General features: G+C 66.7%; 59 protein-coding genes, 2 tRNA genes and 1 pseudogene (1 of these 62 only partly in view). 26 read left to right on the top strand and 36 right to left on the bottom strand.

Going from position 1 to position 54,903, the window contains the following annotated elements; all coding sequences use genetic code 11:
- The 7 genes from BLW38_RS11990 to BLW38_RS11960 all read left to right on the top strand — a co-directional run.
- On the top strand, nt 1–182 hold the 3' portion of the coding sequence (locus tag BLW38_RS11990; protein WP_245710198.1) for a DUF5810 domain-containing protein. The gene continues 289 nt to the left of window position 1, outside the view; only the last 182 of its 471 coding nucleotides appear in the window; the start codon falls outside the window, past its left edge; the stop codon is at nt 180–182.
- A gap of 47 nt (nt 183–229) precedes the next feature.
- Nucleotides 230–670, top strand: a complete 441-nt coding sequence (locus BLW38_RS11985) for a DUF5809 family protein (RefSeq protein WP_092817456.1) — start codon at nt 230–232, stop codon at nt 668–670.
- 173 nt (nt 671–843) lie between these two features.
- Nucleotides 844–2,067, top strand: a complete 1,224-nt coding sequence (locus BLW38_RS11980; protein WP_092817476.1) for a translation initiation factor IF-2 subunit gamma — start codon at nt 844–846, stop codon at nt 2,065–2,067.
- A gap of 91 nt (nt 2,068–2,158) precedes the next feature.
- Nucleotides 2,159–2,605: a PIN domain-containing protein gene (locus BLW38_RS11975; protein ID WP_281241171.1), complete on the top strand. Its 447-nt coding sequence runs from the start codon at nt 2,159–2,161 to the stop codon at nt 2,603–2,605.
- Nucleotides 2,606–2,613: 8 nt separating this feature from the next.
- Nucleotides 2,614–3,198 carry a DNA-directed RNA polymerase gene (locus tag BLW38_RS11970; RefSeq protein WP_092817455.1) on the top strand — a complete coding sequence of 195 codons (585 nt, stop codon included), beginning with the start codon at nt 2,614–2,616 and terminating at the stop codon, nt 3,196–3,198.
- Nucleotides 3,198–3,395 carry a transcription elongation factor subunit Spt4 gene (spt4, locus tag BLW38_RS11965; RefSeq protein WP_092817454.1) on the top strand — a complete coding sequence of 66 codons (198 nt, stop codon included), beginning with the start codon at nt 3,198–3,200 and terminating at the stop codon, nt 3,393–3,395. Before BLW38_RS11970 ends, spt4 begins: the two co-directional genes overlap by 1 nt.
- A gap of 30 nt (nt 3,396–3,425) precedes the next feature.
- A complete protein-coding gene (locus tag BLW38_RS11960) occupies nt 3,426–4,025 on the top strand; it encodes a GTP-dependent dephospho-CoA kinase family protein (RefSeq protein WP_092817453.1) in 600 nt (199 codons plus the stop codon).
- 73 nt (nt 4,026–4,098) lie between these two features.
- On the opposite strand, the gene BLW38_RS11955 is transcribed toward BLW38_RS11960, so the two are convergent.
- The 11 genes from BLW38_RS11955 to BLW38_RS11900 form a co-directional block, all read right to left on the bottom strand.
- Nucleotides 4,099–4,449 carry a DUF7126 family protein gene (locus tag BLW38_RS11955; RefSeq protein WP_092817452.1) on the bottom strand — a complete coding sequence of 117 codons (351 nt, stop codon included), beginning with the start codon at nt 4,447–4,449 and terminating at the stop codon, nt 4,099–4,101.
- A 2-nt stretch (nt 4,450–4,451) separates the two neighbouring features.
- Nucleotides 4,452–5,369 carry a glutamine-hydrolyzing GMP synthase gene (gene guaA / locus BLW38_RS11950; protein WP_092817451.1) on the bottom strand — a complete coding sequence of 306 codons (918 nt, stop codon included), beginning with the start codon at nt 5,367–5,369 and terminating at the stop codon, nt 4,452–4,454.
- Nucleotides 5,369–7,027 carry a CTP synthase gene (locus BLW38_RS11945; protein ID WP_092817450.1) on the bottom strand — a complete coding sequence of 553 codons (1,659 nt, stop codon included), beginning with the start codon at nt 7,025–7,027 and terminating at the stop codon, nt 5,369–5,371. The genes guaA and BLW38_RS11945 overlap by 1 nt, the downstream gene beginning before the upstream one ends.
- A 119-nt stretch (nt 7,028–7,146) precedes the next feature.
- Nucleotides 7,147–7,725 (bottom strand): magnesium transporter, encoded by a 579-nt coding sequence (locus BLW38_RS11940; protein WP_092817449.1) that lies wholly within the window; start codon nt 7,723–7,725, stop codon nt 7,147–7,149.
- Between the two features lie 22 nt (nt 7,726–7,747).
- Nucleotides 7,748–8,317, bottom strand: a complete 570-nt coding sequence (locus BLW38_RS11935) for a magnesium transporter (protein ID WP_092817448.1) — start codon at nt 8,315–8,317, stop codon at nt 7,748–7,750.
- Between the two features lie 129 nt (nt 8,318–8,446).
- Nucleotides 8,447–10,228 (bottom strand): GTPBP1 family GTP-binding protein, encoded by a 1,782-nt coding sequence (locus BLW38_RS11930; protein ID WP_245710196.1) that lies wholly within the window; start codon nt 10,226–10,228, stop codon nt 8,447–8,449.
- A gap of 150 nt (nt 10,229–10,378) precedes the next feature.
- On the bottom strand, nt 10,379–11,296 hold the full coding sequence (locus tag BLW38_RS11920) for an ATPase (RefSeq protein ID WP_092817447.1): 918 nt from the start codon (nt 11,294–11,296) through the stop codon (nt 10,379–10,381).
- Nucleotides 11,293–11,625, bottom strand: a complete 333-nt coding sequence (locus BLW38_RS11915; RefSeq protein WP_092817446.1) for a DUF5827 family protein — start codon at nt 11,623–11,625, stop codon at nt 11,293–11,295. Before BLW38_RS11915 ends, BLW38_RS11920 begins: the two co-directional genes overlap by 4 nt.
- 138 nt (nt 11,626–11,763) lie before the next feature.
- Nucleotides 11,764–12,366, bottom strand: a complete 603-nt coding sequence (sod, locus tag BLW38_RS11910) for a superoxide dismutase (RefSeq protein WP_092817445.1) — start codon at nt 12,364–12,366, stop codon at nt 11,764–11,766.
- A gap of 154 nt (nt 12,367–12,520) precedes the next feature.
- A tRNA-Ser gene (locus BLW38_RS11905) sits at nt 12,521–12,604 on the bottom strand.
- Between the two features lie 163 nt (nt 12,605–12,767).
- The gene (locus BLW38_RS11900) at nt 12,768–13,529 is read right to left on the bottom strand and encodes a hypothetical protein (protein ID WP_092817444.1); all 762 of its coding nucleotides are present in this window, start codon (nt 13,527–13,529) and stop codon (nt 12,768–12,770) included.
- A 68-nt stretch (nt 13,530–13,597) separates the two neighbouring features.
- Between BLW38_RS11900 and BLW38_RS11895 the strand changes: the two genes are divergently transcribed.
- On the top strand, nt 13,598–13,792 hold the full coding sequence (locus tag BLW38_RS11895) for a hypothetical protein (RefSeq protein WP_092817443.1): 195 nt from the start codon (nt 13,598–13,600) through the stop codon (nt 13,790–13,792).
- 42 nt (nt 13,793–13,834) lie between these two features.
- Here BLW38_RS11895 and BLW38_RS11890 read toward each other — a convergent pair whose 3' ends face one another.
- The gene (locus BLW38_RS11890) at nt 13,835–14,470 is read right to left on the bottom strand and encodes a uracil-DNA glycosylase (protein ID WP_092817474.1); all 636 of its coding nucleotides are present in this window, start codon (nt 14,468–14,470) and stop codon (nt 13,835–13,837) included.
- Between the two features lie 125 nt (nt 14,471–14,595).
- Here BLW38_RS11890 and BLW38_RS16295 point away from each other — a divergent pair, with 125 nt between their 5' ends.
- Nucleotides 14,596–14,757 carry a DUF7563 family protein gene (locus BLW38_RS16295; protein WP_177167492.1) on the top strand — a complete coding sequence of 54 codons (162 nt, stop codon included), beginning with the start codon at nt 14,596–14,598 and terminating at the stop codon, nt 14,755–14,757.
- A 179-nt stretch (nt 14,758–14,936) separates the two neighbouring features.
- Here the strand turns inward: BLW38_RS16295 and BLW38_RS11885 are convergent, their stop codons facing one another.
- The 6 genes from BLW38_RS11885 to BLW38_RS11860 all read right to left on the bottom strand — a co-directional run bounded on the left by BLW38_RS11885 (nt 14,937) and on the right by BLW38_RS11860 (nt 19,933).
- A complete protein-coding gene (locus BLW38_RS11885) occupies nt 14,937–15,164 on the bottom strand; it encodes a helix-turn-helix domain-containing protein (protein WP_092817442.1) in 228 nt (75 codons plus the stop codon).
- 241 nt (nt 15,165–15,405) lie between these two features.
- Complete coding sequence (locus BLW38_RS11880) at nt 15,406–17,265, bottom strand: FAD-binding protein (protein ID WP_092817441.1); 1,860 nt, start codon at nt 17,263–17,265, stop codon at nt 15,406–15,408.
- Nucleotides 17,266–17,294: 29 nt separating this feature from the next.
- Nucleotides 17,295–18,185 carry a succinate dehydrogenase/fumarate reductase iron-sulfur subunit gene (locus BLW38_RS11875; RefSeq protein ID WP_092817473.1) on the bottom strand — a complete coding sequence of 297 codons (891 nt, stop codon included), beginning with the start codon at nt 18,183–18,185 and terminating at the stop codon, nt 17,295–17,297.
- Nucleotides 18,186–18,195: 10 nt separating this feature from the next.
- Nucleotides 18,196–18,567: a succinate dehydrogenase hydrophobic membrane anchor subunit gene (locus BLW38_RS11870; protein WP_092817440.1), complete on the bottom strand. Its 372-nt coding sequence runs from the start codon at nt 18,565–18,567 to the stop codon at nt 18,196–18,198.
- Nucleotide 18,568: 1 nt separating this feature from the next.
- A complete protein-coding gene (sdhC, locus tag BLW38_RS11865) occupies nt 18,569–18,994 on the bottom strand; it encodes a succinate dehydrogenase, cytochrome b556 subunit (protein ID WP_092817439.1) in 426 nt (141 codons plus the stop codon).
- A gap of 66 nt (nt 18,995–19,060) precedes the next feature.
- Nucleotides 19,061–19,933 carry a molybdopterin synthase gene (locus BLW38_RS11860; RefSeq protein WP_092817438.1) on the bottom strand — a complete coding sequence of 291 codons (873 nt, stop codon included), beginning with the start codon at nt 19,931–19,933 and terminating at the stop codon, nt 19,061–19,063.
- A gap of 173 nt (nt 19,934–20,106) precedes the next feature.
- Between BLW38_RS11860 and BLW38_RS11855 the strand changes: the two genes are divergently transcribed.
- From BLW38_RS11855 to BLW38_RS11835, 5 genes are all read left to right on the top strand, one after another.
- Complete coding sequence (locus BLW38_RS11855; protein WP_218143064.1) at nt 20,107–21,363, top strand: glycosyltransferase; 1,257 nt, start codon at nt 20,107–20,109, stop codon at nt 21,361–21,363.
- 119 nt (nt 21,364–21,482) lie between these two features.
- Entirely contained in the window at nt 21,483–22,517 is a 1,035-nt protein-coding gene (locus tag BLW38_RS11850) for a lysylphosphatidylglycerol synthase transmembrane domain-containing protein (RefSeq protein ID WP_218143063.1), read from the top strand.
- Nucleotides 22,518–22,601: 84 nt separating this feature from the next.
- Nucleotides 22,602–23,315 carry a UMP kinase gene (gene pyrH / locus BLW38_RS11845; protein WP_092817435.1) on the top strand — a complete coding sequence of 238 codons (714 nt, stop codon included), beginning with the start codon at nt 22,602–22,604 and terminating at the stop codon, nt 23,313–23,315.
- 3 nt (nt 23,316–23,318) lie between these two features.
- The gene (lysS, locus tag BLW38_RS11840) at nt 23,319–25,028 is read left to right on the top strand and encodes a lysine--tRNA ligase (protein ID WP_092817434.1); all 1,710 of its coding nucleotides are present in this window, start codon (nt 23,319–23,321) and stop codon (nt 25,026–25,028) included.
- A gap of 1 nt (nt 25,029) precedes the next feature.
- Nucleotides 25,030–25,209 carry a DUF7573 domain-containing protein gene (locus tag BLW38_RS11835; RefSeq protein WP_092817433.1) on the top strand — a complete coding sequence of 60 codons (180 nt, stop codon included), beginning with the start codon at nt 25,030–25,032 and terminating at the stop codon, nt 25,207–25,209.
- A 6-nt stretch (nt 25,210–25,215) separates the two neighbouring features.
- Here BLW38_RS11835 and BLW38_RS11830 read toward each other — a convergent pair whose 3' ends face one another.
- Complete coding sequence (locus BLW38_RS11830) at nt 25,216–27,033, bottom strand: DNA mismatch repair endonuclease MutL (RefSeq protein WP_092817472.1); 1,818 nt, start codon at nt 27,031–27,033, stop codon at nt 25,216–25,218.
- 32 nt (nt 27,034–27,065) lie between these two features.
- Nucleotides 27,066–29,996, bottom strand: a complete 2,931-nt coding sequence (gene mutS, locus BLW38_RS11825) for a DNA mismatch repair protein MutS (protein WP_092817432.1) — start codon at nt 29,994–29,996, stop codon at nt 27,066–27,068.
- Nucleotides 29,997–30,081: 85 nt separating this feature from the next.
- Between mutS and BLW38_RS11820 the strand changes: the two genes are divergently transcribed.
- Complete coding sequence (locus BLW38_RS11820; RefSeq protein WP_092817431.1) at nt 30,082–30,615, top strand: J domain-containing protein; 534 nt, start codon at nt 30,082–30,084, stop codon at nt 30,613–30,615.
- Between the two features lie 63 nt (nt 30,616–30,678).
- Here the strand turns inward: BLW38_RS11820 and fer are convergent, their stop codons facing one another.
- Nucleotides 30,679–31,389, bottom strand: coding sequence for a ferredoxin Fer (gene fer / locus BLW38_RS11815; protein ID WP_092817430.1), 711 nt, complete (start codon nt 31,387–31,389; stop codon nt 30,679–30,681).
- A 218-nt stretch (nt 31,390–31,607) separates the two neighbouring features.
- On the opposite strand from fer, the gene pdxS reads away from it, so the two are divergent.
- On the top strand, nt 31,608–32,516 hold the full coding sequence (gene pdxS, locus BLW38_RS11810; RefSeq protein WP_092817429.1) for a pyridoxal 5'-phosphate synthase lyase subunit PdxS: 909 nt from the start codon (nt 31,608–31,610) through the stop codon (nt 32,514–32,516).
- Nucleotides 32,517–32,726: 210 nt separating this feature from the next.
- Here the strand turns inward: pdxS and BLW38_RS11805 are convergent, their stop codons facing one another.
- The 4 genes from BLW38_RS11805 to BLW38_RS11790 form a co-directional block, all read right to left on the bottom strand.
- Nucleotides 32,727–33,602, bottom strand: coding sequence for a homoserine kinase (locus tag BLW38_RS11805; protein ID WP_092817428.1), 876 nt, complete (start codon nt 33,600–33,602; stop codon nt 32,727–32,729).
- Nucleotides 33,603–33,708: 106 nt separating this feature from the next.
- The gene (locus BLW38_RS11800; RefSeq protein WP_092817427.1) at nt 33,709–33,960 is read right to left on the bottom strand and encodes a hypothetical protein; all 252 of its coding nucleotides are present in this window, start codon (nt 33,958–33,960) and stop codon (nt 33,709–33,711) included.
- A 162-nt stretch (nt 33,961–34,122) separates the two neighbouring features.
- Nucleotides 34,123–34,560 (bottom strand): type IV pilin, encoded by a 438-nt coding sequence (locus BLW38_RS11795; RefSeq protein WP_092817426.1) that lies wholly within the window; start codon nt 34,558–34,560, stop codon nt 34,123–34,125.
- Nucleotides 34,561–34,850: 290 nt separating this feature from the next.
- Nucleotides 34,851–35,324 (bottom strand): hypothetical protein, encoded by a 474-nt coding sequence (locus BLW38_RS11790; RefSeq protein ID WP_218143062.1) that lies wholly within the window; start codon nt 35,322–35,324, stop codon nt 34,851–34,853.
- A gap of 204 nt (nt 35,325–35,528) precedes the next feature.
- Between BLW38_RS11790 and BLW38_RS11785 the strand changes: the two genes are divergently transcribed.
- The gene (locus tag BLW38_RS11785) at nt 35,529–36,128 is read left to right on the top strand and encodes a DUF5789 family protein (RefSeq protein WP_092817424.1); all 600 of its coding nucleotides are present in this window, start codon (nt 35,529–35,531) and stop codon (nt 36,126–36,128) included.
- Between the two features lie 338 nt (nt 36,129–36,466).
- The gene (locus tag BLW38_RS11780; protein WP_245710195.1) at nt 36,467–37,507 is read left to right on the top strand and encodes a tyrosine-type recombinase/integrase; all 1,041 of its coding nucleotides are present in this window, start codon (nt 36,467–36,469) and stop codon (nt 37,505–37,507) included.
- Nucleotides 37,508–38,126: 619 nt separating this feature from the next.
- Here BLW38_RS11780 and BLW38_RS11775 read toward each other — a convergent pair.
- Both BLW38_RS11775 and BLW38_RS11770 read right to left on the bottom strand, forming a co-directional pair.
- Nucleotides 38,127–38,200, bottom strand: a tRNA-Ile gene (locus tag BLW38_RS11775).
- A gap of 120 nt (nt 38,201–38,320) precedes the next feature.
- Complete coding sequence (locus BLW38_RS11770) at nt 38,321–38,995, bottom strand: FxsA family protein (RefSeq protein WP_092817422.1); 675 nt, start codon at nt 38,993–38,995, stop codon at nt 38,321–38,323.
- A gap of 138 nt (nt 38,996–39,133) precedes the next feature.
- On the opposite strand from BLW38_RS11770, the gene BLW38_RS11765 reads away from it, so the two are divergent.
- Nucleotides 39,134–39,877: a DUF1405 domain-containing protein gene (locus BLW38_RS11765; RefSeq protein ID WP_092817421.1), complete on the top strand. Its 744-nt coding sequence runs from the start codon at nt 39,134–39,136 to the stop codon at nt 39,875–39,877.
- A 30-nt stretch (nt 39,878–39,907) separates the two neighbouring features.
- Here the strand turns inward: BLW38_RS11765 and BLW38_RS11760 are convergent, their stop codons facing one another.
- Both BLW38_RS11760 and BLW38_RS11755 read right to left on the bottom strand, forming a co-directional pair.
- Nucleotides 39,908–40,774: a TatD family hydrolase gene (locus BLW38_RS11760; protein WP_092817420.1), complete on the bottom strand. Its 867-nt coding sequence runs from the start codon at nt 40,772–40,774 to the stop codon at nt 39,908–39,910.
- A gap of 62 nt (nt 40,775–40,836) precedes the next feature.
- Entirely contained in the window at nt 40,837–41,412 is a 576-nt protein-coding gene (locus tag BLW38_RS11755) for an HIT family protein (RefSeq protein WP_092817471.1), read from the bottom strand.
- Between the two features lie 146 nt (nt 41,413–41,558).
- On the opposite strand from BLW38_RS11755, the gene BLW38_RS11750 reads away from it, so the two are divergent.
- From BLW38_RS11750 to BLW38_RS11740, 3 genes are all read left to right on the top strand, one after another.
- On the top strand, nt 41,559–42,680 hold the full coding sequence (locus tag BLW38_RS11750) for an aminopeptidase (RefSeq protein ID WP_092817419.1): 1,122 nt from the start codon (nt 41,559–41,561) through the stop codon (nt 42,678–42,680).
- A gap of 50 nt (nt 42,681–42,730) precedes the next feature.
- Nucleotides 42,731–43,906, top strand: a complete 1,176-nt coding sequence (locus tag BLW38_RS11745) for a nucleoside recognition protein (protein ID WP_245710193.1) — start codon at nt 42,731–42,733, stop codon at nt 43,904–43,906.
- A gap of 96 nt (nt 43,907–44,002) precedes the next feature.
- Entirely contained in the window at nt 44,003–44,506 is a 504-nt protein-coding gene (locus tag BLW38_RS11740) for an HPP family protein (protein WP_092817418.1), read from the top strand.
- Nucleotides 44,507–44,587: 81 nt separating this feature from the next.
- On the opposite strand, the gene BLW38_RS16690 is transcribed toward BLW38_RS11740, so the two are convergent.
- The 5 genes from BLW38_RS16690 to BLW38_RS16290 all read right to left on the bottom strand — a co-directional run bounded on the left by BLW38_RS16690 (nt 44,588) and on the right by BLW38_RS16290 (nt 47,268).
- Complete coding sequence (locus tag BLW38_RS16690; protein ID WP_281241170.1) at nt 44,588–44,716, bottom strand: hypothetical protein; 129 nt, start codon at nt 44,714–44,716, stop codon at nt 44,588–44,590.
- 78 nt (nt 44,717–44,794) lie between these two features.
- A complete protein-coding gene (locus BLW38_RS11735) occupies nt 44,795–46,150 on the bottom strand; it encodes an outer membrane protein assembly factor BamB family protein (RefSeq protein ID WP_092817469.1) in 1,356 nt (451 codons plus the stop codon).
- Nucleotides 46,151–46,248: 98 nt separating this feature from the next.
- Nucleotides 46,249–46,575 (bottom strand): hypothetical protein, encoded by a 327-nt coding sequence (locus BLW38_RS11730; protein ID WP_092817417.1) that lies wholly within the window; start codon nt 46,573–46,575, stop codon nt 46,249–46,251.
- 58 nt (nt 46,576–46,633) lie between these two features.
- On the bottom strand, nt 46,634–46,978 hold the full coding sequence (locus tag BLW38_RS11725) for a hypothetical protein (RefSeq protein WP_092817416.1): 345 nt from the start codon (nt 46,976–46,978) through the stop codon (nt 46,634–46,636).
- A 128-nt stretch (nt 46,979–47,106) separates the two neighbouring features.
- The gene (locus tag BLW38_RS16290; RefSeq protein ID WP_177167491.1) at nt 47,107–47,268 is read right to left on the bottom strand and encodes a DUF7317 family protein; all 162 of its coding nucleotides are present in this window, start codon (nt 47,266–47,268) and stop codon (nt 47,107–47,109) included.
- Between the two features lie 512 nt (nt 47,269–47,780).
- Between BLW38_RS16290 and BLW38_RS11715 the strand changes: the two genes are divergently transcribed.
- The gene (locus BLW38_RS11715; RefSeq protein WP_092817414.1) at nt 47,781–49,478 is read left to right on the top strand and encodes a sensor histidine kinase; all 1,698 of its coding nucleotides are present in this window, start codon (nt 47,781–47,783) and stop codon (nt 49,476–49,478) included.
- Nucleotides 49,479–50,067: 589 nt separating this feature from the next.
- Here BLW38_RS11715 and BLW38_RS11705 read toward each other — a convergent pair.
- Nucleotides 50,068–50,562, bottom strand: coding sequence for an NYN domain-containing protein (locus tag BLW38_RS11705; RefSeq protein WP_245710191.1), 495 nt, complete (start codon nt 50,560–50,562; stop codon nt 50,068–50,070).
- 51 nt (nt 50,563–50,613) lie between these two features.
- Nucleotides 50,614–52,314 (bottom strand): thiamine pyrophosphate-binding protein, encoded by a 1,701-nt coding sequence (locus BLW38_RS11700; protein ID WP_092817412.1) that lies wholly within the window; start codon nt 52,312–52,314, stop codon nt 50,614–50,616.
- A gap of 160 nt (nt 52,315–52,474) precedes the next feature.
- On the opposite strand from BLW38_RS11700, the gene gcvH reads away from it, so the two are divergent.
- The 3 genes and pseudogenes from gcvH to BLW38_RS11685 all read left to right on the top strand — a co-directional run.
- Nucleotides 52,475–52,855 carry a glycine cleavage system protein GcvH gene (gene gcvH, locus BLW38_RS11695; protein WP_092817411.1) on the top strand — a complete coding sequence of 127 codons (381 nt, stop codon included), beginning with the start codon at nt 52,475–52,477 and terminating at the stop codon, nt 52,853–52,855.
- A gap of 236 nt (nt 52,856–53,091) precedes the next feature.
- Nucleotides 53,092–53,523: pseudogene (tnpA, locus tag BLW38_RS11690) on the top strand (IS200/IS605 family transposase).
- On the top strand, nt 53,520–54,903 hold a 1,384-nt coding region (locus BLW38_RS11685), incomplete at its 3' end, for an RNA-guided endonuclease InsQ/TnpB family protein (RefSeq protein WP_092817920.1). The pseudogene tnpA and the gene BLW38_RS11685, both read left to right, overlap by 4 nt.

Raw genomic sequence — 54,903 nt, 5'->3', positions numbered from 1 at the left:
GCCACGATCACACGCACACGAACGTGGCCGGCTCGGACCAGGGTCCCATCGACGACGAGACGCGGGCGGTGCTCGAGGAGGCACGGGGTCTGACCCGCCGAATGATGACGGACGACGAGGACGGCGACGGAGGCGACGGTAACGTAAACAACGACGAATTCGACGCCGGGGCCGGATCGTAACGCCACGAACCGAACGCCCTTTTCAATCGCTGCGCGTATGCGGCGGTATGGAGACACGAGGACTGATCGCTCCCGAGACGATCGCGGCGGCGCGGGATCACTACGAGGAGGCCGGCCCGGCGGCACAGGTGGTCGTTCGGGAGACAGCGAAGTCGATGTCGTTCGACGCCGCCGAGTACGACGAACGCGTCACCGGCGAGGTCGTCGAGACCGCCCGCGACGCCCTCTTCGCCTCCCTGCTCGAGGTTCACGTGGCCGATCGTGACGCGTTCGACGAGTGGCTCGCCGACACCGACCGGTATGCCTCCGAGGACGTCGAGCTGCTCGGCTCCGAACACGTCGATCGGATCGTCTGGCACGCCGCGCCGTTCGCGGAGTCGGTCGTCGCCGCGACGTTTCACGAGGAGGAGGCGGCCGCGATCGGGACCCTCCGTCGGAACGCATTCGGGCGGATCTACCGCGATCAGCTGCGACGTGCGACCGAGTGAGGTCCGTCCGGACTCCGGGTGAGACCTCGTTCGGATCCCCGACCGAGGCGACGTCGCCGACATCGATCGTCGCACCGTCGGGTGACACCGATCCCCGGTCCCGACCCGAGAACAGCACCTTTATCACTCGCACGGAGCGAATCTCGGACAAGATTGCTTCAAGGAGGTTCACGGTGACACAAGACCATACACGACCGGAGGTGAACATCGGACTCGTCGGCCACGTCGACCACGGGAAGACGACGCTCGTTCAGGCGTTGTCTGGCTCGTGGACCGACCAGCACTCGGAGGAGATGAAGCGCGGGATCTCCATCCGGTTGGGCTACGCGGACGCGACGTTCCGCGAGTGCACCGGCCTCGAGGAGCCGGAGCGGTATACCGTCGAGGAGGAGTGTCCGGACGGCTCCGAAAGCGAGCCCCTGCGGACCGTCTCGTTCGTCGACGCGCCCGGCCACGAGACCCTGATGGCGACGATGCTGTCAGGGGCCGCGATCATGGACGGCGCCGTCCTCGTCGTCAGCGCGACAGAGGACGTGCCGCAGGCACAGACCGAAGAGCACCTGATGGCGCTTGACATCATCGGGATCGACAACGTCGTGATCGCCCAGAACAAGGTCGACCTCGTCGACCGCGACCGGGCGGTCGAAAACTACGAGCAGATCCAGGAGTTCGTCGAGGGAACCGTCGCTGAGGACGCACCGATCGTCCCCGTCTCGGCCCAACAGGAAGTCAACCTCGACCTGCTCATCCAGGCGATCGAGGAGGAGATCCCGACGCCGGACCGGGACCCCGACGCGCCATCGGAGCTGTTCGTCGCCCGCTCGTTCGACACCAACCGTCCCGGGACCACCTTCGAGGACCTGACCGGCGGCGTCATCGGCGGGTCGCTCGTCCGAGGCGAGCTGTCCGTCGACGACGAGATCGAGATCCGGCCCGGTCGGGAGGTCGAGGAGGGCGGCCAGACCGAGTGGCAGCCCCTCTCGACGACGGTCCGGTCGCTACAGGCCGGCGACGACCAGGCCGACGTCGCCACGCCGGGCGGGCTGCTCGGCGTGGGCACCGGCCTCGACCCGAGTCTCACCAAGGGCGACGCGTTGGCCGGCCAGGTCGCCGGCGAGCCCGGCACGCTGCCGCCGACGCGCCACGCCTTCGAGATGGACGTCGACCTCCTCGACCGGATCGTCGGCGAGGGCGAAGTCGAGGAGATCTCCACCGGCGAGCCGCTGATGCTCACCGTCGGGACGGCCACGACTGTCGGCGCCGTCACCAGCGCCCGGGAGGGCGAGTGTGAGGTGAACCTCAAGCGACCGGTCTGTGCGGCCGAGGGCGTCCGCATCGCCATCAACCGCCGCGTGGGCGCTCGCTGGCGGCTCATCGGTGTCGGAACGCTGAAGTGACGTGGCCGAGCACACTCCACCGGAGCAGTCGCCCGAGTGCGGATCGACGGCGACCGCCGATCCGGAATCGTCACGACGCCCCGTCGTCGCCATCGACACGAGCGCCCTGATGGCTCCGGTGGAGGCGGACGTCCGTCTGTTCGAGGAGCTTGACCGGCTCCTCGGAACGTACCGCGCCGTCGTTCCCCACGCGGTCCGGGTCGAACTCGATCGGCTCGCGGACGGGAACGGGTATGAGGCGGTCGCCGCAGGTGTCGGCCGCGACCTGGCCGATCGTGTGGAGACGGTCGACGCGGTCGGTGAAACGGCGAAGACTGACGGAACGAACGAGAACGGATCGACGGCCGGCGACGACGACGCGGGCGGAAGCGGATCGACGAACGAGTACGCGGACGACGTGCTGGTCGCGCTCGCCGAGGCGGGCGCGGTCGCGTACGTCGTCACCAACGATCGCCCCCTCAAGAACCGGATCCTGGCGCGGAACGTACCAGTAATCGGATTACGGGGGCGGAACGCACTGGCGATAACGGAACCATAAGCGCACGCATGTACAAGCGAGTACGACTCACAGACACGGTCGAAGTGCCGCCGAAACATCTGGCGGACGTCTCGAACGAACGGGTGAAAGCCCTGCTACAGGACAAACTGGAGGGGCGGATGGACGAGGACGTCGGCAGCGTCGTCAGCGTCATCGATGTCCACGACATCGGCGAGGGAGCGGTGTTGCCGAACCGGCCCGGCGTCTACTACGAGGCCGAGTTCGACGCGCTCACCTACGACCCCGATATGCAGGAGGTCATCGACGGCACCGTCGTCGAGACCGTGGAGTTCGGGGCCTTCGTCGGAATCGGTCCGGTCGACGGCCTGCTGCACGTCTCCCAGATCACCGACGAGTATCTGACCTTCGACGGGGCGAACCAGCAGCTCGCCTCCTCGGATTCGGACAAGACGCTCGGCGTCGACGACGCCGTCCGGGCCCGCATCGTGACCAAGAGCATCGACGAACGCAACCCGCGGGACTCGAAGATCGGGCTCACGGCCAAACAGCCCGGACTCGGCAAACACGAGTGGCTCGAGTCCGAGCAACGGCGTCGTGAGCAGCAGGGCGAGAGCGTCGAGGAGGCGAACTGATGGCCGAGGACCGACTCGCCTGTCGGGAGTGTCACCACGTGAACGATCCGGATTCACAGACCTGTGACCTGTGCGGGTCCTCCTCGCTGACCGAGGACTGGGCCGGCTACGTCATCATCACGCACCCCGAATCGAGCCGGATCGCCGACGAGATGAACGTCACCGAGCCCGGCTCCTACGCGCTGAAGGTCCGATAGGCTTGCCGTGACCCGACCCGACATCCACGAATGCTGACTCTTCCTGCCGATCTCCGGTCGGAGTTCAAGGAGCCGATGGGTCCCGTCACGACGGACACCGACGAGCTGCTCGACCGAGTCACCCGCACGCGCGCCGACCACGACGCGCCGGCTGCACCCCTCATCGCCGTCGGCGACGTCGTCACGTACCACCTCCGTGAGGCTGGGACCGACCCCAACGTGGCGCTGCTCGACGGCAAGACCGAACGCGAGGCGGTCGCCGCCGAGATCCGCCGCGCGCTCGCCGACGCCGGCGAGTCACGGCTCGCCGTAGAGAACCCCGCCGGCGAGCTCTCCCGGGAGCTGCTGGTCGCCCTTCGGGAGGCGATCGAGACCCCGGAAGCGACCGTGATCGAGGTGACCGGCGAGGAGGACCTGGCCGCCATTCCCGCGATCCTGGCCGCCCCCCTCGGGAGCAGCGTCGTCTACGGCCAGCCCGGCGAGGGGATGGTCCACGTCGCCGTGACGCCGGACACACGCGATCGGGCCCACGAGCTCCTCGCAGGGTTCGACGGGGACGTCGACGGCGCGCTCGCAGTGATCGGCGTCGGTTCTGCCGACCACGCCGGTATGAACGGCGACGGCGAGTGAGGAAGCGAGAGGAAGCGAAGAAGCGGACCAGATCGGTACGGACCGGAACGGAACGAAACGGACGAAACGGGAGTCAGGCCACAGTGGACGTCTCGACGAGCTCCGAAGCGACCGCCTCGGCGTCCAGCAGGGCGGGATCGACGGCCAGATCCGCGACGCCGGCGACGAACTCCGGCAGCGACCGGTCGGCGTAGGTCACCGTTCGGACGTCCGGGTTCTCCTCCTTGGCGATCGGGATGCCGGTCGCCTCCTCGACGTCGGTGATCACGAGGAGGTCGGCCGCGTCGATCCCGGCCTGCCGAAGTGTCGCCGCGGAGACGACGCCGTCGATCCGGGACACCGTGGCACCAGCGGCCTCGAGCGCGCCGGCGAGATCGTGGTCGTCGGGTCCAGCGACGACGGCGCGGACGGGTTCTTCCGCCATCGTCACTCGTACTCGATCGTCGCGGGCGGTTTGTGGGTGACGTCGTAGACGACGCGGGCGACGTCGTCGTTCTCCCCGGTGATCCGGCTCTGGATGCGCTGGAGCGTGTTCCAGTCGATCTCCTGGGCCCGGGCGGTCATCCCGTCCCGGCTCTCGACGGAGCGAACCGCGACGATCCAGCCGTGCACGCGGTTGTCGCCCTTCACGCCGGTTCCCTTGCCGATCACGGCGGCGAACGCCTGCCAGGGCTCGTACTCCTCGAGTTCGTCCTCGACGACGTGGCAGGCCTCGCGGGCCACGTCGGCCTTCTCGCGAGTCACCTCGCCGATGACGCGAACGGCGAGGCCGGGGCCGGGGAACGGCATCCGCTCGGAGATGATCTCCTCGAGCCCGAGCGCTCGCGCGACCTCGCGGACCTCGTCCTTGTAGAGGTCCCGAACCGGCTCGACGATCGTCTCGAAGTCGATCACCTCGGGGAGCCCGCCGACGTTATGGTGGGATTTGATCCCGCCCTCGCTTTCGATCCGGTCGGGATAGATGGTGCCCTGGACGAGCACGTCGGCGTCGACGTCGCGGGCCTCGCGCTCGAACTCGCGGATGAACTGGTCACCGATGACCTCGCGTTTCTTTTCGGGGTCGGTGACGCCTTCCAGCCGGTCGAAGTACCGATCGGCGGCGTCGACGACCCGCAGCGACTCCATGAAGGAGAACGTCTCGCGGATCTCCGCGGTCTCGCCCTTTCGCATCAGCCCGGTATCGACGTAGACGGGCGTGAGCTGGTCGCCGACCGCCTCGTAGGCGAGCGTGGCGGCGACCGAGGAGTCGACGCCGCCCGAGAGTGCGATGATCGCGTTCGAGTCGCCGACCTGTTGTTCGATCTCCGTTACCGCGTCCGTAATGAACGTGTCCGTGTCTACCATTATGCTGATACCTCGTTTCGTTCGTCGGTCGGTTCCTCCACGCGGTCCAGGATCGTCTCCACGAAGGAGACGAACGGCGGGCTCGCCCGGTCCGGCCGGGACCGGAACTCGGGATGGTACTGCGTCCCGAGGAAGAAGGAGTGGTCCTCACGCTCGAGGATCTCCATCCGGTTGTCGGCGTATCCGGAGAACCGGAGATCGTCGGACTCGAGTCGGTCGATGTACTCGGGATTCACCTCGTAGCGGTGACGGTGGCGCTCGGTACAGGAGTTGGCGCCGTAGACGTCGGCGGCCAGCGTCCCGGGATCGATGTCCGTCTCGTGGGCGCCCAGGCGCATCGTGCCGCCCATGTCCTCGGTCTCGTACTGGTCGGGCAGCAGGTCGATGACCGGATGGGACGTCTCGGGGTCGAGTTCGGCCGAGTGAGCGTCCTCGAGGCCGAGGACGTTGCGGGCGTGTTCGACGACCGCAAGCTGGAAGCCGAGACAGAGCCCGAGGAAGGGAACGTCGTTGGTCCGGGCGTAGCGGATCGCCTCGATCTTGCCGTCGGTACCGCGGGAACCGAACCCGCCCGGCACGACGATTCCGTCGGCCTCCGCGAGCCGTTCCTCGTGTTCGGACGCCATCTCGTCGGCGTCGACCCACAGCACGTTCACCTCCGTCTGGGTGTGGATGCCGGCGTGTTTGAGCGCCTCGTGGATCGACATGTACGCGTCCTCGAGGGCGTACTTCCCGACGAGTGCGACGTCGATCTCGCGGTCACGGTCCCGAGTGACGAGTTCGCGCCACCGCGTCGACCGCTCGGCGGCCGGAAGCGCCTCGTCGGCCAGGCCGAGCTGGTCCATCACGTACTCGTCGAGCCCCTCGTCCTCGACCATCAGCGGGACGTGATAGACGTCCTCGACGTCGGGGTTCGAGAAGACGGCGTCGGTCGGAACGTCACAGAACAGGGCGATCTTCTCCTTCACGTCGGGGTCGAGCCGGTCCTCACAGCGCCCCACGAGGACGTCCGGCTGGAGACCGATCGACCGGAGCTCCTTGACGGAGTGTTGGGTCGGCTTCGTCTTCTGCTCGCCGTTCTTCGAGTAGGGAACGAGCGTGACGTGGGTGAAGAGGACGTCGTCGTCCTCCTCCTCGTGGGAGAACTGTCGGAGCGCCTCGAGGAACGGCATCGACTCGATGTCCCCGACGGTGCCGCCGATCTCGACGATGCAGACGTCGGTGCCCTCGGCTGCCTCCCGGATGCGGCGTTTGATGTCGTCGGTGACGTGCGGGATGATCTGGACCGTCTTGCCCAGGTAGTCGCCGGCGCGCTCGTTCTCGATGACGTGCTGGTAGGTCTTGCCCGTCGTGACGTTGTGGTCGGAGGTCATGTCGACCCCGAGGAACCGCTCGTAGTTCCCCAGGTCCAGGTCGACCTCGCCGCCGTCCTTCAGCACGTACACTTCCCCGTGTTCGTAGGGGTTCATCGTACCCGCGTCTACGTTCAGGTAGGGGTCGATCTTCACCGCCGTGACGTCGAAGCCCGCGTTCGAGAGGAGTCGTCCGGTGCTGGCGGCGGTGATACCCTTGCCTAACCCGGACATCACACCTCCAGTAACGAACACGAACTTGCGACCCAGCGATGGGTCATACCCCGTGTCTGGATCCGTCGGCATACCGACCGTGCGCGAGCGTCCGCCTAAACGGTTTCGGGACCGCCGACGACTGGGTGGAACTCCCACTCACACGGGACCGAGACAGCCGGATCCGGTTCCGGACGTGGGTTCCCATCCGACTACCCCAGGAGCGTCCAGCGGGCGATCCCCAGGAAGACGAGCATCCCGAAGACGTCGACGACGTTCGTCACGATCGGGATGGTGGTGTCGTCGGGATCGATCCCCAGCCGGTAGGAGCCGTAGGTCGTGGCGACGCTGAAGACCACGGCGATGGCCGCAAGCGTCAGCCCGCTCGTCAGCGAGATGAACAGCAACGTGCCGAGGGGCATCCCGTTTCCGACCAGCAGCCCGATGATCCACGTGCCGACCGCGAGCACGGTGAACACGGTCGCCGCGAGCGCGAGCGTCGCCACGGCGTTCACCCAGAGGTGTCGGTCCCGCGGGTCGAAGGCGGTGGTGCCGAGGTGGAGCCGCGTGGTGAGCCGCGAACTCACGATCGCGCCGAGGTTGCCCCCCATCCCGACCATCACCGGCACCATCACCGCGAGGAGGCCGTACTCGGCGAGCAGCTCCTCGGCGTCCTCGAGCCGCAGCCCGGCCCACAACACGATCACCGAGAGCCCGACCAGTAGCGGAAACATGTTCCGGACGATCCGCCGGGCCGACCACGATCCGAGATCGCTTGCGGGCGGGTCCATCAGACGATCACCCCGATGAGCATCAGGCAACCACCTCGATGACCCCGACCGCGATCAGCAGGAACGCCATCCCGAAGACGTCGCCGAGCGTCGTGACGATCGGTCCGACCAGGTTGTCGGGATCGTACCCGCGCGTGTAGCCGACGAACAACAGCGTGAGCAGCCCGACGATGAGCACCGCAGAGGTAAGGGTGCCGGCGATGAGCATGATCCCGAGGAACTCGAGGGGATGTGCGGCGGGACGGCCAAGCAGCGTCAACGCGCCCCACGAAAGGACCGCGATCACCACGGAGACGCCGATCCCGTTGATGAAGGAGGCGACGACCGCGTTCACGATCCGGGCGTCCCACCGAAACCGCGGCTCGATGAGCCCCTGGTGGAGCCCGCTCGAGATACGCCCGCCGAGAGCCCCATACACGTTCCCGCGGGTCGCAAGGAAGACGGGCACCATCACCAACAGCCCAGGGAAGCGGCCGACGCTCGCCAACAGCTCCTCGAGGATCAGCCCCGAGAAGAGTCCGCCGCCGAGCGCGACGAGCAACACCGGAAGCGACTCCCGGTAGATGGAGACGACCTCCTCGGGGACGTCCATACGTTCATCTGGCCGAATTCGAAGTTAAAAGTACCTACTCGCGAAACCACACGGATTCCGGTCACCGTCGGACGCGATCGATCGGGAACCGGCAGAGATGACCGATCAGTCGCCGGTCGGGACGACCGATCAGTCGTCAGCGGGCGACGGATCCGCGACGGCCCCCACGTCGGTGACGGTCCCGACGCCCTTGCTCGACCCCTCGCGGAAGACGAACCGCTGACCCTCCTCGACGAGGTACGGGCGGAACTTGAACCGGACCTGCGTCCGGCCGGTATCGCCCGGGAGCAGCCGCCCGGACTCGGGAGTGAACTCGGCCGCCTCGCTGGCCGTTTCGAGGTGGACGACCGGCTCGTACCCCGACCGGATCCGCGTCGGATGGTTGAGCACCATCACCTCGGCCTCGAACTCCCTGACCGGATCGGGGTCGGCCGACCGAGGTACCAACACCATCCCACGTTCGATCGCCGACTCGTCGACTCCCTTCAGGGCGATCCCGACGATCCGACCGGCACTCGCCCGGTCGACGCGGTGGTAGTGCATCTCGATGGAGCGGGCCGTCACCTCCTCGAAGGTCCCGTCCGCCATCGGACCGATGAGCAACTCGTCGCCGGCCTCGACCGTCCCCGAGTTGACCGTCCCGGAGGCGACCGCACCGACGCCCTTCACGTCGTAGGACCGGTCGACGTACATCCGGAACTCGCCGCGCTCGGGCGTGGCGCGTTTGGGGAGCTCGGCGAAGAGCGTATCGAGCCGGTCGAGCCCCTCGCGGCTGACCGCGCTCGTCTCCACGATCGGGACGACCGAGGCGTCGATCTCCTCGATGGCGGCGTCGACGCCGTGGCGTGCGACCGGCAGCGGGGTCGTCCCGACGTCCCGCAGCAGGGACTCGATCTCCCGAACCACCGCGTCGACGCGATCGTCGCTCACGAGGTCGGTCTTCGTCACCGCGACCACCGTCGGCAGCTCGGTGGCAAGCAGGATTCCGAGGTGTTCTCGAGTCGTCTTCGTCGGCCCGTCGTCGGCCGCAACCGCGAGCAGTCCGTAGTCGATCTTCTGGCCGACGAGCCCGCGGATCGTCGTCCGGAGCCAGGGCTCGTGGCCGACGGTGTCCACGAACGAGACGAGCCGGTCGGCCTCCGCGACGATCCGGGCTCGGTCCTGCTTGCGGTGGGGATTGTCCATCCGAACGGGGACACAGTCGTCCGATCCGATCTCATCGAACCCGTAGACTGCATAGGACAGATCTGCGGAGAGCCCGCGTTCGATCTCGTGGGGCTGGACGTCGAGGAACCCACGGGTTCCACCCTGGCCGTCGTCGGCCTGGCCCGTGACGAGCGAGCCGACGAGCGTGCTCTTGCCGTGGTCGACGTGGCCGGCGGTGCCGATCACCAGATGGTCCTCGTCGGTCTCGAGGGTTGCCCCTTCGCGGATCGTCGCGATTCCCACGAGTCCGGGCGGATCGGCGGCGGACCCGGCCGTCGGGGTATCTCCCGCCTCCACAGTGGTTCCGGCATCCACGGTGGTTCCGGCATCCACGGTGGTCCCGGTGTCTACCGCATCCGACCGCGTCGCGGCGTCCGCGACATCTGCGACGTCCGCAACGCTCCAGGTGTCGACGTCGTGGATGTGTGCGTCGGCCTCCTCGGCGAGCAATGAGAGGACATCCATCGTCTCGGAGAAGCGGTCGGGAGCGATCCCGGCCAGACCGCCATCGTCCGTGACGCCGACGACGTAGGTCGCCTCGCCGTCGCCCGACAGGACGCGGTGGCGCAGTTGCGCGGCGAGCGATTCCTTCCGCCCGTCCGCGAGGTGGACCTCCCGAGTCAGCCGTTCCTTGAACTCGATCGACCCGCCGTCGCGTTCCCCGCGCTCGATGGCCTGCCTGAGGACAGACCGGTCCGCGCTCATACCCGCCCGTAGGCCGCATCGGCGTTTAAGCGTTTTCGTGCCGTGGGTATCCATAGCACAATACTGCTCGGGAGCGTGCCGAAAAGCACACGAAATCCACTCCGGAACGGCCAGGGATCTCCCGGAAGGAATCCCTCCCAGCCACAACCCTCACACGGCCTCGAGAAGCGTCGTGTAGGCGTCGGCATACGCGGACGCCACCCGGTCCGGCGACGACCGTGCGTCGCCCGGAAGCGCCGGCAGATCGACGGTCCCGAGCGGTTCGACCATCGACGTGACGGCGTCGGTGTGTTCCTCAAGCGCGCCCTCACGTGCGCTGCCCGCGGCGACCGTGCACGCGCGGCGGTAGCGACCGCCGTCATAGACCCGGACCCGAGTGGGTGCGACGACCGCCACGGCGTCGATCGTGGGGGCGTCGCCGGCGCCAGCTCCGGCCTCGAACGGGAGCGCGATGTCGCCGTACGACTCGACCACGACCGGGCCGGGATCGGCGGCGACGGCGGCAGCGAACCGCTCGAAAACCGGCAGGTACGACGACGCCATCACCTCGTTGAACCCCGAAACGTCGTGGACGCGGGGGGCCTCCGAAAGCGGGAGCCGATCGGCGACCGTGGGCGGAAGCAGCCCCGCCTCCTCGGCAGCGCCGTTCACGACGAGGGTCGGATCGCCGTTCCCGGCACCACCGAGTCGGTCACAGAGGAAGGTCCGGTCGGCCTCGCCGAGCAGTCCGGTCCGGCCCGGCGTGGGACGCCACAGGCGGTGAAGCGGGTTGATGAACTCCGGGGCTACCGGCGTCGATCCCGTCGAGTCCGACCGGTTCGCGAGCCCGCGATCGCTTGCGGCCGCGAGTCGACGCGCGTCCGTCCCGTAGAGTCGACGGTCCGCGACGGCCGCCCGGAAGTCGTCGTGGTCGTACCAGAAGTCGTGGCCGGCCCGAGGCTTCACGCCGACCGGATCGGCGCCGTCCGCCGAGAGGGTCGCAAGGAGCCCCACCGAAAACGTCGTCTTTCCGGCGTCGACCCGCGAATCACCGGCCACGAGCAGCGTCGGCGATTCGGTCCCGGTCACCGTTCGTCGTCGGTCGAGTCCCCGGTGCGTTCCGACTCCGCGGCGTCGTCCCCGTCGATCGCCGCATCGGCAAGCCCGTAGTAGCCGGGACCGTCGTCCGCAAGCGGCTCCGCGATCACGAGGTCATCGGCGTTGTTCATCACCCACGGGATTGCCCAGTCGATCAGGACGGTCTCGGTCCCCTCATCGAGCGGTTCGTCGGGGTCGACACCCTGGAGCAGCCGGGCGATCTCGGGGATCGTGTACATCAGGTCCGGTTCGAGCAACTCGGCGGCCGTGTAGAACTCACACGGGTAGGTCGCCTCGAAGTCGTCTTTCGGCGTCGGCATGGCCGTTCTCGGTCGCCCGTCCCCTAAACGACACGGGTTCACCGACGCGGGGGATGGCACCGGTGCTCGCGATGTCGAGGGCATCGAAAAAATCGGGACGGAGTCGATCGACGGGACGGTCGTCTCGCGGACGCGACGTTACTCGAAGTCGGACACGACGTTCTCGTAGTTGTCCGCGACCTCGCCCCAGTCGACGACCTCGAAGAACGCGTCGATGAACTCGCCGCGTGCCGGGCCGTAATCGTGGTAGTAGGAGTGCTCCCAGACGTCGAGCGCCAGGATCGGATGGGCACCCCACAGCGCGCCCTGGTCGTGCTTGTCGACCTTCAGGTTGCGCAGCTGCTTGGAGACCGGATCGTACACGAGCAGGGCCCAGCCGCCGGCGGCGCCGGCAGCGGCCTCGAACTCGCCCTTCCAGGCCTCATAGGACCCGAAGTCCTCGGCGATCCGATCGGCGAGATCGCCGGCCGGTTCGCCGCCGCCGTTCGGGGACATGTTGTTCCAGAACAGCGTGTGGAGATAGTGACCGCTGCCGTTGTGGGTCACGTTCCCGAGCGCCGACGCCGTGCTGCCGTAATCCCCGCTCTCACGGTTCTCGGCGAGCGTCTCCTCGGCGGCGTTGAGCCCGTTTACGTACCCCTGGTGGTGCGTGTCGTGATGCCACGTGAGCACCTGTTCGGAGATGTGCGGTTCGAGCGCGTCGTAGTCGTACGGAAGTGGATCGAGTTCGTGTTCGCTCATAATTTCACCCAGTCGATCGATCGGTCGCTGTCCTGTTAAAGATTGAGGAGACGTACGCTACCACGGCACAAACGGTGGAACGGGCGTTCGAATCTTCGCGCCGTCCAAACCCCGCACGATGCTCGCGCGGCGTGACGCGACGCCGCGCTCGATACGGTGGGACTGGGATTTGAACCCAGGAAGCCGTGAGGCTACCGGTTTTCAAGACCGGCGCAATGGGCCACTCTGCCATCCCACCATCGGGTATCCGGCTGCACTCGGGAATTGTGAGGGGGGCGACTAATGGATGTCGGTTGTGGTCGTCGATCGGGGGCATCGATCACGCCGATCGTATCGGCGGGGGATCGCTCACGTCGGCGTCGACGAACCTGCGCATACCGGGCCGCGAAATCCTCTTGGTCTCAGTCCCGAACCAGGGTGAGATCGCCGGTCGCGTCGTCCTCGTGGACGGCGAGCCCGTGTTCGTGGACGAACGCCGCCGTGTGCTCGGGAACGATCCGCTCGGCCGCAAAACGGGCCCGCAACAGGGGCACGACGTCGAGGAGATCGCGGCCGGTCTCGATCGTGGGCAGTGCCTGGATGAAATCGACGTCGCCGCCGGCGTCACGCGTGCGCTCGGCGAGCGTCTGGACGCTCGGCGGCGTGAACGCGTCCGCGAAGTCGATCGGTTCGGTGAACCCCGCGTAGTGGCACCGCCCGGCGGTCGACGGGCCGAGAACGGCGGTGGCAGTGCGAAGTTTCATCGCCGCCGCATCGATGGCCGACCGGGTGAGGAACGGCGTCGACGGCGTGACGATCGCGACGGAGCCAGCATCTTCCTCGCGAAGCAGGTGGGTCGCCGTGTTGCCGGCGCGGGCGCTGAACGTCGATCCGACTTGCGGTTCGAACCGGACGTCGCCGGCATCCTCCAGGGTGTCGGCCACGACGGCGCGTAGCTCGGCTTCCGGATCGGTCCCCGTACGAGCGTCCGCGGGGAGCTGCTCCTCGGTGGGGTGGTTCACGAGGAGATCCCCGCCGGACCGGTCGACGGCTCGAACCAGGTCACGAAACACGGCTTCATACAGCGCCGTCGCCTCCGTGGTCGAAAGCGGGCTCGTCTCCGGCAGGGACGGATAGCCACACCCCTCGCGTGGCGGGTCGGCAAGCACCGCGATAACGGTCATATCGTATCTGGTTGCCTCGGCGCCTTCAACCCCCGGTTTTTAAGCGCCGCGCGGATGATACCGCACGTATGTCCGCACTCCGTCCGCTGGCCGCGATCGCGGCCGTCGCCGTCGTCCTCGTCTGTGTCACCGCCGTCCTCGGTCTGCCGGCCGCGCTCGGGTCGCCGGCCGCCGTCGCCACCGCCGCGATCTGTCTGGCCATCGTCGCCGCGATCGTCGCGCTCGGCGGGCGCGAGGCCGGTCCGCGAACCGTCTACTGGTGAGATGTCGGTGACGCTCCACCGCGAGGACTCACCGAGGCGGTCTCATCGACTTCGTCGTCCCTTCGTCTGCCGATAATCACGCGCGAGGACGTTCTCGCGAACGTGGTCGATGAAGGCCCGTTCCGCCTCGTCGCTCATCGTCTCCGGATCCCGTATCGGAACGAGCTCGAACCCTCGGCCCCGGATCGTCGTCGCGTGTTCGGCGGCGACGTCGAACGAATCCGGCGACCGCGTGGTGTACTCGAACGCGAGCGCCTCCAGCGCACGCTGGCCGACCGGGACAATGATCTGGGGATTGATCATCCGGATCTCCGCATCGAGGTAGGGCTCGCAGCTGGCGACCTCCTCGTCGGTGGCGGGCCGATCGGGATGACGACACCGCGTGAGAGCGGTGAAAAAGGCGTTCTGGACGTCCATCTCGACCGTCTCGGGAGCCGATCGAACGAAACCAAGCTCCCGGAAGATCGATCGGACCCGCCGCCCACCCTCGTCATCGCCGAACGGGATGCCGGTCGCGTCGGCGCCGGCACTCGGCTCCCCGCCGACCACGAGAAACTCGCCGCCGACGTCGCCGTAGCCGTGGACCACGGTCGACCGCTCGGCACACAGCGCCGAGCAGTTCGCACAGTCCGTGTCCATCCCGAAAGGGTTCTTGAAGTCGGTTTGGGCTGCGTCCACGACGAGCCGTTGGCGGGCGATCGGCAAAAGCCCCGGTGGTTACGATCCCACCCGATGATCGGCACCTAATCGTGTGTTACCACCCCACAAGATTTATGGTAAAAACCACGACACACCAACACGATATGCCCGACTGCCAAAACTGCGGCACCTTCGTGACGCCGGCGTACGCACGCGTTTTTACTCCCGACGGGATTGACGACCCCCGCGTCTGTCCAAGCTGTGAGGACACCGTTCGTGACGGTGCGGAGGTGAGAACCGCTCGGTCAACGCGGAACACCGGGTGAGACGAACCGGGGAGACGGTGAGACGGCGTCGGCCGTCGATCGGCTGCCGTCAACATCACCGTCGATCGATGGACCGATCCATAGACCGAACGACGAACTGGACGGTGAACGAGACAGTAAACGGGACAGCGAACCGGACGGCGAACGGGACGGCGAATCAGCAGCCGAAGCCGACGGGATTAGGCGAGTCGGTATTCCTCGCCCTGCTGTTGGATGAACTCCTCGTTGCGCAGGGTCTTGAGGATGCCGTAGAGCGAGATCTTCTTCATTGCGAGCGACTCGGCCATCTCGGACACCGTGGCGCGTCGATTGGTCGTGAGATACAGATACACGAGCTTCGCTCGCGGCGATTGCAACTCCGTCGGGAGCGACATCGCGGTTCCCGATCCGGCGTCGGTTTCGATCATTACCAGGATCAATTCCTTCGACGATAATAAATCCCCCATTCAACGATCGTCGAAAAAGCCGATACGGGGCGAGAAACGCACCAAAACGGCGGCCTTACGCGGAATCGGCCGATCCGAACCGTACCGACTGGACGGATATCGCGTCGATCGATGGCTCAGGCTTCGACCGACGTCGTATGTGTCGTGTGAGTGCCCCACACGGTATCTCGCGGGTGATCTACCGTCTGCGTTGCGGTCGGTCTCAGTACGACCGAATCTTCGGCTCGTAGCGTTTGTTCTCCCCTTCGAGGATGACCGAACGGTACCAGAGGTCCGGGTCGCCATCGTTCCAGGAGATGAGCGTGTGCTTGAGCCAGTTCTCGTCGTCACGAATCTGGTTCTCCTTGCGCCAGTGGGCGCCGCGGAACTCGTTGCGTGCGAGCGCGCCCATCGTCAGCGCCTCGGCGATGTCGAGGATGTTCTGCGTCTCCAGGGTGTGAAGCAGATCGGTGTTGAACGTCCGGGAGGGGTCCGAGACGCCAACGTCGGTGTAGCGGTCGCGTGCCTCCCGAAGGTCCGAAAGCGCCTCCGTCAGGCCTTCCTCCTCGCGGAAGACGTTCACGTTCGCAGTCATCGTCTCCTGAACCGTCGACCGTATCTCCGCGTGGTTGACGCCGTCGGTCGCAAGCAGCTCCTCGACGCGATCGATCTCCCGGTCGACGGCGACGTCGAGCACGGCGTCCGGGTTGGCGACCGCCTCGCCGCCGTCCGCCGCCGCGTCGGCGGCCGTTCCGGCGTCGTCGCCCGCACGCTCGCCGAGCGTCACCGGCGACTCGAAGTCGGCGTCCTCGTACTCGCCGCGCTTTCCCGTCTCGATCTCGGGCTCGTCGAACTCCTCACCCGCCGCGTGGCGTCCGGCGAGCTTCCCGAAGACGATGAGCTCCGGCAGCGCGTTCCCGCCGAGGCGGTTCGCGCCGTGGACCGAGGCACACGCACACTCGCCGACCGCATAGAGCCCGTCGACGCAGGTCCGGCCGTACTCGTTCGTCTCGATGCCGCCCATCGCGTAGTGCTGGCCGGGCTTGACCGGCATCGGCTCATCGAGGCCGTCGACGCCCTCGAAGTCCTCCGCGAGGTGGAGGATGTTCTCGAGGCGGTCGAGGATCCGGTCTTCCCCGAGGTGACGCATATCGAGGTGGACGTACTCGTCCTCGATGCCGCGCCCCTCGTTGACCTCGGTCAGCTCGGCGCGGGCGACGACGTCGCGGCTCGCCAGCTCGCCGTCGTTGTTGGCGTAGCCGTGTTCGAACATGAATCGCTCGCCCTCGTCGTTGTAGAGGATCCCGCCCTCGCCGCGAACGCCCTCGGAGATGAGCACGCCGGTCGAGGGGAGCGTCGTCGGGTGGAACTGGATGAACTCCATGTCCTCCATCGGGACCCCGGCGCGGTAGGCCATCGCGACGCCGTCACCGGTGTTGGCGACCGCGTTCGTCGTGTGATCGAAGACCTGCCCCATCCCGCCGGTCGCGAGGATGACGCCGTCACGGGCACGGAAGCCGGCGATCTCGCCGGAGCGGATCTCGTAGCCGACGACGCCGTGGCAGGACCGCTCGGTCGGGTCCTCCTCGTCGGTGACCGCGAGGTTCATCACGTGCCACTCGTCGTAGACCTCGATGCCGCGTTTGACCACCTGCTCGTACATCGTATGCAGCAGCTGGTGGCCGGTCTCCGCGCCGGCGTAGGTGGTCCGCGGGAACGAGAGCCCGCCGAACGGCCGCTGGGAGACGGTGCCGTCCTCCTCGCGGGAGAAGGCCATTCCCCAGTGTTCGAGCTGGATCGTCTCCTTGGGACTCTCCCGACAGAGCGCCTCGATCGCAGGCGCGTCGCCGAGGTAGTCCGACCCCTTCATAGTGTCGTAGGCGTGGTCCTCCCAGGAGTCGCCGTCGCGGATCGCGGCGTTGATGCCGCCCTCCGCGGCGCCGGTGTGTGACCGGACCGGGTGGAGTTTCGAGACGATCGCCACGTCGGCGCCGGCCTCCTGGGCCGCGATGGCCGCTCTGAGCCCGGCACCGCCCGCGCCGACCACGATCACGTCGTGTTCGTAGGTTGTGTTGGATGCCATTGTGTTGTGCTGTGTTCGAAGCCGGGTGCTCACCAAAACTTCAGGTTGTTCTTGACCGCTTCCCGTTTCAGTTCCTGGATGTGTTCGGTGAGCGGGATGTCCTTCGGACAGACCTCGGTACAGGAGAACTGGGTCTGACACCGCCAGACGCCGTGCTCCTGCTCGATGATCTCGAGTCGTTCCTGCTTGCGCGCCTCGCCCTCCCGATCGTCCATCGCGAAGCGATAGGCCTTGTTGAGCGCCGCGGGGCCGAGATACTGGTTGTCGCCGGCGGCGATGTTACACGAGGACATACAGGCGCCACACCAGATGCATCGCGTGGACATCTTCACCTTCTCGCGGTTCTGCCGGGACTGACGCTGCTCCGCCAGTTCGTCCTCGGGCAGCTCGTCGGCGTCGAAGAACGGCTCGACGGCGTCCATCTGGTCGTAGAAATGCTCCATATCCACGACGAGGTCCTTCCGGACGTCGGCGTGGGGTAGCGGTTCGACCCGAACCGGCTCCGACAGCTCGGACAACTGGGTCTTACACGCCAGTCGCTGTTGGCCGTTCACGAACATCGCGTCGGAGCCGCAGACGGCCTGCCGGCAGGAGTGCCGGAAGGTCAGCGAGGAGTCGTAGGTGTCGCGCGCGTAGATGAGCGCGTCCAGCACCGTCATCCCCTTCTCGAAGGGAACGTGGAACTCGTCGAACCGGGGCTCCTGTTTCCCCTCGATTTCGGGGTCGAACCGGAACACCTTCAGCTCGCGCGTGTTCCCGCCGGCCGCCGCGTTCTCGGCCGCCTCAGCCTCGCGTTCGCGCTCGGCGGCGCGTTCCGCCTTCTTCTCGCGTCGGAGATCGCCCTTCGAGGGCTCCTCGGCGGCGTCCGGTTCGGTCTCTGCGTCCGTCTCGTCGGTCTGTTGTGGAACTTGCGTGCTCATATTCAGCACCTCACAGCGGGACCCCGCCGGCCCAGGCGTTCGCCGTCCGGACGCCCTGCACGATCAGGACGACGCTGGCGACGATCAGCGTGGTCTTGACTGCCTGTTTCTTCCGACCGGTCAGTCCCTGGTTGATCAATGCGTTGTAGACCCCGTTCACGCCGTGGAACGTGGCGGTCACGAGAAAGAGGATCATCAGCGAGTAGTAACTCAACGTCTCCATCCGCGCGGCGCTCACGATGAAGGACACCTCGTCGGCGTGGTTGACGAAGTGAAGAAGGAAGAAGTGGAACGCCAACACGACGATGAGGAAGGCGGCCGTGATCCGCTGGAGCAGCCACATCGTTCCGCCGGGGGTGAACGAGGAGTAGCGTTCAGCCATCTCAGAACGCCCCCGCGAGGAACGTCGGCACCGACGCGACCGTGATGAGGCCCGTCAGGATCAACGACGCGTAGAAGCTCTTGTCCTGCGATTCCAATCCGACGCCGAGATCGATGAACAGCAGCCGGGTTCCGTTGAGGATGTGGAACACGGCCACTGCAAGGAGCCCGACCTCGAGGATCCGGACGAGAAGCAGCTCTTCGAGGGTGACGATCGTCTGCGTGTAGACGTCGTCACCCGCCTGCAGAACCGCCGTCTCCTGGCCGGAGGCCGGGATCGCGGTGCTCAACACGGCAATGTGGGTGAACAGATACCCCACAAGCACCCAGCCGGTGAACTTGTGGAAGATCCAGGCCCACATCCCCGCGCGGAACTCCCGCCATCGGCCGAAGTCCTCGATGAGGCCCCGATTGTGCGACTGACTCATACCGTTCGTGGGTGAGACCCCAGTAGGTAAAGTAGTTACTAACGCGCCGGCACGTCGGTGGAACCGCTACCGCTCGTGGACCCAGAACTGCTCGCTCTCGGTGGTCTCCTTTTTGAAGATCGGGACCTCCTCCTTCAGCCGGTCGATGCCGTCGGCGACGGTCCGGAACGCCTCCTCGCGGTGACCGGCGAGGACGACGACGAACACGATGTCCTCGCCGTCCGGGATCACTCCGGTTCGGTGGTGCATTAGGACCCGGAACACCCCGTCACGCTCCTCGAGTTCGTCGGCGATCGTGTCCATCCGGTCGGCGGCGACGCCCTCGTACGCCTCGAAGGCCAGCTGCTGTGTGCGGTCGTCATCCGGCGCGTCCTTGGCCCGAACGCGTCCCGTGAACGACGCGATCGCCCCTGATCGGTCTGCCGCCGGATCGGCCGTCGCGCGATCGATCAGTTCTTCGAGCGTGACCCAGGGCTCGGCGGATTCGAGCGCGCCGAGCAGCTCCTCGACGTCGATCGCATCCGAGGACGAGGCGGTCGCGATCACGTCTCCGGGGACGGTCGTCGGATCGCGATCAGCGTCAGCATCACTGGCATCACCGGCATCACCGAGAAGTACAGTGGGCACGCGGAGGCGCGTCTCGCCGGTGAGAACCGCGTAGTCGTATGCGGGCGCGTATCGGTCGAGCAGGGCGGTGAGGTCGGCTCCCTCACCGGCCGCGGCCCAGTCGCCATCGGCGGTGAACCGAACCGTGACAGCTGCGTTCGAGTCGGCTCCGTCTGAATCGTCACCGGGGGACCCGTTTCCACCCGAGTCATCCTCACTCCCCGGATCGATGTCGTCGACGCTGTCGATCCGAACGACGCGGCCGTCGAGTCGGTCGCTCAGACGCGTCGCCAGTGAACCGGCGTCGGGGCCGAGAACGGCGATCGGTTGCATATCCGAACCGGAGCGATACAGCGGCTTAGGGCTTTCCCGTATCGGTGACCGAACGGGATGTCTCCGAGTCAACCGTGTTTCGGATCACCATACCGTTCGACGGAGCGGAGCCACAGGTTTAAGTACCGAAACGGACCCATATCCCGGCTATGAACCGGCTAGGTCGACGCGTAATGGAACGAGCGGGGACGGTGCTCGCGATCCTCGGGCTGCTCGTCGTTGGCTTTCTCACGAGCCTCGACGTGTGGACCGTGGTGATCGCACCGCTGTTTCTTCGCATCCAGTTCCTCCAGGGTGCCCTCTCGGTCGGCACGTTCAGCGTCGTGGTCGCCGTCACCGGGGCCCTGTTGGGATACGACGTCTGGCGTGACGACGAGACCGAACGCGTCCGGACGGGGCCGCCCGTCCAGGCGATCGTCCCGGCCTACCGCGACGCCGACGTCCTGGACGCGAGCGTGACGAGCCTGCTGGTAAACGACTATGACCCGCTCCGGGTCGTGATCGTCGTCGAGCCGGACGACGAGCGAACCCACGACCGCGCTGCGGAGCTGGCGACGACCTACGACCCCGTCGAGGTCCTGGTCAACGACGATCCCGGCTCGAAGGCGACCGCGATCAACAACGCCGTGGCGTGGAGTCCGGCCGACCACTTCGTCATCTTCGACGCGGACGAACGCGCCGAACCGACGTTCGTCCCGACGGCGATGGGGGAGCTGCTCGGGGAGACGGACGTGTTCCAGGGACGCCGCGTGCCGCGTCCCACGGGACCGGTCGAGACGCTCGCCTACAGCGAGCGCGTGGTCGTCCAGGCCGGCTACCGGGTCGGCGATTTCGTCGGCTTCACGCAGTGTCAAAGCTCGGCGACGGGCGTCACTCGCGAGGCGCTTGCGGCGGTCGGGGGCTATGCGGACGTCCTGACCGAGGACCTCTACTTCTCCCACCAGTGTTACAAGGCGGACCTGACGGTGACCCAGAACCGGCGCTGTACCAGCTCGATGGAGGCACCCCACACGCTCGCCGACCTGTGGGGACAGCGAAAGCGGTGGCGTATCGGGCACGTTCAGGTGTCACACCTCCGCATTCGGGAGGCGTTGCGCGGACGGCCGGGGCTCGTCGATCTGGTCACCGTCGGCCGTGCGGTCGGCTCCGTGCTCGCCGGCGGCGCCCTCCTCGTGCTCGCTGCCCACGTCCTGTTCCTGTTGGTCCTCGACGCCAGCGCGGTCGTCGTGCCGTTCGCGGCCATCATCGCGACGATCGGCGGCGTCTGGCTCCGTGACCTCCTCGACGGCCGGGTCGGGCCGCCGTCCTGGACGATCGCACTCGCGCCGCTCGTCTACCTCGGGCACGGGGTGCTCACGGTCAAATGTGCCCTCGAGTACCTCCTCACCTGGGAGGGAGAGTGGTACCAGGTGACGAAAACCGGGACGTGACCGGTCGTGTGCGGATGACCTCGGTTGCGTGACCGACCACACGGACGGATGACCTCGGGAACGGACCGGCCGTGGACGGCGGGGTTTATGGCTCCGGTGGTCCTCCGGGCGGACGAACCGTGTCCCGAGACGAGACGCCGGTGGGTGCCGGATGGATCGACCGGTCGGCCGCGGCAAAGACGATCGCGGGATTCGCGCTCGCGCTGCTTCTCGTGTACCTGCTCGGCGTGGTGGTCGGTTGGGACCGGACGATCGATCGCCTCCGAGCGGCCGAGACGCGATGGATACTGGCGGGGGCGGCGTCGTCGCTCATCGGACTGGTCGTCTGGGGGAAGACCTGGCACGTCGTATTGGGAACGATCGGGATCGACGTCCCGTATCGGCGCCTGGTCGTGACGTTCCTGTCGGCGACGTTCGCGAACTACGTGACGCCGATGGGACAGGCCGGCGGCGAGCCGTTCATCGCGTACGTGCTCGCCCGTGATACCGAGGCGACCTACGAACAGAGCCTCGCCAGCGTCGTGACGAGCGACCTGATTCGTGCGCTTCCCTTCTTTACGGTCGGCGGCGTCGGGTTGGGCTATCTGCTGGTGACGACCGCCACGCTCCCCGACGCCGTCCGATCGATGGCGGCGGTGTTGATGGTGCTCGCGGTCGGGGTGCCGTTTCTGGCGGCGACAATCTGGCGGTTTCGTGACCGAGCACAAGCCGCCGTGGTCCGCCTCGCCTCTCCGATCACCCGTCGGACGAACCGCGTCTCGATCGAGGCGGTGCAAGCCCGTCTGGACCGGCTCGTGGTGGCGATCGAACGCATCGCCGGATCGCCGCGTGCGCTCGTGGTCGCCGTCGGCTACGCCTACGTGGGGTGGGTCCTGTTCGCGCTACCGCTGTACTTCGCCGCCCTCGCGGTCGGAACGCCGCTATCGCTCCTGCTCGTTTGTTTCCTGGTTCCGGTGACCGTCATCGCCGGGTCGACGCCGCTTCCCGGCGGACTCGCCGCGATCGAGGGAACGCTCGTCGCGCTGGTGACGGCCCTGACCGCGTTCTCGACGACCGACGCGCTCGCCGTGACGACGCTCTACCGGCTCGTCAGCTACTGGCTCGTCGTCGCCGTCGGCGGGGTGGCGACGCTGTGGGTGATCCGACGGAACTGACTCGGGTGGATCGACGAGACTCCGCCACGCGGGCTCGTTCCGGCTTGATAATCCTTAAGAGCGCCACAGGGTTACCCGGAGTCAATGAATGTCGTCATCTCCATCGGTGGGAGCGTCCTCGCGCCGGATCTCGATCCGGGCCGCGTGGCGGCCCACGCGGCGGCGATCGAGGAACTGTCGGAGGCCGGATGTACCGTCGGCGTCGTCGTCGGTGGCGGTGGCGTCGCACGGGAGTACATCGGCGCGGCCCGCGAGTTGGGCGCCAACGAGGTCCAGCTCGACCAGCTCGGGATCGGCGTCACGCGGCTCAACGCGCGGCTGTTGATCGCGGCGCTTGGCGAGCGGGCGACGCTCTCGCCGGCGACGGACTACGACGAGGCGGTCAGCGCCCTGCGCCGCGACGAGGTCGCGGTGATGGGCGGCGTGATGCCGGGGCAGACGACCGACGCCGTCGCCGCGGAGTTCGCCGAGGCGGTCGACGCCGACCTGCTCGTGTACGCAACCAACGCCAACGGCGTCTACGACGCCGACCCGAACGCCGACCCCGATGCAGAGCAGTTCGGCCGGCTGTCGCCAACCGAACTCGTCGACATCGTGGTGCCGATGAGCCGTGACGCCGGCGCCTCAGCGCCGGTCGACCTGCTTGCCGCGAAGCTCATCGATCGCGCGGATCTCCGGTCGATCGTTCTCGACGGAACCGACCCGTCGGTCCTCGTCGACGCGGTACTCGAGGGAGACCACGGCGGAACGGACATCGTTCCGGCGGCGTGCACGGAGCCGACGCAGTGGGGGGAGTGACCGATGGCCGACCCCGACGTGGCAAGCGATGACGGGACCGATCCCGACGCGACATCCGGTGAGCAGGCCGACCCCGACGAGGGAACCGACGCCGAAGACGGTCCGAGCGGCGAGACGCGCCACGCCTTCTGGGCCGACACGGTCGCCGACGAGATCCTCGAACGGGACCCGACGGAACCGATCGTGATCAAGGGCGGCGTCTCGCCGTCGGGAGTCGCCCACCTCGGCAACTTCAACGAGATTATGCGCGGCTACTTCGTCGCCGAGGTCCTCCGTGACCGCGGCTACGAGGTCCGTCAGGTGTTCACCTCCGACGACCGCGATCCGCTCCGAAAGGTTCCGCGAAAGCTTGCGAACGCCGACGGAGAGATCGTCGGACTGGGCGAGGTCGACGCCGGCGCGCTCGGACGAAACCTCGGCAAGCCCTACACGGACATTCCGGATCCCTTCGGCGAGGCCGACTCGTACGCGGCCCACTTCGCGACCCTCCTTGCGGCTGACGCCGACCGGCTCGGCGTGCCGGTCGAGATGGTCTCGAACACGGAGCTGTACGCCGACGGCACCTTCGATCCGGTCGTTCGGACGATCCTCGAGAACGTCGAGACCGCCCGTGAGGTCCTCGGCGCCTACCAGGACAAGGTCGACGAGGAATACGTTCCGTTCAACCCCGTCTGCGAGGAGTGCGGCAAAGTGACCGAGACCGTCACGTCGATCGACCTCGACGCGGAGACGGTCGAGTACGTCTGTACCGATATGGAGGCCGGCGACTCGACGATCGAGGGCTGTGGCCACGAGGGAACCGCGACGTTCCGGGAGGGGAAGCTCCCCTGGCGGTTCGAGTGGCCCGGCCAGTGGGACGTGCTCGGGGTCGACTTCGAGCCGTTCGGGAAGGACCACGCCGAGGGCTCCTGGCCCTCCGGCGTCGACATCGCCGAGACCGTCCTGGGGATCGACCCGCCGGTCCCGATGGTCTACGAGTGGTTCACGCTCAACGGGGCGGCGCTCTCCTCCTCGGCCGGGAACATCGTCACCGTCCCGGAGATCCTCGAGCTGCTCGAACCCGAAGTACTCCGGTACTTCTTCGCGCTGGAGCCGAAGAAGGCCCGCGACCTGGACCTCGAACGACTCGACCAGCTCGTCGAGCGCTTCGACCGCTTCGAGCGCGCGTACTTCGGCGCGGTCGACGACGAGGACCTGACCGCCGTCGCCGACCGCGCCTACCCGTTCCTCGTCGCGGAGGTCCGCGAGGACCGCGTCCGGCTCCCGTACACCTTCGCCGCGGTGCTCGGAATGGTCGAGGACGAGGCGTTCCGCGAGCAGCTGGCCCGCGACGAGGGACACTTCGACGACGACACCCCACGGTGGGCGGTCGAGGACGCGCTCGACCGGGTCGAACGTGCCCGCCGCTGGGCCGAGCGAATGGACAACGAGTACAACTACCGGCTCCAGACGGAGCTTCCCGACGTCTCCTTCGACGACGACGTGGCGGCTGCGCTCGACGACCTGGCAGACTTCGTCGCCGAGGGCCACGCCGGCGAGGCGATCCAGGAGCGGATGTACGAGACGGCCCGCGACCACGACCTCGAGGTGGCGGCGTTCTTCGAGGCCGGCTATCGGCTCTTCTTCGACGAGACGCAGGGCCCCCGGCTCGGGGAGTTCCTCGGCGAGCTGGAGCAGGAATTCGTCGTCAGCCGGCTCCGACGGGAGGCGTGAGATGTCCGAGGACCGTTCGATCGACGACTTCGCCGCCGACGACGAGACCCCGGTCGAACCGGCGACGGCCACCGCGATCTGGTCCGCCGACGGCGCGGCCTGCGACCGCTGCGACACGGTCGTCAAGCGCCGATGGCTTGCCGACGGCGACCGGGTCTGTACCGACTGCAAGGAGTGGTAGTCCCGATCAGCCGCGGGAGGGGCGGTCGAAGCCGGCTGCCAGCGTCGACTCCTCGACGGAGAGGACGGTCGGCCGTCCGTGGGGACAGCTGAAGGGCTGCTCGCACTCGCCGAGCCGATCGAGGAGGTTTCGCATCGCCGTTCGGTCGAGGGCGTCCCCGCGTTTGACCGACGGATGGCACGCGAGGTCGGCCAGCAGGGGATCGTACGGGTCCGCGGGCGATTCACCGTTCGTGAGCCGTCCGATGGCGTCGCGGAACGCGTCGGCGTCGGCGGCCCGGCCGAACGGTGCGGGAACGGTCCGAAGGCGGACGACGTCGCCGCCGAACGGCTCCGCGTCGAACCCGAGCCGCCGGAGGGAATCCCCGTGCGCATCCAGCGCTGCTCGCTCGGCGCTCGTCAGCGAGACGGTCACCGGCGGATCAAGCGTCGCGACTGCGTCCGGCAACGGGTCGGCCTCGCCCGGCGCGTCGTCGCCGTCCTCGCGCGCGAACGCACGCCGCAGTCGCTCGTAGTTGACGCGCTCGTGGGCCGCGTGGGCATCGATCACGAGCAGCTCGTCGCCGGCGTCACACAGCAGATACAGGTCCCGATACTGACCGATCGGGTCGACATCGGCGAACGGCGCATCGTCCGAGGCCGGCGAGAGGGCCGTCTTGAGGTCGGTCGCCACCGCGGCCCGTCGTCGGAGATCGGCACCGGTTAGCGCGTCCGCGATCGTGTCCCGAACCGCCTCGGTGACGGCGTCGCCGTGCCGCAGTCCGACCTCCCGTTTGGCCGGATGCACGTTCGGGTCGACCGCGCCGGCCGGCAGTCGGACGTCGATCGCGGCCACGGGCTCGCGTCCGTCTGGAAGCAGCCGGTCGTATCCCGCGACGATCGCACGCTCGAGCTCGGCGTCGGCCACTGGACGACCGTTGACGGCCACGCGAACGTGATCGCGGGTGGCGCGGGTAACCGAGGGATACGCGAGAACGCCCCGGATCTCGACCGCCGCGTCATCGGTCCCGTCGAGCGCCCCGCGCTCCGTCGCGTCGAGCGCCGTCGATCGACTCGCCACGTCGCGGTCGTAGACGCCGAGAACGGCGTCGCTCCAGCCGGTCCCCGGCGTGGAGAGCGTCTCGGTGTCGTCGTGATCGAGGGTGAACGCGACGTCCGGACGGGCGAGCGCGTAGTCGGCGACGAGCGCGGATATCCGGGCGAACTCGGCGCTCGGGCCGGCGAGCGACTCGCGCCTGGCGGGACGGGTGGCGAACAGGTCCGTGACGGTCACCGTCGTGCCGCGGGCACGTCCCGCGTCCGTGACGGTTCCGACGCCGTCGCCCGTGGCTCCCCGTTCGGCGTCATCGCCGGTTGCGTCCCCATCGGAACCACCGCCGAGAGCCGTTCTCCCGCCCGCGACGATCCGCGTCCCGACCGGGCCGCCGTCGTTGGTGACCACCTCGAGGCGGCCGGCCGCCTCCGCGATCGCGGCCAGCGCCTCCCCGCGGAAGCCGAGCGAGGCCGCCTCGACCGGGTCCTGGCCGTCCCGGAGCTTGCTCGTCGCGTGTCGCTCGAGCGCGAGGCGAGCGTCCTCGCGGGACATCCCGTGGCCGTCGTCGCGAACCCGGATGGCGTCGGTCCCGTCGCCGTCGACGGCGATCGAGACGCGCGTCGCGCCCGCATCGAGCGCGTTGTCGACCAGCTCGGCGACGACCCGGGCCGGCCGCGTGATCACCTCGCCGGCGGCGATCCGGTCGACGGTTCGGTCGGAGAGCCGCCGGATTCGGGACTCGGGATCGGGAGGATCTGCAGGGTCGTCGCTCGTCGATGAATGGCCGGTCATCGGTGGGTCGTCGGTCCTCGGTGGCTCGTCGGTCATCGGTCGATCTCCCGCTGGAGGTCGTGGAGCGTGTTCAACGCCTCCATCGGCGTCATCGTGGCGATGTCGAGCGACCGGATGGCCGACGCCAGCGCCGCGTCGGTGGGATTGCTCTCCTCGGCGGGCTCGGGACCGGTACCTCCACCCCGATCGGTCCCGGGATCGGGGCCGGCGTCGCCGGGATCGGTCTCGTCGACCGCATCGGGAGGAACGTCGCTCCGGTCGTCCGACGATGACCCCGTCTCGGACGCGAGACGCTCGCGCGCGCGGTCGACGACCGCTGTCGGGACGCCGGCCAATGCCGCCACCTCGATCCCGTACGAGGAGGAGGACGCACCGCGGGCGACGCGGTGGAGGAACGTCACCTCGCCGTCCTCTCTGGTCGCGGTGAAATGGAGGTTGCGGACGTGCTCGCGGCGATCCGCCAGTTCGGTCAGCTCGTGATAGTGGGTGGCAAACAGCGTCGTCGCGCCGATCTCGTCGACGATGAACTCGGCGGCGGCACACGCGATCGCCCGCCCGTCCGTGGTCGCGGTGCCGCGGCCGACCTCGTCGAGCAGGACCAACGAGTCGGCCGTGGCGTCGTGAAGGACCTCGGTCAGCTCGCTCATCTCGCGCATGAACGTCGACTGGCCCCCGGCGATGTCGTCGGAGGCGCCGATGCGGGTGAACACGCGGTCGACGACCGGAATCCGGGCCGTCTGCGCGGGGACGAACGACCCCAGCTGTGCCAACACGACCGCGAGCGCGACCTGGCGCATGTACGTCGACTTGCCGCTCATGTTCGGCCCGGTGATCAACGCGAGGTCGCCGCGGTCGAGGTCGACGTCGTTCGGGACGAACTCGCCCCGGCGCTCCACCACCGGGTGGCGGCCGCCCTCGATCGTGATCCCGCCACGGTCCCCGGCGCCGGCCGACGAGTCCTCGATCGTCGGCCGGACGTACTCCCGCTCGAGCGCCACGGTCGCCAGCGAGACGAGGGCATCGAGTTCGGCTAGCGCGTCCGCGAGTGCCTGGAGCCGATCGGCCTCCGCGGCGACGTCGGCGCGGACGTCGGTGAACAGCTCGTACTCGAGGGCGTCCGCGCGCTCGCTCGCGCCGACGATCTCGTCCTCCCGCTCCTTCAGATCGGGCGTGTAGAACCGTTCGCTGTTCTTCAGCGTCTGGCGCCGGTGGTAGTCGTCGGGAACGGCATCGAGATTGGGGTCGGTGACCTCGATGTAGTAGCCGTGAACCTGGGTGTGGCCGACCGTCAACGAATCGACCCCGGTCCGTTCGCGCTCGCGGGCCTCCAGCTCTGCGATCCACTCCCGTCCCTCCCGTTCCGTCGCCCGGAGGTCGTCCAGTTCCGCGTCGAACCCCCGTTGGATCACGTCGCCGTCGGTGATCTCCTGGGGCGGGTCGGCGACGATCGCCTCCGCGATCAGGTTCCGGACGTCGGGGAGGGGATCGAGGCGATCACGAAGGTCCCGGAGGTGGTCACAGAGCGCGTTCGAGTCGTCAGCCGTCACGTTCGATTCGTCCGGCGTCACGTTCGAGTCGTCCGGCGTCACGTTCGAGTCGTCCGGCGTCACGTTCGAGTCGTCCGGCGCCACGTCCGATTCCTCCGGCGCCACGTCCGATTCCTCCCCCATCGACAGGGCGTCGCGAAGCTCCGGAACGACCGAGAGGGTAGCCGCGAGCGACCGGAGATCGCGGGCGTTCGCCCGTCCGCGGGAGATTCGCCCCACGAGGCGTTCGAGGTCGTAGGCACTGGCCAGCCCGTCGGCCACCGTCTCCCTGGCGATCGGCTCATCGATGAACCACTCGACAGCGTCGTGTCGCGACCGGATCCGGTCGGGATCGATCAGGGGACGCCGGAGCCAGCGTTCGAGCCGGCGGCGGCCGAGCGCGCAGTTCGTCTCGTCGATGACGTCGAAGAGCGTGTCGCCCGCACCCGGCCCGCGGTTCTCGAACAGTTCCAGGCTACGCTGGGCGGCCGCATCGAGTCGGAGATGCCGACGCGGGTCGTATCGACGGATCCGGGAGACGTACTCGAGCGGCCCCCCATCACCCTGGGTGTACTCGGCGTACGCGAGGACCGCCCCCGCCGCGCGGACCTCCGCCTCGGTCCCGAACCGCTCCTCGGGCGCCGACAGATACGGCTCGAGGCGGTCACGAGCCGTCCGGGAATCGAAGTGGTCGGCATCGATCGTCGTCTCCATCCACCGCGGATCGCCGTGGTTCGCGGAGGGATCGCCGTGGTTCGCGGAGGCATCGCTGTGGCTCGCGGAGGTATCGCCGTGGTTCGCGGAAGAATCGCCGCCGTCCCCGATGACGTCGATCCCGGGGCCACGGACGACTTCGGCGGGATCGAGACGGTCGAGTTCCTCGGCGACGGTCTCCGGATCACCGCTCGTGACGAGGCACTCGCCGGTGGCGACGTCGACTGCCGCGATCCCGTCAACGGGGCGTCCGTTCTCGCCCTCTTCGGACTCCCGAGTGAGCGCGGCGACGTAGTTCGTGGTCCGGTCGGTGAGCAGCTCCTCGTCGACGACCGTTCCGGGCGTGATCACCTGCGTGACGGCGCGATCGACGAGTCCGGACGCGGCCGCCGCGTCCTCGATCTGGTCGGCGATCGCGACGCGATAGTCGGCCGCAAGCAGCCGCTCGAGGTAGCTCGTCGCGTTGTCGATCGGGATCCCGGCCATCGGGTACTCGCCCGTCGAGTCCTCCCGCTGTGTCAACGTCACCTCACAGACCCTGGCGACCTCCTCGGCCGCCTCACAGAAGGCCTCATAGAAGTCGCCCACCTGAAAGAGGACCAGAGCGTCCTCGTGGGTCGCACACAGATCGGCGTACTGGGAGAGCATCGGCGTCAACTCCTTCCGGGCGGCCGCGATCGAGGGCGGCAGCCCGGTGACAGTCGTGGGATCCGCCGTCGGCATACACGTGAGGCAGTGAGGCACGGAAATGAATGTTACCCACCGTACCCGGCGAGACGTTTACGGTCCGTGCTCCCCAACGACGGGTGTGACCGATCGACCGATCGTCGTGGGGCTGACGGCGACGTTCATCGGACTCACGGCGCTGTTGGCGGTCGGCGGCGTCGTCGTGCATCCGGTGTTGCTGTTCGTCGCCATCCCATTCGGCGCCGCGGCCTACCTCCTCTCGCTGCACGCACGAGGACGGCTCGATGACCGGATCCGGTCGCGGACCGTCTCGCGCGCGGCGACTCGTCAGCGCGAGCGCGAGCGGCGAGCACGCGATCGTACACGGCGAAACCGGACGGACGCGTTCGGGGCCGACGCTCGTGGGACGGAGCGCGGACGCCCCGGCGGGACCAGTGCCGCCGGTCGCCGCCGGGCGGGCGCCGCGGGTGGCGGCGATCGGATGGGGCTGGAGGCTGCATACCGCACGCTCGGCGTCGATCCGGATGCCGACGAGGAGACCATCAAACGCGCCTACCGCGAGCGGGCGAAATCGCTCCATCCGGACGCCGAGTCGGGCGACGAGGAGGCGTTCAAAAAGCTGACGCGCGCGTACGACCGGCTCACCAAACGATGATCAGGCTCACCAAGCGGTGGACCTCCGGGTAGTGGGAAACCCGACGGAACCGGCACGCACCGCTCAGTCGTCGGCGCGGGCCCGATCGAAGGGATGTGGCGGGAGCCGGAGTTCCTCGAGTCCGGGAAGGTGTTTCACGTTGAAGACGATACGCAGGTCGTCGGTAAGCGGCTCGCCGACACAGGAGAGCCGGATGTCGCTGTCGATCAGCTCCTCGGAGAGCACGTTGTTCGCGGGGATGGATAGCTCCCCCTCGACGACGGCGACGGCGCAGTTCGCACACGCGCCGCCGCGGCAGGCGTACGGCCACGCGAAGCCGCGGTTCTCGGCGGCTTCGAGCAACGACTCGCCCGGCTCGACGAGAAAGCGGCCATAGGCGGCGTGCGGGAGGTCGGCCCCGGCCGCCTTCTCGAAGAGGTCGTCGTCCCCGAGGTCCCAGCCGTGGTCCGTGAGGACCTCGTAATCGAGATACTCGACGGTCGCGGCCGCGTCCGCGGATTCGGAACCGGGATCGGGGCCGGCGTCGTCACCCTCGCTTTCGGCACCAGCGGCAGCCGCGCCGCCCCCGGGATCGTCACCGTCCCCGTCGGGATGGTCCTCGATCGTGGCGTTCCCGTCGACGATCGCTTCGTAGGCCGCTTTGACCGCCTGAAACTCCTCGGCTGAGCCACCGTGATCCGGGTGTGCTTCGAGCACGCGACGCCGATACGCGCGTTCGATCTCCCCGTCGTCCGCATCGGTGTCGATCCCCAACACGTCGTACGGGGAGCCCATACACACGATAACGGGATCGGAGGCAAAAGCCTTCCCAACCGACCCGTCACCGCCGACGGATGTCGCTCCCGTTCGAGATCGTGAAACGATCGTTACCACGGTTGCGCAAACATCGATCGATCGCCGGTTCGGTTGAAGGGCTAACGTCTCACCCGCCAGGAACCTGAATCGAAATCGAAAGGCGCGGTCGTTAAGTGGGTACCGTTCAAAGGAAACGTATGGCAGACGCCACCGATCTCGAGGAGCTCAAACGCGGCACGGAGCTGGTCAAACGCGGGTTCGCCCGGATGCAAAAGGGCGGGGTGATCATGGACGTCGTGACCCGTGAGCAGGCCCGGATCGCGGAGGACGCCGGCGCGGTCGCGGTGATGGCCCTCGAGGCCGTTCCGGCCGACATTCGGAAACGCGGCGGCGTCGCCCGGATGCCCGACCCGACGAACGTCACCGAGATCATCGACGAGGTCTCGATCCCGGTGATGGGCAAATCCCGGATCGGCCACCGCAAGGAGGCGGAGATCCTCGAGTCGCTCGGCGTCGACATGATCGACGAGTCCGAGGTGCTCACGCCGGCCGACGACGAGTACCACATCGACAAGCGGGCGTTCACCGCGCCGTTCGTCTGTGGCGCCCGCAACCTGCCGGAGGCGCTCCGCCGTATCAACGAGGGCGCGGCGATGATCCGGACGAAGGGTGAGGCCGGCACCGGCGACGTCAACCAGGCCGTCAAACACCAGCGAACGATGCAGCGACAGATCCGCGAGATCGCGGGACTCGAACACGCCGAACGCGAGAAGTGGGCCCGTGAACACGGCGCTCCGCGCGATCTCGTTCACGAGACCGCCGAGGTCGGCCGTCTCCCGGTCGTCAACTTCGCCGCCGGCGGGATCGCCACGCCCGCGGACGCGGCCCTGATGATGTACTACGGCTGTGACGGAATCTTCGTCGGCTCGGGCATCTTCGGCGCGGAGAACCCCAGCGAGATGGGCACAGCGATCGTCGAGGCCGTCACCAACTGGGACGACGCCGACGAGCTCGCCGAGATCGCCCGCGGCGTCGGCAAGGGGATGCAGGGTCAGTCGACCGACTCCATCCCGGAGGAGGAGCGCCTCCAGGGTCGCGGCGTCTAGTCGGACACGCAGGACAGAGGACTCACCGGACGGACCGGGTCTTTTCACACCTCGCTTTTCAACACACCATCGACCGACGGGTCCGCCGACCCCACAGTTTCACCGGGATCGCGGCGTCGACGAGGTCACAACGTCGCCGAAGTCACAGCGTCGCCGCGGTCACAACGTCGCCGAAGTCACAGCGTCGCCGCGGTCACAACGTCGCCGATCTCACAGCACCGTCGCGCCGCGTCCGATACGGGTCTGATACGCTCGTGACTCGACGCCGGCGTTCGCGAACGCGTCGACCATCGCGGCGGCGATGTGGCGGCGCCGTGGTTCCTCACAGACCGCAAGCACCGTCGGGCCGGCTCCGCTGACGGTAACCCCTGCGGCACCCGCCTCGAAGGCCGCCTCGCGGACGTCGTCATAGCCGGTGATGAGGCGGGCGCGTTCGGGCGTGACGACCGGGTCGTCCATACCCTCGCCGACGAGCGCCGGATCCGACCGACACATCCCGATCGTGAGCGTCGCGGCGTTCCCGACGGTCTCGACGACGTCCTCCATCGACGCGGTCTCGGGGACGACCCGGCGAGCGTCACGGGTCGAGACGGCGACGTCAGGCAGACACGCCACGAGCGGGACGCCCGTATCGACGCCGTGGGTCCCGGTCGGGGTGGTGACCGTGAACCCGCCGACGATGGCCGGCGCGACGTTGTCCGCGTGGGCGACGCCGGAGACGACCGCCTCGCCCTTGGCCGCGATCGGCACGAGTTCCTCGCGGGAGTGGCCGCGGTCGTAGAGTTCGTTGAGGCCGACGGCGGCCGCGGCGGCGCTGGCCGCAGAGGAGCCGAGCCCTGACGCCGGCCGCACGCCCTTATCGATGTGGATCTCGGCGGGCGCATCGAGGGCCTCGACGACCGCGCCGACCGTGTTCTTCTCCGGGTCCTCGGGGATGTACTGGGCGCCGACGCCGGTGACCTCGATCGAGGTCGTCTCCGCCTTCTCGACGGTTACGACGTCGGCCGGCCGGGCGAGCGCGGCACCGAACGTGTCGAACCCGCTGCCGAGGTTCGCGCTCGTGGCGGGTGCCCGTACCGTGATCATACTCGGGGGTTGCGGCGGTGGGCAAAAAAGGAGGTGGATCGATCCGCGATCGGAAGCCGACGACCCCGGAGCGTGACGGCGACGAACGGTCGGACCGTGGCCGCGATCACTCAGCCATCGTCCACAGCAGTGGACCGACGACGATGAGCACGAGACCGAAGAGGATGTAGGGCGCGGACATCGTGCTGAACGGCGCGACGGCGAAGATCAACCCGAAGACGACGAGGTTGACAGCGATGACGCGCTGACTCTTCAGCGGGAGCGCCCCCAGCGTGGTCACCGCGAACGTGAACAACAACACGTGCCCCAGGTGATAATTCAGCAGGAAGTTGTTGACCAGGGGTTGCAGCGGGATCATTCTCGTTCGATGCTGCGTCCGGTCGGCGCATTAAAGTTCCGTTTCGTCCGACCGAGCGGGCATCTGTGGTCGATCGATCGGACCCACCACGAGACGACCGATCGCGAGACGGTCCACGCGGCTGCTGACGCTGTGTGGAAGCGCTACCGATCTGCCGGGGCGTTACCCGTCGATCGTCGGGGCGTCCTGTGCGCCGAGCTGTGCCGAGGAACTCCCGTCGGCGGACTCCCAGTTCACCGAAACGGTCTCACCCGACCAGTTTCCATCACCGTCGCTCTTCCGGACGTGTTCACTGTCACCGGCGGAGATCGGGGTTCCCCAGGTGGTGTCACCGGCAAGGCCGTCACCGGTGGCATTGATCGTCACAATGGCACCGTCTGCGATCGTGTCACCGCCGGCGTGTGAGATCGTGGTGCCGTTCGTCGAGTTAAACTCGAAGTCGAAGCTTGCGGTCGGTTGCGTGTTCTGGAGATCGTCGCCAAGCCCCAGCACGAACGTGCCAATCACGGCGGCCAGAATGACGGTGATCGCGACCATCAGGATGACGCCGATCACGGGGCTCACTGCGCGGTCCTCGGTGAAGAGTTCGTTCAGGTTCATAGGTATACACCAACCCCCACCGTCGAACGATCACGTCCGAGCAGCGACGGTCGTTGTTCGATCGAATTCGGAATGATTATTTAAACGTTCGGTCCACAGTATCAGATCGTGAAACGGGAAAATACGTTTCACCGGCTGTCGCTGGAGGGAAGACAGCCCTAGATATTATAGATAGGTATCCGTGGACAATAGGTATCCGTGGACAGTACGGTTCTCACGATTCCCGAGCGTGTCGGCTCTCCCAAGACCCGTGAAATCGATCCTGAGGCTGAGTCGATCCTGGTGCCGAGTCACTCATCGCGTGTGCCGTAGGTGTCTGCACCCCAGCCATAGTCGGAGTCTTCGTCGTTGCGGTCGAGATATCCCTCTAGAACCTCCAGAACCGCGTGGCCGAGATCCGCCAATTCACCAGCAATCAGCGATCGTGTGATCGAATCACGCGACTCAATCGGGTGTTCCTGCTGCCATTCGTCGGGGACGCGCGGTGCATCGAACCGAAGGCGGTCTTCGCTTGGATCCCAGTAGAAATCGAACGCCTGGAACAACCGCTGGTCGTTGATACTGTCAACGTGCTCTTCATCGAGAGTGGTGTATTCAACCCATTCGTTGAACCCTTCCTGCCACGCACCATCCTGGAGGAGGTCCTCGATATCCCCACGGTAGAAGTCCTCCGCTCCGAGTGTCTCTTCTTGCCACTCAAACTCACGCGGCATACCCCGATTCGAGAGGTCGGGCGGATCAGGAACTTCAATATCAACGGTCATATGAATCAGTTCACTGAAATACAATGGCTCGCCTCGGGGTTAAGTGATTCGGGAGTCGAAGTCCCTCGTCATCACGAAAGGGAAACAAAGAGCGTTCAAGTGGTGTGAGGATACGATAGAGACATCCCGTGTACTGAGGACCCGGAGCATTCACCAACATAGATCCACCACAGAGCTATCCGGCTAGAGACCGAACTATACTGAATGGCAGATGATAAGAACGGTCGAGACAAGCAGGCACAGGACGCCGAGCGACGCCAGCAAGAGCGCGCGATCGCCACTGAACTGGAACGTGGCGACGAACAAGAGCCGCCGATCGAGACCGACGAACGCACCGGGCTTGAGGCGGCGCTCGAAGCAGTCTCATTCCCAGCAACCGGGACGACCATCGTCGCGACGATCGGTGAGTACGAGGTTGAGTCAGCCGAGGGCAGCTACAGCATCGAGGCCCTACTTCCGGAGACTGACACAGAGCAGTTCGACTCACCGGCTGCCGTTCGTGTACAGGTGGCAGCGCCGACCGTTGCGGCGGCGATGAAACGGGTCGTGGAAGCGAGCAAGACGCTTCCACAGACGGAGTTCGGGTGGACGCAGCGCAAAGCCTATGAGAAGACGTTCGAGGAACTCAACGCGATCGACGCAGATGACGATGACGACGGAGTGCGCAGTATTAGCGACTGGATCGTCGATCGAATCCACGACACGGAACGCCTCCCGACTTCCCGAGCAGTGCGCCGGGAAGCAGCAGCGCTCTGTCGATCGAACGGATACGAGGTTCGGACCGACGAGTGGCTCGGGATCTAGACACACAGGCCCAGCAGGTGCGAGGGCTGCTCGATGTGGAGTCCGTCCACAGTAGATCTCCCCGCCAAGTGCTGGACACCGCAGGATGGCGAGAGAGGATGAGTACGTTCTATTTAAATATTCAAGGAGAACTCTCTCAAGAGTTAGCGTATCGGACGAAATTAGGTGGCTGGGGAGTTCCCGGCCCCTAATACGCCACGGCCAAGGACCGTGGACGTTGTAGGTGGGCCAACACGGATTTGAAACCGTGGACTAGAGGGCCTGAAACGCAACAAATCAGGCAATTAGGCCTATCAAACAGATCGCTCATCGCGTCGAGCCATTGGAGGAGCGTTTGGGTGTTCACGGGACCAGACTTGACCACAGATAAACTCGAACCAATGCGACCGGCAGAGGCAAAGGAAATGTATCTCTCACAGCGTGAGAGCGAAGTCTCACAGAGTACGATACAAGCCCATCACTACCGTCTCAAGCACTTCGTCCGGTGGTGCGATGAGGTCGCGGAGATAGACAACCTGAACGAACTGACGGGACGGGACCTCCAACGGTACAAGATGTGGCGGCGCGATGACGGCGACCTCAACAACGTCACGATGGTCACTCAGTTATCGACCATCCGCGTCTTCATCAAGTGGTGCGAGAATATCGACGCGGTAGCGAGCGAGACTCACGAGAAAATATTGTTGCCCTCTCTCGGAAAGACCGAGGACCGGCGAACAGCGATGCTCAGCGATGAGGCGGCGGCGCAATTGCTTGAGTATCTTCGCCAATTCGAGTTTGCGACTCGAACGCACGCGCTCATCGAGGTACTGTGGCATACCGGTATCCGAATCGGAGCCGCACACAGTCTCGATGTAGAGGACTACGATCGAGAGGAACAATATCTCGAACTCCACCACCGTCCCGAGACGGGAACGCGGCTCAAAAACAAGACCGAAGGTGCACGGTACGTTTCTCTGAGCGCCAATGTGTGTGATGCGCTGGATGCGTATCTCCAGTACAACCGCGATGAGGGCGGGGATGGTAAGGGACGAAGCCCGCTATTCTCCGGTCGGTGCGGGCGTCCCGCTAAATCGACGCTTCGAGACAGTATCTACCGTATCACTCGTCCTTGTGAATACACAGGAGAGTGTCCTCACGACCGCGAGATAGACTCCTGTGAAGCATTGGAGAATAACAAGGCGAGTACCTGCCCATCGAGTGTGAGTCCACACGCGATACGTCGTGGGTCAATCACCCACCACTTGTCGGAGGACGTGCCGGAGAAGGTCGTTAGTGACCGGATGAATGTGAGTCTGGATGTGCTTGAGAAACACTACGACCGACGTGGTGAACGAGAAAAAGCCGAACAACGTCGGGATTATTTGGATGACCTGTGAAGATGTAGAGGAAACCCCTGCCCTCTGGCCGTACTACCAAGTAAATCGCTCAGTGCAGGTGGTTCACCTATCGATTAAGAATATAAGTGGTCGAATGGCAAGTCAGACAGCAGAAAGAACAATAGTGTAGGGCTTGTATCACGTTATATGGATGGACGCGGTTCAGACGAAAAAGGGACGCTTGCCCCGATTTATCCAAGTGAGATACCGTATCTCCCGGATAACGCACGGCGATGGGTCGCTATCTTCCTATTGATAGCATTTGTTAGTGGATTTGTCGTCTCATCTCTGATGTGGATTAGTAGTCTTTTCTGAATAACTCGGGCCGCCTCAGTTCGCACGCAGACACTGATGGGAAATTCATCGGCTTTCCATAGAATAAATACTCTGAATAGGATTCCAGTACTGCAGTCCGACAACGATTCGGCTCAACGCTCAGTAGGCTCGTTCAAAGCGAGCGGCTAAACAGAACCCACACGTAGCGGCATCGTGCGTGGAAATTATGGTTGAACCCTATCATTATAGAGGGTTCTGTTCGTGGAATAGTAAGACGGAATTAGGTGGCTGGGGAGTTCCCGGCCCCTAACACGCCACGGCCAAAGACCGTGGACGTTGTAGGTGGGCCAACACGGATTTGAACCGTGGACCTCCCGGTTATCAGCCGAGCGCTCAACCTGACTGAGCTATTGGCCCAGGTGAGCGCATTTCCCGCTTGCGCGGGTAAGAGTTTAAGGGTTTCCCTTTGAAGATCGTCGCGCAGTCAGTCGGTTTTCGGCACGGTATCGATCCACGCATTCACGCGACCGTCGAGGGTCACCGTTCGTCAGGAGACCGGCGATCGTCGTCGCGGTCGTCGGCGGTATCCTCGACCGTGTAGTCGACATCGACGACGTCGTCGGCTCCGTCCGCGGTCCCCGCCGTCGTGTCGGAGCGAGCGCTCGAGCCGGAACCGGACCGCGAGCGGGATCCCGACCCGGCGGCACCGCCGTCTCCGGGGCTGCCGCCATCGCCGGGCGGCGTGAATCCACCGCCGAACGCGCCGCCGGACCCGTCGAACCCCTCGCCGTCGGGGAAGCCGCCGATGTACACGTTCCCGCTCAGGAAGCCGTCCGTCCGGCGCTCGAGGTACGGGACGAGGACGAAGCGTTTGGTCACCGCCCGGATCGGGATCCGCGTCGGCGGGAACGCCAGCAGGAACCCGATCGTGTCGGTGACGAGCCCGGGAGTGAGCAGGAAGGCACCCGCGGCGATGAGCAGCGCGCCATCGAGCAGCTCGTCGGTCGGCGGCTCGCCCCGGGCGGCCTTTCGCTGCAGTCTGGCGAGGGTGTTACGGCCCTCCGCCCGAACCAGCAACATCCCCAACAGCGCCGTGAGCACGACCAGCGCGACGGTGAGCTGCCAGCCGAGGTAGTCGGCCACGACGACGAGGAACAGCGCGTCCGCAAGCGGGATCACGAGAAGAAGCGCGATCAGATAGCGCAGGCGCATATCCTCGGGTTCAACTCGCGGACCCATAGCCCTTTTCGTCGGGGACGGCCGCGAATCGCCGCTGGAAAGAATGGAACCGCCCCGGAACCGAACGGAACGGACCGTCACCGCTTTGTGAGGCGACGACGACCCACGGATATGTCACGGGGGTCAGCATCCGGATCGACCGATGCCGCCGATCCGCGGGAACGAGGAACGCCACGGGAGCAACCGACGCGGCTCTCGCTCCCGCGGTGGGCTGCCCCGCTGCCGGCCCGACTCGAGGCGATCGCGTTGCGATGGGTCTGGGTGATCGTCGCGATCAACCTGCTCGGAACCGCCTTCGGCTTCTGGTACTACCGGTTCCAGCTTCAGCAGATCGAGCCGCAGTGGTGGCTGTTCGTCCCGGACAGTCCCGGGGCGACGCTGTTCATCGCGCTCGCGCTCGCGGCGTGGGCGCTCGGGCGACCGAACGACACGCTCGCGTCGCTCGCGTTCATCGGCAACATCAAACTCGGCCTGTGGACGCCGTACGTCCTCGTGGCGTTCGCGCCGGGATTCCTCGAGTTCACCCCGATCCCGATGTATCTCTTTCTGTTCTGGAGCCACATCGCAATGGCGGTGCAGGCGTTCGTCCTCCACCGGATATCGGGGTTCCCGCTGCACGCGATCGCGATCGCCGCGACGTGGTACACGGTCGACCTGCTGTTCGATTACTTCGTGCCGCTGGGCGGGCAGGTCACGCACACGTCGGTTCCGTACGCGGGATCGACGCCGTGGTTCACGACGACCGTGCTCCAGGTCGCGGCGGCGGGCGCCGTCGTGTTGACGATCGCCCCGATCGCGTGGCTGCTGGCGACCCGAATCCGGATCGTCGCCGCCGACGGACACGCCTGGGAGTGACCCTCGCGACGACGCGGTCGACGCGCCACGTCACGCGTCCAGCGTCGCCTCGGTGTCGATCCCGTACACTCGCCGTGGCGTCTCGACGTGGGCAACCCGGATCGCGTCATCGTACCCCTCCTCGAGCAGCCAACGAACGCGCCGCGGGACGGTCTTCGGACCAAGGACCGCGCCCGGTTTGTCGGGGTCGTCGACGAAGTCGGTCTCCATCAGGAAGGGGTCGCCGTGCTCCGTCGCCCGCTTGGCGGCGCGCTCGAGCCGGTCGCGCTCGCTCATCACGCTCGGAGTCGGTCCGCGGAGTCGGCCGGCGGCGTAGTGTTTGACGACGCGCTCCGGGGTGAGCCCGCGCTCGTCGGCCCACGCGGCCAGCTCGGAGAGGTCCTCGCTGGCCTCCGTGTGCAGCTGGACCGCACAGTCGTGCTCGGCACCGAGCGTGAAGGCGTGTTTCGTGACCGCGTTCGAGGCGTCCCACACGGCGTCGGACACCTCGTAGTGGGGTCGGCCCGACTTGAGCGCGAGCGCGTCACCGTCGGCGACGTATTCGGCCGCCACCGAGAGCCCGCCCTGCATCAGCTCGCGCGCCTCGTCGGGTGAAAACCCGCGTTCGTCCACCAGTCGGCTGATCAGCCCCGGATGCACGCCGAGGACCGGCCAGGCGCCGCCATCGAGCAGCTCGTCCGCCGCGCCCGCGACGTCGATCGTCTCCTCGAAAACCGCCCGGAAGTCGGCGGGCTCGCCGGCCTCGACGCCGAGGTGCCAGGAGGGCTTGTTCACCACGAGCAGGTGTGTGCCGCCGAGGTGCCGGAAGTCCCTAACGGCGTCCATCCCGCGGCCGTGTCGCGGATCCAGGTGGAGGTGGTTGTCGAGCACGGGCGTTGGCAGGTCGGGGTCCGTCATCGGCGAGGTCTTCGGCCGGCCGCCTAAAAGTGCCCGCGATCAGCAGGGCGGCGTGACCGCGATCAGAAGGAGAGTCGGACCGCTCCAGCAGTGTGATCGGCGGCGTCCGCGTCATCCCCTTCGATCGGCGGGACCGTGACCGCGGCCTCGAGGTCGCCGAAGGCGGCGTGGAGGTGCTCGTAGGTCCGGTCGACCGCCTCGACGATCACCGTGGTGTCGCTCACCACCGGCATGAAATTCGTGTCGCCGTCCCACCGCGGGATCACGTGCGTGTGGATGTGGTCGTCGATCGAGCCGCCGGCGGCCGACCCACCCAGGTTCATCCCGGTGTTGACGCCGTCCGGGCCGGAGGAGCCCTCCAGCGCCGCGATCGTCGCCGCCTTGAGCCGCCCGTGTTCGAGCATCACGTCGTCAGCGAGCGCGCCCCACTCGGCGACGTGATCGTACGGGATCACCATCGCGTGGCCCGGGTTGTAGGGGGCGTTGTTCAGGAGGACGAAGTTGTGCTCGCCGCGAGCGACGATCCGGGCGTCGACGTCGTCGCCGCGCTCGGGGAGGACACAGAAGGGGCAGCCGTCGATCGGATCCCGATCGCGTTCGACCCACTCGATCCGCCAGGGGGCGTAGATCTGGTTCATACCGTCGATGTGGGCGGGCGGGTCTTGAAGGGTTCCGTCGACTCCAACGACGGTCGGGCAGGGTCGGCCGCCGGTCCGGAATCGACCGTCGATCCAGTCTCGACCGAAGCGACGGTTTTTGTCCACGCACGCCGACGTCGAGAGTAATGGATCCACGCGTACGCGACCACGCGGAGACGCTCGTCGACTGGAGCGCGCGCATCGAGGCCGGCGACGACGTGATCGTCGACGTCGACGAGGGGGCACACGACCTGGCGGTCGCGGTCGTCGAGGCGCTCGGCGAGCGCGGGGCGAACGTCGAGGTAACCGACGGCTCCGGCGAGATCACCCGAGCGTATTTAAAAGGACGCGAGAACGGGGACGAACCGTTCGAGGCGGATCCGGACCACTCGCTCGCGCTCTTCGAGGCGGCCGACGCGTACCTCCGGCTCGGCGGCGGCCGGAACACGATGGCGACCGCGGACGTCGACCCCGAGACGCGCCGGGCGCACGCCCGATCCCGGACCGGGATCCGTGAGGCGCGAATGGACACCGACTGGGTCTCGACGGTGCACCCGACCCGGAGCCTCGCCCAGCAGGCGGGGATGTCGATCGAGGCGTATCGGGAGTTCGTCTACGGCGCGGTGTTGCGCGACTGGGAGTCGCTGGCCGCGGAGATGGACCGGCTCAAAGAACGCCTCGACGCCGGCTCGGAGGTCCAGATCCGGATCGACCGCGAGGACCGCCCGACCACGGATCTGACCGTCGGGATCGAGAACCGGACCGCGGTCAACTCCGCGGCCTCCGTGGCCTACGACTCCCACAACCTCCCCTCCGGCGAGGTGTTCACCGCACCGGCGACCGTCGAGGGGACCGTCTGCTTCGACGTGCCGATGACCATCTCCGGGCGCCGCGTCCGGGACGTTCGCCTCGAGGTCGTCGACGGCGAGGTCGTCGCGTTCGAGGCCGCCACGAACGAGGACGCGCTCGCGTCGATCCTCGAAACCGATGCGGGCGCTCGGCGATTCGGGGAGCTCGGGATCGGGATGAACCGCGGGATCGACCGGTTCACCGACTCGATCCTCTTCGACGAGAAGATGGCCGGCACCGTGCACCTCGCGCTCGGCCGCGCCTACGACGCCTGCCTGCCCGAGGGCGAATCCGGCAACGACTCGGCGGTCCACGTCGACCTGATCGCGGACGTCTCCGCGGACGCGTCGATCGCGATCGACGGCGAGGTGATACAGCGAAACGGAACGTTCCGGTGGGAGGACGGCTTCGAGGGATAACGATCGGATCGGTCCGATGCACCTTTGACGACCGATCGTGAAGGGAGCCCGTGTTCGGAGCCGCGATCGCGGACCCGGCGCTCTGGACGGTTCACCAGTCGATGCTGCACCAGTCCATACTCGGGGCCCAGTCGACTGTGGGGCTTCAATCGGTGCTCGGGACCCAGTCCGTGTCGGCGACCACGATCGCCGCCGAAACGGTCGCGCTCCTCCGGGAGGTCCTCCCGCGACTGGCCCGGATCACGGTCTTCATCGCGCTCGGCGTCTTCCTCGCCAACCTCGTCGTCTCGTTCGGGCTGATCCGGTACATCGCCGGCGTCGCGGGCTATCTCACCCGACCGGCCAACCTCCCGGACGAGGTCGGGACCGCCATCCTGACGACGGCGGCGTCGACGACCGCCGGCTACGCGACGCTCGCGGAGTACCGCGAGTCAGGGCTGCTCGACGACCGCGCAACGATCGTCGCCGTGATGATAAACACGTTCTTCGGGTTCGTCCAACACGTCTTCACCTACTACGTCCCCGTCCTCATCCCGATCCTCGGGTTTCACACGGGCGTCCTCTACGTCTCGATCCGCGCCGGGATCTCACTGGGGATCACGGTCGCGGGCGTGGCCATCGGCGGCGTCGTCCTCTCCTCGCGGAACGTCGATCGATCGGCGCTCGCGGAGCTTGAGACCGGCCACGGAACCGGTAGATCGGATGGCGGCGAGTCCGAGACGGACGGCACAGCGGACGACTGCGAGTCCGATGACGCCGAGGGCTCACCCGACTCCCCCCGCGACCGGGCTCGGGAAGCCGCTCGGAAGACCGCCGGCACGCTCCGGCGGATCGTCCCCAGACTGGCCGTGGTCTACACGCTCGTGATCGCGCTCATCACCCACGCCGACGTCGAGGCGCTGACCGGCGTCGCCGAGCCCCTCACCGCAGCGCTCGGGCTGCCCGGCGCGTCGGTCGCGATCGTGGCCGTCTACTCGCTCGACACCACGGCCGGGGCGGTCGCGATCGCGCCGCTCATCGGCGAGACGTTCACCCCGCGGACCGCGGTGGTGACGATGCTGCTCGGCGGGATCGTCTCCTTCGCGGTCTCGACGTTCAAACGGTCGATTCCCTTCCAGTTCGGGATCTGGGGGCCCGAGTTCGGCCTGAAGGTGATCGCCGTCAACACCGCGATGAAGCTTGTGTTCATCTCGGTCGCGATCGCGGGGCTGCTGCTCGCTCCGTGAGTGGAAGGGCTGGAGGTCAGGGACGGAGGCTGGGGGCCGGAGACCGGGGAACACCGCGATCGGTCCGGTTTTGCCACCGGAGCTGAAACCCCGCCCGTGGTCAGACGCCGCGTCTACACGAGTCTCTACGCCAGCTTCCTCTTTACCGTTCTCGGGAGCGTAGCCTGGGCGACCGGACAGCCGTTCATCTTCCCGAGTCTGGGCCCCACGGCGTTCGTCCTCGCCTTCGACCGCCACGGCGGTCGCGACCGGGCCCGCCGCGTGATCGGGAGCCACCTGATCGGCGCGGTGGCCGGGCTCGGCGCGTACCTCCTCGTTGCCGCCGGGGTGACGCTCGTCGAGTCACCGGCGCCTGCCTCCCTCGACGGACTTCGGCTCGCCGCGTCCGGAACGCTCTCGATCGCGGCCACGAGCTGGGCGATGATCGCCACCGACACGAACCACGCCCCGGCCTGCGCGACGACGCTCATCGTCTCGCTCGGGCTGCTGTCGACCCCGCGAGCCGCCGCGACGATCGTCCTCGCGGTCGTGGTGCTGGTGGCGACACACGAACTCGCGCTTGCGGCCGCCGGGTGGACTCGGGCGCGGCTCGTTGGCTGAGCGAACGGCGACCGGGAGCCGGATCCAGTCCCGGTTCCTGGATCCGGTCCTGGCGCCCGTCGACGACGATCGGCGACGGATCTACAGCACGAGCAGCGCGGCCTGATACAGGAACCCGATTCCGAAGACGCCGATCAGCGCGATCGTCGCGATCACGACGATCGGAGAGAGCAGCTCGTCGTTGTCGATGTCGACGATGTAGCCGTCCATACGCAGCGTTTTCCCGCCGTCGATAAACCCTTTTCGTCGCGTTGACGAGACGTCGCAGCCGTCGTCGACGAAGGAGTCTCAGCTATCGTCAACGAGACAGTAGGCGTGTCCCGGCGCCCGGACGGTCGTGGACTCGTCGTCGTTCCAGTAGCCGGTGATGTCGGCGCGCTCGGCGTAGTAGATCCGACCGTCGTGGGGCACCGCCGCGCTCGTGACGTGACCGTTGTTCGGGACCGTCCACCGGATCTCGCCGGTGTCCTTCTCAAGCGCGTAGAGGTTCCGGTCGTACGAGCCGACGAGCACCGCGTCGGCCGTGACCGTCACCGAGCCGATGACGTGGCCGCCGACGTCCCGGGACCAGACCACGTCGCCCGTCTCCATATCCAGGGCGTGGACGTGCTCATCGTCGCTACCCATATAGACGATTCCGGTGTCGGGGTCGATACCCGGGTTGGACATAATGATCTGGCCGGTCTCGAACGACCACAGGCCCTCGCCGGTCGCGGTGTCGAGACAGTGGAAGTTCCCGTCCCACGAGCCGACGAACGCGCGGCCCTCGTACTGCGGGATCGTCCCCTTGATCTCTGCGCCGGTCTGGAAGGACCACTCGAACGCCAGCGAGGGGAACTCCCAGCAGTAGCAGACGCCGTCGTTCGAGGCCGTGATCAGCCGCTCGTGCTCGGGGTCGATCGAGACGGACGGGTGGGGCATTCCCCACAGCCGGTCGTCACTCCACAGCGGCCGGCCGGTGTCGGCATCGACCGCCCACAGCGTCCCGGCCGGCGGGTTGTTGTACTCCACGACGACGTAGAGGACCCCGTCCCAGTAGGCCGGGCTGGAACCGATCGCGATCGCGCCGTCAAAGGCCATCCGAGAGGTTCGCCAGACCTGCTCGCCGGTGCCGACGTCGAAGGCGTACAGGTCCCCGTCGTAGCCGCCGATGTAGGCGATCCCGTCGACGATCGCCGGAGTGCCGTGGATCCCGAGCGACGTGGCGCCGGTCCGCTGGGTCCACTGATGCCGACCCTTCGGGCCGACCGCGTGCACCAGTCCCGTATCGGCCGGGATCACGATCGTCTCGCCGTCCGGCGCCGGTCGCGGGCTCGCCTTCGCGGCGGTGTGGCCGATGTAGTTCGCCGGGAACTGCCAGTTGACCGTGACGGAGTCGGGGACGGTCGCGTCGGGGTAATAGCCGAGTCGGCGCAGCCCGCGCCGGAACATCGTGACGCCGTCGTCGTCGGGATACGTCCGGTCGCCCGGGAGCGGATCGGGGTCGAAGTCGGCCTGCGATCGGTCGAGGGTTGCGTGACCCCAGCCGTCGAGACAGCCGGCCGCACCGGTCGCCGCCGCGGCCGAGGCGACGCCGGCAAGGTACCGGCGACGGGAAGGGGTCAACGCGCCGTCGCGAGCGGAATCGTCTGGCGGGTTCGACATCGGGTCGGTTTCACTCGCGGGCACTGGGGTATAGCTGTTGTGTTCGTCGGAACCGCGTGTGGTCGCCGAAACCGCGTCGTGGTCGCCGGACCCGTGAGTCACTCCGCGAGCAGTCGGTCGCGAACCGCCGCGGTCGTCTCCGGCCAGTCGTCCGCGAGGTCGGGGAGCACCTCCTGGACCGCCGATCGGTGAGACCGGATCCACGACTCCTCCTTGTCCATCTCCAGGCGCCACTCAGCCAGCGAGTCGATCGCGAAGTCGGCGGCCGTGTACGTCTCGCCGCCGACGCGGACCTGCTCGTGCAGATCCCCGCAGTCGCGACAGCGGAGCGCGGAGACGACGAAGTAGCGTTCGAGGCGGTCGTGAACGGTGTCGTCGTGAACGGTGTCGTCGTGTGTGCCGTCGGTATGTGGTGCAGGACACATCGAGACGGGATGTGTCGCTATCGGTCATAAACCGTCGCGACGCCGAGGTCGGGCTCGGTCAGGCGCCCGGCACGCCGAAGGCGCCGATCCCGAGGCTGAACAGGCCGTTGAGCACGATCAGGATCACGAGCGCGGCGATCCAGGCGACGACCCCGATGATCGCCGCCTTCGTCCAGCCGCCGGGATAGCGCCAGTTGATGACGCCGACCCAGACGACGAGCGCGATGAGCGGCCCGATGAGCGGGACCCAGGACGTGACCGCCCACGCGATCGCGCCGATCAGGGCGGTGATCACGGCGTGGGAGTAGTCGTCGACGTCGACGACGACCCGCGCGCCGGCGTAGATGGCCAGGCCGCCGACGAGCAGTGCCACAACGAAGCTGACGATCGATCCGAGTACCATGGGCCGACGGTTTCGACCGACGCCGTATATATCGTTCGGCGTAGATGTTGGATTAGAAACACGATCGGCGCGAAGGGCGCGGAGAGCGCGATCGGCGCCACGTCACTCTCGAACACGATCGACGTCGATCACTGCCGATCGTGACCGCGATCGGTCGCGACCGGAGCCAGCGATCGCGCGCTGGCCCGGAGCTGTTCGGGCGAGCAGCCGCCCACGGTTGCGGCCTGCTCGAGCGAGATCGTCCGGGATCGATAGAGCGTCACGGCGGTGGCAACGGCGTGTGTGGTCATCGGTGGACGATCAGATGTTCGAATGCGTTTGTATAACTATTCCGGTTTAGATACTACTAATAAACGCTATAAGCCGAATGGGTGGTTTGAATGAGTATGAATATACGACTTCCCTGATCGAACTTCCAGATATTTTCGTGGCCGTGTCCACGATCGTGGTGACGGCCCGATCGACGCTCGATGGCGGTATTGAAAAGGGACGCCGACGTACGTCGACCCGGCCGATGACGATCGACCGCTCCGAGCCGGCTCGGCACCGGCGACGACGAGCCCTATGAGTGCCGAGGCCACTCCCGATACGTCGACGTCGGCGGAGCTCGCTCCGCCCCGACGCCGTACATCCGGATCAACCGTTCGTCCGTCGTCAGATCGTCGCCAGATCGTCGCCAGATCGTCGTCAAATCGTCGTGGGACCGTCGTGTCGTCGATCCCGACGTTCGATCCGACGCAGGGGTCGCTGCGATCCACAGCTTCAAGGGGGGTCGCGGGAACCACTCTACTCAGGTCGAGATATGCCGATTTCGCTCGGATCGACGCAGCTCTTCTGGCTGTACGTCCTTCTGTTCGCCGCGTCGGCACTGGCGTGTCTCTGGTCGCTCCGAGCCGTCTCGCGGGTGCAGCACCCGGCGGTACGGCGCGGACTCTCCTGGTTTCTCCTGTTGTGTGGGGGGTGGGCCGCGATGCACGTCGGGTACCTCGTCTCCCCGACCGACGCGCTCCGGTACGCCTTCTACGTCGGCGGCCTCGTGGTCGGCTGGGCGGCGATCGGCCCCTGGCTCTACTTCTGTTCGGCCTACACGGGGCGCACGCTTCACAAGCGATCGACCGTCCGGCTGGCGGCGGTCGCGACGTTCCTCATCGTCGCAACGGTGAAGGTCACCAACCCGATCCACGGCTACTACTTCTCGACGGCGGTGGCCACGCGACCGTTTCGCTACCTGCAGATCGTCCCCGGGGTGCTCCACTGGGTCGCGATGGGGCTTGCCTACGCGCTCGCGTTCATCGGCTTCTTTATGCTCTACGAGCTGTTCGCCCGCGTCGACTCGAACACGCGGCCGCTGTTCGTCCTGGTCGGACTCACCGGGATCCCGATCGTCCTCGACGTCCTCAGCGTGTATCACGAGCTCGTGTTGACGGTCACCTATTCGCCGATCGGCGTCGCCGCGTTCGCGGTGGGCGTCGGATACGTCTACTTCGACGAGTTCCAGGTCATCCGGCTGACCGGCGGGACCGACGACCCGGTGATCGTCGTGGACGACGACGACCGGATCCGGGAGTGCAACACGCAGGCGGCGGCCGTCTTCCCGACGCTTTCCGAACACCTCGGGGAGCCGCTCGCGGCCGCGTTGCCCGACCTCGCCGCGGCGCTCGAGACGGACGGGGAGAAGCTCGCGATCACCGATCGTGGGTCCCCACGCTACTACACGGTGTCCACGGCAAGCTTCTACGCGGCGGCGGCACGGCTCGGGACGTCGATCACGCTCGTCGACGTCACGGCGGAGGAGCGGTACCGACGGGAGCTCGAGGACCGGAACGAACGACTCGACCGGTTCGCGAGCATCGTCAGCCACGACCTCCGGAACCCCCTGCAGGTGATCGCCGGCCGCCTGGACCTCGCGGCCGAGACGGGCGACCTCTCACACCTCGAGCCCGCCCTCCGCTCGGTCGACCGGATGCACGAGCTGATCGACGACCTCCTCGAACTGTCCAGGGAGGGGCTCTCGATCGACGAGACCGAACCCGTCTCGGTGCCCGAGTTCGCCCGGGAGTGCTGGACACAGATCCCCGCCGAGGGGGCGACGATCGTTGTCGAACCGTTCGAGCTCATCGTCGACGCCGACCCCGAGCGGCTGAAACAGGTCTTCGAGAACCTCTTCCGGAACGCGATCGAGCACGGCCACGAGAACACCCTCACGAACGGCGATGAGGACGGCGGTGAGGACGTCACGATTCGCGTCGGCCCGCTTCCGGACGCGCGGGGCTTCTACGTCGCGGACGACGGGGAGGGGATCGACCCCGGGGTGCGCGAAACGCTGTTCGACCCCGGCATCACGACGACGGCCGACGGCACCGGGTTCGGACTGCCGATCGTTCGGACGGTCGTCGAGGCACACGGCTGGTCGATCACGGCCACGAACGGCGCCGACGGCGGTGCCCGGTTCGAGATCGAGACCGGCGAGCGCGACGCCGAACCGGTGACCGGCGAGTGATCGGCGGCCGGTACTGACCGAGACAGCGTGGAGGTGGAGCTCGCGACGACACGACTGCGGGACGAACCGAAACGAGTCACAACGAAACCGGGACCGCAAAACACACGAGAACCAGTCGACACACAGGAACCAGTCGACAGCGTGCGCCTACCGTGACTCGGCCCTCCATTTCGCGTCCGAGCCGCCGAGATCGCCCGCGAACGCGTTTCCGTCGTCGACCGTGTTCGGCAACCGGCGACGGTCGGTCGCGTCGAACGTCGCCGGCGCGCGGGCGACGGGATCGGCGAACCGATCGGATGCGTGGCGGTCAGCGTCGATCGGCGGCGTGGTCGGGCGGGCCGAAGCGGTGCTGTCAGTATCTGATCGCGGATCAACCGTGTACTACGGATGCCATCATCGTCCCGAAGACGTCGGTACGTAATAAACGTTCGTGAAGAACCAACATTTTCCGATCGATCAATGATGATGGATCGGTGTGCGGAGAGACGGTCGACAGAGATGCAGCGAGAGTGTCTCGGGGCTTGCCCCCGAAGTACTTCACACACGCCGATCCGGGTGTTTCGGCCCCATACAGCGGTCGCGTCGGCGATCAACTCACGAGGTCGCCGTCGAGCGTGACCGAGTCGGTGGCGGCGTTGCGGAGGGCGTCCGACCGCCCGAACTCCCCGGGCGCGATCGCGACGGTTCGGACGCCGTAGCCGTTCGCGGTCTCGACGACCGGCTTGAAGTCGGTGTCTCGTGAGGCGATGGCGAGCGTCGTCATCCGTCCCTCGGCGGCGAACCGCGTGGCGTCGACGGCGAGTTTCACGTCGACGTCCCCGGAGGTGATGACCACCTCGTAGCCGCGCGCCTCGGCGGCCTGGATCAGCCCCGGCGTCGCGTGCTCGTCGAGGTACAGTCGGGCGGTGACGAGCGTCCCTTCCGCAGTCGCAGCCGCCCGGACGTCGTCGAGATCGACGTCGAACTCCTCGCGGAGGACGTTCGGTCCGTCGACGAACAGCGCCACGCCGGCCGTCCGCTCGACGTGGGGGCCTCCGAACGTCGCCGCGTTCGATTCCGCGTCCCCGTCCGCGTCCGCATCCATAGTCCTCCTACCGGTTCCGGGGGCATAGGCATCCCGATCCGGGACGGCGGCCTATCGGCGCATCCACTCGCTCGCCTGCGGCTCGGCGGGATCGGTGACGATCTCGATGAGGTTCGGCCCGTCGTCAGCGAGGGCGTCGGTGACCGCAGCCGGGATCGCGTCCGCGTCCGTGATCCGGCGCGCATTGACGCCCATCCCCTCGGCGATCGCCGACAGATCGAGGTGGGCGTCAGACCAGCCGTATCGACCGTCCCGAAAGCCGTACGACCGGCTGGCCTCGTCGCTGATGATCGCGTAGTCGTCGTTGTTCAACGCGAGGACGGTGACGTCGACGTTCTCGGCCGCCAGGGTATGCAACTCGTGAACGCACATCAATAGCCCACCGTCGCCGACGATCGCCGCGACCGGCGCGTCGGGATTCGCCAGTTTCGCGCCGATGGCCGACGGGAGAGCGGTCCCCATCGTCGCCCAGGAGCCGGGATTGACGTACCGATCCGGGCCGAACGCGGGAACGGAGACGAGCGTCCACAGCCGGGACCCTCCCGCGTCCGCGGTGAGGATCGTCTCGCGGGGTAACGCCTCCCGGATCGCCCGGAGCGCTTCGATCGAGGGCATCGGGTCGTCGCCGCGTGCCTCCTCGATGAGGCGGTCGAACCGTTCCCGATCGGCGGATCGAACCGATCGGGCGCGTTCGACCCCGTTGGCGTCGTGTTCACTCGGAGCCTCCGGAAGCCGGTCACCGATCGCCGCGATGGTCGCGCCCGCGTCGGCGACGATCCCGACGGTCGGGTCATAGCCCACCCCGATGTCGTCGACGCCGAGCGTGACGTGGACCAGTTCGTCGGGCAGCGGGACGGAGAAGTGGCGGGTAGCGACCGCATCGAGGTCCGACCCGACGGCGAGCCCGACGTCGGCGGACGCGAGCAGCTCGGTCAGCTCCGTGCTCGCGCCGCCACAGAGCACGCCCGCGGAAAGCGGGTGATCCTCCGGGATCGTTCCCTTTCCCTTATACGTGGTCACGACCGGCGCGTCGAGCCGCTCGGCGAGCGCGACGAGGGCCGTCGACGCACCCGAGCGCCGGACGCCGCCGCCGGCGAGGATCACCGGGTTCACGGCCGCCGCCAGTCGATCGGCCGCGTCGGCAACGGCGTCGGGATCGGGGCGGTCGGGCTCGGGAACCGGGAGGTCACCGACGGCGGCCTGCGGGACCGACTCGGCGAGGAAGTCCTTCGGTATCCCCACGCGAACGGGGCCCTGCGGGTGCTCGCGCGCCGTCCGGATGGCGCGGGCGATCGCCGGAATGACACCCTGTGCGGTTTCGACCAGCACGTTCTCCTTGACCACCGTGTCGTAGGTCTCCGGCGGCGTCTCGTGGATACCGTCGCCGCCGCGGACGTCATGTTCCGTCTCGACGGCGAGGTGTAACAGGGGAACCGCGTCGTTGAGCGCGTTCTTGAGACCGTTCATCGCGTTCATATCGCCGGGGCCCGGAACCACGACGGTGGCCGCCATCTCGCCGGGCGGCCGGGTCTCCGCGTACCCCCACGCCTGGTGGGTGACGGCGGTCTCGTGGCGGGCGACGACGAACCGGGCGTTCCGGCGATCCAGCGCCCGGTTGAGCGGGAGGGTCTGTTTGCCAGGGATCCCGAACACCGTGTCGATCCCATCAGCGAGCAGCCGGTCGACCAGGGCGCTCGCGACGGTGGGTGTCTCGGGCGACGACGCCGCGTCAGGGGATCGATCGCCGGTCATCGGTCCGGCTTCGACCGATCGCCCCATAAGACTTCCTCGAACCGCCGCCGGTGAGGGGGCACCGAAAAGGATTAACCACGAGGGAGCGAGAGCCCGAAACGACCATCGATCGCCGCGCCGGCAGCGACGATCGAACCCACAGTGACACCGACAAACCCCTATGAGCTTCGACGTACCCACCGACCGACGCTATCTGGAATCGCACGAATGGACGACCACGGAGGAGCCGATCCGGATCGGGATCTCCGCGTTCGCACAGGACGAGCTCGGCGACGTCGTCTTCGTCGAACTCCCCGCGGCGGGCGAGTCGATCACCGCCGGCGAGACGTTCGGCGTCGTCGAGTCGATCAAGGCAGTTTCGGACCTGTACGCCCCGATCTCCGGCGAGGTGACGGCGGTCAACGAGGATCTCTTCGACGCCCCCGAACTCGTGAACGAGGATCCCTACGGCGAGGGCTGGATGATCGAGATCGACCCAGACGACGAATCGGCCCTCGAGGAGCTGCTGAGCGCCGACGAGTACCGCGAGCAGATCGAGTAGCGGACGGTCGAGTAGCGGGGCGGTCACGGAGCGGGCGGTCGAGCGAGGGTTACGGAAAATTCGAGGCGAAAGCCTCGCCCTTCAGGGCGTCACCAGAACGCTCTGCGTTCTGGTTGCCCGCCAGACGGAGTCTGGCGACGGGGATGAAGCCGACCAACAGTATTCAACCGCCAACGATGGTATAGACGGGGTTCCAACGCAATCTTTAAGCCGTCCGACCGTGATAGTATGCATAGATTGTAAAGAGCACCCGTCACGCGAAATACGAACTCTACTACCACATAGTGTTCGTGCCGAAATCGGGCGGGACCGGAGGTCCCGCTGACCTCGCGGAACAGGGTTCCGCTCAGTATCGGCGTTCGCACCTGACGGGGTAGACGAAGGAACGTCTCGAAACCATCTTCGCGGAAATCTGTGAGGATAAGGGCCTCGAACTGGCCGAGTCCGAGGTCATGCCCGACCACGTACACCTGTTCATCGGGAGTCCACCGAAGAACGCCCCGTCGCTCATCGTCAACTGGGTCAAGGGCATCTCTGCGCGGAAGTACAACCAGCGGTACGACGACCGCGTGAAGTGGACTCGTTCGTACTACGTCGGTACGGCGGGCAGTGCCTCGAAGGGCGCTGTCGAACGCTACATCGCTGAACAGGAGGGTGGCGACGCATGAAGCGCGTCAACACCTTCGAGGTCATACCACAGACCGAGAACGACAAAGAGTGCCTCCTACGTCTACTCGATGCATCCGCTTCTCTGTGGAACGAACTGACCTACGAACGTCGTCAGAACTACTTCGGTGACGGCGACGTGTGGGACACTTCCGAGTACCGAGGACGCTACAACGGTGTCGTCGGAAGCGCGACTGTCCAACAGGTCACGCGCAAGAACAGCGAAGCGTGGCGGTCGTTCTTCGCCCTCAAGGAGAACGGCGAGTACGCCAACCCACCGTCGTACTGGGGCAACGAGGAGGACGGACGCGAACTCCGTACCTACATCCGCAACAACCAGTACACGATTGAGTGGGGCAAGCGTAGCCGTCTCGAAATCCCTGTCGGGCAAGAACTGAAAGACGAATACGGACTCGGCTACCACGAACGACTCCACCTCGAAGTCCGAGGCAACCCGAAGTGGGACGGCAAACAGGGTCGTCTGGAACTCGAATACGACGAGGTTAGCGACACGTTCAGGGCATTTCAACCAGTCACCGTACCTGATTCTCGACTGGATTCACGGAAAATCGAAGATTTTCCTGAAGTCGAAAACGCGAAGCGTTTTCGGAATTCACCACTGGCTTCGGAAGAAGCCGCCCTCGACGTTGGAGCGAACAATCTCGTCGCCTGTTCCACGACTACTGGGAACCAGTATCTCTACGACGGTCGGGAGTTGTTCGGACGGTTCCGCGAGACGACCGACGAAATCGCTCGCCTACAGTCGAAATTGCCCGAGAGACGAAGTCTCTCGGAATCACGGAAGACGGAGTCTTCCGGACGACTCTGTGAGAAACGCTACTCCTCGAAGCGGATTCGACGGTTGTACCGACAGCGGACGAAGCGCCGTGACCACGCACAGAACGCGCTGGTGCGCGACCTCGTTGAACGGCTATACGACGAGGGCGTGGCGACGGTGTACGTGGGCGACTTGACCGACGTGCTGGAAACGCACTGGTCGGTCAGGGTGAACGAGAAGACGCACAACTTCTGGGCGTTCAAGAAGTTCATCCACCGTCTCGCGTGTGTCTGTAAGGAGTACGGCATCAGCCTCGAAGCCGAGTCGGAAGCGTGGACGAGTCAGACGTGTCCCGAGTGTGGCGACCACGAGAAGACGATTCGCCACGAGGATACGCTGACGTGTCCGTGCGGTTTCGAGGGACACGCCGACCTCACGGCGTCAGAGACGTTCCTTCGAGAAAACAGCGATTGCGAAATCAGGCCGATGGCACGGCCCGTGCGATTCGAGTGGGACGACCACGACTGGTCGGGGAAACCACACCCTCACGAAAGTCCCAAAGAAGTGCGCACAAACCCGCAAGTTGCCCCGTGGGTCGGTAGCT

This window comes from Halopenitus malekzadehii (assembly GCF_900108505.1).
In the GTDB taxonomy this organism is placed as follows: Archaea; Halobacteriota; Halobacteria; order Halobacteriales; family Haloferacaceae; genus Halopenitus; species Halopenitus malekzadehii.
Note: the sequence above shows the minus strand (reverse complement) of the source record. Positions and strands in the feature narration are given on the sequence as shown.

What these genes read in the sequence shown, in the direction of transcription:
- BLW38_RS11985 (WP_092817456.1), top strand. Translation starts at nt 230, where the DNA reads ATGGAGACACGAGGACTGATCGCTCCCGAGACGATCGCGGCGGCGCGG.
- BLW38_RS11970 (WP_092817455.1), top strand. Translation starts at nt 2,614, where the DNA reads ATGTACAAGCGAGTACGACTCACAGACACGGTCGAAGTGCCGCCGAAA.
- spt4 (WP_092817454.1), top strand. Translation starts at nt 3,198, where the DNA reads ATGGCCGAGGACCGACTCGCCTGTCGGGAGTGTCACCACGTGAACGAT.
- BLW38_RS11960 (WP_092817453.1), top strand. Translation starts at nt 3,426, where the DNA reads ATGCTGACTCTTCCTGCCGATCTCCGGTCGGAGTTCAAGGAGCCGATG.
- BLW38_RS11955 (WP_092817452.1), bottom strand. Translation starts at nt 4,449, where the DNA reads ATGGCGGAAGAACCCGTCCGCGCCGTCGTCGCTGGACCCGACGACCAC.
- guaA (WP_092817451.1), bottom strand. Translation starts at nt 5,369, where the DNA reads ATGGTAGACACGGACACGTTCATTACGGACGCGGTAACGGAGATCGAA.
- BLW38_RS11945 (WP_092817450.1), bottom strand. Translation starts at nt 7,027, where the DNA reads ATGCCGACGGATCCAGACACGGGGTATGACCCATCGCTGGGTCGCAAG.
- BLW38_RS11940 (WP_092817449.1), bottom strand. Translation starts at nt 7,725, where the DNA reads ATGGACCCGCCCGCAAGCGATCTCGGATCGTGGTCGGCCCGGCGGATC.
- BLW38_RS11935 (WP_092817448.1), bottom strand. Translation starts at nt 8,317, where the DNA reads ATGGACGTCCCCGAGGAGGTCGTCTCCATCTACCGGGAGTCGCTTCCG.
- BLW38_RS11930 (WP_245710196.1), bottom strand. Translation starts at nt 10,228, where the DNA reads ATGAGCGCGGACCGGTCTGTCCTCAGGCAGGCCATCGAGCGCGGGGAA.
- BLW38_RS11915 (WP_092817446.1), bottom strand. Translation starts at nt 11,625, where the DNA reads ATGCCGACGCCGAAAGACGACTTCGAGGCGACCTACCCGTGTGAGTTC.
- sod (WP_092817445.1), bottom strand. Translation starts at nt 12,366, where the DNA reads ATGAGCGAACACGAACTCGATCCACTTCCGTACGACTACGACGCGCTC.
- BLW38_RS11900 (WP_092817444.1), bottom strand. Translation starts at nt 13,529, where the DNA reads ATGACCGTTATCGCGGTGCTTGCCGACCCGCCACGCGAGGGGTGTGGC.
- BLW38_RS11895 (WP_092817443.1), top strand. Translation starts at nt 13,598, where the DNA reads ATGTCCGCACTCCGTCCGCTGGCCGCGATCGCGGCCGTCGCCGTCGTC.
- BLW38_RS16295 (WP_177167492.1), top strand. Translation starts at nt 14,596, where the DNA reads ATGCCCGACTGCCAAAACTGCGGCACCTTCGTGACGCCGGCGTACGCA.
- BLW38_RS11885 (WP_092817442.1), bottom strand. Translation starts at nt 15,164, where the DNA reads ATGATCGAAACCGACGCCGGATCGGGAACCGCGATGTCGCTCCCGACG.
- BLW38_RS11880 (WP_092817441.1), bottom strand. Translation starts at nt 17,265, where the DNA reads ATGGCATCCAACACAACCTACGAACACGACGTGATCGTGGTCGGCGCG.
- BLW38_RS11875 (WP_092817473.1), bottom strand. Translation starts at nt 18,185, where the DNA reads ATGAGCACGCAAGTTCCACAACAGACCGACGAGACGGACGCAGAGACC.
- BLW38_RS11870 (WP_092817440.1), bottom strand. Translation starts at nt 18,567, where the DNA reads ATGGCTGAACGCTACTCCTCGTTCACCCCCGGCGGAACGATGTGGCTG.
- sdhC (WP_092817439.1), bottom strand. Translation starts at nt 18,994, where the DNA reads ATGAGTCAGTCGCACAATCGGGGCCTCATCGAGGACTTCGGCCGATGG.
- BLW38_RS11860 (WP_092817438.1), bottom strand. Translation starts at nt 19,933, where the DNA reads ATGCAACCGATCGCCGTTCTCGGCCCCGACGCCGGTTCACTGGCGACG.
- BLW38_RS11855 (WP_218143064.1), top strand. Translation starts at nt 20,107, where the DNA reads ATGGAACGAGCGGGGACGGTGCTCGCGATCCTCGGGCTGCTCGTCGTT.
- pyrH (WP_092817435.1), top strand. Translation starts at nt 22,602, where the DNA reads ATGAATGTCGTCATCTCCATCGGTGGGAGCGTCCTCGCGCCGGATCTC.
- lysS (WP_092817434.1), top strand. Translation starts at nt 23,319, where the DNA reads ATGGCCGACCCCGACGTGGCAAGCGATGACGGGACCGATCCCGACGCG.
- BLW38_RS11835 (WP_092817433.1), top strand. Translation starts at nt 25,030, where the DNA reads ATGTCCGAGGACCGTTCGATCGACGACTTCGCCGCCGACGACGAGACC.
- BLW38_RS11830 (WP_092817472.1), bottom strand. Translation starts at nt 27,033, where the DNA reads ATGACCGGCCATTCATCGACGAGCGACGACCCTGCAGATCCTCCCGAT.
- mutS (WP_092817432.1), bottom strand. Translation starts at nt 29,996, where the DNA reads ATGCCGACGGCGGATCCCACGACTGTCACCGGGCTGCCGCCCTCGATC.
- fer (WP_092817430.1), bottom strand. Translation starts at nt 31,389, where the DNA reads ATGGGCTCCCCGTACGACGTGTTGGGGATCGACACCGATGCGGACGAC.
- pdxS (WP_092817429.1), top strand. Translation starts at nt 31,608, where the DNA reads ATGGCAGACGCCACCGATCTCGAGGAGCTCAAACGCGGCACGGAGCTG.
- BLW38_RS11805 (WP_092817428.1), bottom strand. Translation starts at nt 33,602, where the DNA reads ATGATCACGGTACGGGCACCCGCCACGAGCGCGAACCTCGGCAGCGGG.
- BLW38_RS11800 (WP_092817427.1), bottom strand. Translation starts at nt 33,960, where the DNA reads ATGATCCCGCTGCAACCCCTGGTCAACAACTTCCTGCTGAATTATCAC.
- BLW38_RS11795 (WP_092817426.1), bottom strand. Translation starts at nt 34,560, where the DNA reads ATGAACCTGAACGAACTCTTCACCGAGGACCGCGCAGTGAGCCCCGTG.
- BLW38_RS11790 (WP_218143062.1), bottom strand. Translation starts at nt 35,324, where the DNA reads ATGACCGTTGATATTGAAGTTCCTGATCCGCCCGACCTCTCGAATCGG.
- BLW38_RS11785 (WP_092817424.1), top strand. Translation starts at nt 35,529, where the DNA reads ATGGCAGATGATAAGAACGGTCGAGACAAGCAGGCACAGGACGCCGAG.
- BLW38_RS11770 (WP_092817422.1), bottom strand. Translation starts at nt 38,995, where the DNA reads ATGCGCCTGCGCTATCTGATCGCGCTTCTTCTCGTGATCCCGCTTGCG.
- BLW38_RS11765 (WP_092817421.1), top strand. Translation starts at nt 39,134, where the DNA reads ATGTCACGGGGGTCAGCATCCGGATCGACCGATGCCGCCGATCCGCGG.
- BLW38_RS11760 (WP_092817420.1), bottom strand. Translation starts at nt 40,774, where the DNA reads ATGACGGACCCCGACCTGCCAACGCCCGTGCTCGACAACCACCTCCAC.
- BLW38_RS11755 (WP_092817471.1), bottom strand. Translation starts at nt 41,412, where the DNA reads ATGAACCAGATCTACGCCCCCTGGCGGATCGAGTGGGTCGAACGCGAT.
- BLW38_RS11750 (WP_092817419.1), top strand. Translation starts at nt 41,559, where the DNA reads ATGGATCCACGCGTACGCGACCACGCGGAGACGCTCGTCGACTGGAGC.
- BLW38_RS16690 (WP_281241170.1), bottom strand. Translation starts at nt 44,716, where the DNA reads ATGGACGGCTACATCGTCGACATCGACAACGACGAGCTGCTCTCTCCG.
- BLW38_RS11735 (WP_092817469.1), bottom strand. Translation starts at nt 46,150, where the DNA reads ATGTCGAACCCGCCAGACGATTCCGCTCGCGACGGCGCGTTGACCCCT.
- BLW38_RS11730 (WP_092817417.1), bottom strand. Translation starts at nt 46,575, where the DNA reads ATGTGTCCTGCACCACATACCGACGGCACACACGACGACACCGTTCAC.
- BLW38_RS11725 (WP_092817416.1), bottom strand. Translation starts at nt 46,978, where the DNA reads ATGGTACTCGGATCGATCGTCAGCTTCGTTGTGGCACTGCTCGTCGGC.
- BLW38_RS16290 (WP_177167491.1), bottom strand. Translation starts at nt 47,268, where the DNA reads ATGACCACACACGCCGTTGCCACCGCCGTGACGCTCTATCGATCCCGG.
- BLW38_RS11715 (WP_092817414.1), top strand. Translation starts at nt 47,781, where the DNA reads ATGCCGATTTCGCTCGGATCGACGCAGCTCTTCTGGCTGTACGTCCTT.
- BLW38_RS11705 (WP_245710191.1), bottom strand. Translation starts at nt 50,562, where the DNA reads ATGGATGCGGACGCGGACGGGGACGCGGAATCGAACGCGGCGACGTTC.
- BLW38_RS11700 (WP_092817412.1), bottom strand. Translation starts at nt 52,314, where the DNA reads ATGACCGGCGATCGATCCCCTGACGCGGCGTCGTCGCCCGAGACACCC.
- gcvH (WP_092817411.1), top strand. Translation starts at nt 52,475, where the DNA reads ATGAGCTTCGACGTACCCACCGACCGACGCTATCTGGAATCGCACGAA.